Below are 57,457 nucleotides of genomic sequence, written 5' to 3'. Positions count from 1 at the left end.
CATCAGGGCCGTTCGCCCTGCGCGGGGGACATTACGGCGAGGCCTGCCACAAGCAAGTCGGAATTACGTCAATAATGGCACAGAGCAGAAAAAAATACTGACAAATGAAGGAAATTCGGGATGAGGCGCAAAAAATACGCTCAATTCCCAAAACTGTAACGAACGACGTTGTGTGAGGCGCCGTCGCGATCATCGGCGCTGCTGCCCCAGGGGTAGCCATTATCGTCGCCGCAGTAGGACCGTCGGCCCTGGCGAGCGTTCTGCACCACCAGGCGCGGGCGCAGCCGGGCGGCGCCGCTGAAGAGGTTGTCGGTGATGGTGTTGTAGGACGGCGTCTGGTGGCGGATGACGCCGCGCTCGCCGCAGTTGCGATAGAGGAAGACGCCGGGCCGCCCGCCCAGTTCGAAACGGTTGCCGATGATGCGATTGCGGGCCGAACCGTCGATGGCGATCATCTCGCGCTGGGTCCGGGTGCGGAGCAGGTTGTCCTCGATCCGGTTGTCGGCGCTTTCGGCGTCCAGATAGATGGCGGTTGAGACGCTGCCGCCCTCCAGGGTCGAACCCAGCAGGCTCAGCCGGGTGACGCCCGGACCGACATAGAGTGGGATCGTCCCCGCCGCGCGGATCGTCACGTTCGCCAGCGTCACATGACTGGGCGCCGTCGCCTGCAGGCGGGCGGTGTGATCCTTTGTGCGCGAAGAGGCGCGCAGGTCGTCATAGCGTCCATCGGCGCCCATGCCCCAGACCCGCACGGCGCCGTTGATCCGGCAGTTGCGGATGCGGACATCGGTCGGACGGCTCCACAGGGCGGCATCGATGCGGCGCGACCAGATGGCGATGGTCGGCGCCGAGGCTGCGACCGGAACCTCCGGGCGGCCGACCGTCCCGCCGCCGCAGTCCAACTGGGCGCCTGAAGCTTCTGCGCCGATGATGCGCACGGGACGGACGATCGTCTGGTCCGGCGTCAGCGTTGCGCGGCAGGCCAGCAGGTAGGGGGTATCGGCCTCGGCGGTCAGGGCCGCGATGTCCTGCGCGTCGCAGGGGCGGGCGGCGGGCAGGGACCAGGCTTCGGCGGAGAGCAGCAGGAAGGTCGCCAGAATGCTCATCGCGTCGCCGTCAACAGGACGCGGCCGTCAGGGCAGGGGCGTGGCCAGGGCCTGCGCCTCGGCCGCGCAGCCGGGGTTGCGCGCGCCCGTCGCACGCACGGCGGCCAGTTCCGCTCGCGCGGCGATCAGGTCGGCCTGAAACGCGGGCTGGGCGGCGGCGGCCTGAAACACGGCGCGGCCCAGGGCGTCGCCGGCGGCCACGTCGCGCGGATAGTGCATGGCGCAGACCAGTCGGCTGCGGCCCAGTTCGTCGCCCATGCGGCGGGCGGCCTCGGCGCGGGCCGGATCGAGGGCGGCGAAGGCTTCGCCATAGACGGCGCCGACGGTCGAACTGCCGGATGGATAGGAGGCGCTGCGTCGGCCCGCCCCGGTCAGCCGCTGGCAGGCGTTGCGCTGAAGATCGTCGCCAACCGGGCGGGGGCGATGGGCGCGAGCCTTGACCCTTTCGGCGACGGTGTCGGCGTCATGAAACAGCCGCTGCATCATCCGGGTCAGCTGCGGAACAGCGGCCGGGTCCAGGCGCGCGTCCAGGGCGCAGTCGAAATGCTGCAGCGCCAGCGGCGGGCGCAACTCGGCGTGAGCCGTGGCCAGCAGCCAGCGGTCGGTGTCTTCCAGGGCGATGAAGCGGGCGGAACGGGCCTTGTCGTCCAGATCTTCGGCCGAACCGGGCGCAGGCGGCGGGGGGACGGCGTCGGCCAGGGCGGCCACGACGGTTTCGTCCAGATAGCCCGCCACGACAGGCGCGCGGGCGGCTTCGGGCCGCAGAGCGGCGGGCGTTCCGGCGCAGGCGCTTAACAAGACGGCCAGGACAACCGCCGTCGCCACGGCGCGCGGGCCGCCCGGTGCGCGCATCAGGCCCCGGCGCTCCAGGACAGCTGCACCGAGGTCAGGCCGTCTTCGCCCGGCGAGGCGACGACCTGGAGGCTGGCCCCGTTGTCGCCGGATGCGGCGGCGCCATAGGCGCGGGCCTCGCCCTGATTCATAGCCATGATCGAGGCCAGCCCCGCCTGCTCAGCCCGCTGGCGATAGAAGGCCACGACGGCTTCCGGGTCTGCATCGGTGCTGAAGGTGATCAGTCCGCCGGGCCCGCTTGGCCCATTGGCGGCGATCGGGGCGCCGTCAGCCTGGGCCCCGGGGTAGACGACGGCGAAAGCGGGGGCGCCGCGGATCGCCCCCGCCGAGGCCGGGGACGCGCCGCCAGTCGAAGCGGTGGCCGGGGCGTCTGAAGCGGCGGCCGAAGCGGCGTCCGGCTCGAACGAGCGGGCCGCAGCCTCTTCGCCTTGGGACGCAGCGGGACCGTCGCACGCCGCCAGCCCGATGCTGAACGCCAGGACCCCGATCGCCACGCAACGCCTCATTCCCACTACATCCTTAATGTCGCTAGTGGGGCGCACCGTGGCCTATCCGTGCGGCGGCAGCAAGGCGGTTCAACCGGTAGGGGCGTCGACGTCGTCGCCGGGCTGGCCGGTGGACTTGCGCGCCTGTTCAGGTCCGCCGGCAGGGCGCGTGGCGGCGTCGCGCGCGGCCACGCCTTCGCGAGCGAGCGCGTCGTTGATGACATCCTGGTCCGGATCAATCTCGGAGCCCGACGCCGAGCCGCCCCGCAGGGAGCCGGCGCGGGTGTCAGAGCCCGAATCAGTGCCCTCCAGCGCCTTGTTCAGCGCGTCGCGCAGGTGGCCGCGATCGGTCTTCTCGCCCATGGCGGCGGCTTCGCGGCTTTCGTCGTTTTCGGTCTTGGGGTCGGTCATGCAGATCTCCCGTGGCTGGACCAGAAACAAGCGGCCGGGAGGCGGAGCGGTTCCGTCGGGACTGCGCGCGCGAAGCGGGCAAGAAAAAAGGCCGGAAGCGTGCGCTTCCGGCCCTTGATGCATCCGGCGAGCCGGAGGCGTCTTCTTATTTGCCGAACAGCTTGGCCCACTGGCGCGGCTCGCGCTTCTTCCACGAGTCGCGGTGATAGGCGTCCGAACCAATCAGCGGCACGACAGTGGTGGCTTCGGCGTAGACCATCTGTTCGTAGGTGGTCGAAACCTTGCCCCACGAGGCGGCCTCCTGCAGCGTCGAGGACGAGCAGGCGCCGTCGCGCACGTCGGCGACCGTGATCTGCACGGCGTATTTGTGCATCTCGGCGTCTTCACCGAGGATCTCGGCGCAGACGACGGTGTCCTGGGCGAAGTTCTTGGGCACGCCGCCGCCGACCATGAACAGGGCCGTGGTGCCGGCCGCGATCTTGATGTCGGTCAGTTCGCGGAAGTCCGCGACGGCGTCGATCATCATGTACGGCTTGCCTTCCTTGGCGCGTTCCTTCTGGTGCTTGACCAGGCCGAAACCGGCCGAGCTATCGACGAAGGCCGGGCAGAAGATCGGCACGCCCTTCTCATAGGCGGTCTGGATCAGCGAGCCGGGCTTCTTGGCGTTGCCTTCCGACAGCCACTTGCCCATTTCCCAGATGAACTCGCGCGAGGAATAGCCGCGCGGCTCCAGGCGATTAGCGATCTCATAGATCGCGTTGTCGCAGTCCTGCAGCTCTTCTTCGTCGATGTAGGTGTCGTAGATGCGGTCGATGTAGTTGTCGCGCAGGATGTTGTCGTCGACCGGGCCCGCAGCCTGATAGTGCTTGTAGCCAAGGGCCTCGAAGAAATCCATGTCGACGATGGAGGCGCCGGTGGCGACCACGGCGTCGATCATGTTGAACTGCACCATGTCGCGATAGACGTGCATGCAGCCGCCGGCCGAGGTCGAACCGGCCAGGATCAGCCACGGCGAGCAGGTCTCGTCTTCCAGGGCCATGTTGAAGATGTCGGCCGCGCGGGCGGTGTCGCGCGAGCTGAACGACATCTTGCGCATGGAATCGATGATCGGGCGGGCGTCGAAACTGGTGATGTCGACGTGCTCGACGGTGGTGGCCAGCAGTTCGGCTTTTTTGTTCGACTGAACGGGAGCGTTCATTTCAGCGGTTTCCCTCGGATTTGAGCGCCCGTCGTCAATAAGGAACAGCGGCCCGGACGGAGCGACGGGCCGCTACTTGTACCAAAGCCTTGCGACATTTTTCAGTTCAAGGCGGGGTGTTGTGGATCAGCGCTTTCGTTTGCGCTGGCCGGCCTTGCCCTTGGGACGCGACAGGCGAACGATCTTGCGGGCGTTCTCCTCGGCCGTGGTGCGCACGGTCGGGATCGAGCGCGGCGCCAGGCCGTACATCGAACCCATCGGGGCGTCCTCGACCACGGCGATGTCATGTTCGCCATAGCCGTTGAAGCCCGTCGTCATGGCCACGCCATAGGCGCCCAGCATGCCGATCTCGATGAAGTCGCCTTCCTGCACATCGGCGGGCAGCCAGAACGGGCCGGGCATGTGGTCGATGCTGTCGCAGGTCGGGCCATAGAATCGGAAAGGCTTCAGCTCGGACGCAGCGTCGCCCCCATTCACGCTTTCTGGCCGGACCAGCTTGGTCGGGAAGGGCCAGCGCGAGTGGGTGGCGTCGAACAGCGAGCCGTACGACCCGTCGTTCAGATAAAGGGCGTCGCCCTTGCGCAGGTCCACGCGGCACAGCACCGACGACGATTCGGCCACCAGCGCCCGGCCGGGTTCGCACCACAGCTCCGTCGTTTCGGACACCGGCATCTCGTTAAAGCCGCGATGGATGGCGTCGGCGTATTCGCTCAGGTCCGGCGGGACCATGCCCGGATAGACCGACGGGAAACCGCCGCCGACGTCGACGATATCGACGAAGACGCCCGCCTTCTTGATGGCGCGGCCGACCTGGGTCATCGCCGCCTCATAGGCCGAGGGGCGCATGCACTGCGAGCCGACGTGGAACGACACGCCCATCAGCCCGTCTTGAACCGCCTGGCGCGTGGCCAGCAGCAGGGCGGGGGCCTGATCCGGGGTGACGCCGAACTTGCCCGACAGCGAATAGGCGGCGCCGTCGGCCGACACGCCCATGCGAACCACCAGATTCAGGTCCTCGGCGTGGCCGGTGGCATCGAGGATCTTGTTCAGTTCGTCATGGCTGTCGAGCACGAAGGTGCGCACGCCGTGGTCGGCGTAGGCCGCGCGGATGGCGCCGCGGCTCTTGACCGGGTGCATGAAGGCCAGACGCGCGTTCGGGCTGACCGATCGAACCAGTTCGATCTCGGCCAGGGACGCGACGTCAAACGCGTTGACGCCCTGTTCGACCAGAGTCTCGATGACCCACCGCGAAGGGTTCGCCTTCACCGCATAGAAGACGTCGGCTTTCAGATTATCCTGGAACCACTGCGCCGCTACGGCAACGGAGCGAGGACGCACGAGTGCGACCGGACGCTCCGGGGACCGCTGACGGACCAGGTCCAGGGGAAACTGGTACGTGTGCAACGCACGTAACCCCCTGATGATTGTTAAACCCAGACCCGGCGTTAGCGGCGCAAGTAGGACCTACGGGGTCCGCCGGAACGCGCGATATGGGGGCATTGGCGTGTCATGTAAAGCGGAAATATTGCGGCGCGGTTCCCCGATCCGCAGCGGCGATGGCGTCCCACGGTCTGCATCGGGCCGCCCGACGGCGGCTTGGCCGAGACGGGGCTGGCCCGCTTGCCCTTCTGCTTCTATATGGGGTTGCCCGGCCTGACGCGGCTTGGGCGCGGCGTCCCGAACAGGGGGCCGGTCGGGGCCGCGGGGCGGCGCTGCGCGGCCGGGGCGATCGGGTCGAACGGGCGGCTTCCAAGGCGGAGGCCCTGTGCTGAAAAGGCTCACCCACTGGACGTAATCGACGCAGACATGCCATTAAGACTTGCCCTTGCGCCCATCTCGCGTCATGCGGCGCCCCCTTTGTCGCAACCTCATCCATGGGTTCATGAGTTCTTCAACAGCCGCCGTCGCCTCTGTCCGCGACGTCTCGAAGACCTACGGGGCCAGAAAGGCGCTCGACGGCGTGTCCGTCGAGGTCGGCGCCGGTGAAATGGTCGCCCTGATCGGTCCTTCAGGGTCGGGCAAGTCCACCCTGCTGCGTTCGATCACGGGTCTGCACCCGATCGATCCCGGCGGGACCATCTCGGTTTTCGGCGATGTCGTTCAGCAGAACGGCCGCGTCACGGGCGCCGTGCGCCGTGCGCGCGGACGGCTGGGCATGATCTTCCAGCAGTTTAATCTGGTGGGTCGGCTGAGCCTGTTCTCCAACGTCATGCTGGGCGCGCTTGGCCGTCTGCCCGCCTGGCGCGGCCTGTTCGGCGTCTGGCCGGGCGCGGACAAGGACAAGGCCATGGCGGCCCTGCACCGCGTCGGCGTGTCCGAATACGCCGCCCAGCGCGCCAATACCCTGTCGGGCGGCCAGCAGCAGCGCGGCGCCATCGCCCGCGCCCTGGTTCAGGGCGCCAAGGCCATTCTGGCCGACGAGCCCGTCGCCTCGCTGGACCCGGTGTCGGCCCGCAAGGTGATGGAGCTGCTGGTCGAGCTGAACAAGCGCGACGGCCTGGGCGTCATCGTCACCCTGCACCAGGTGGACTACGCCATCCGCTATTGCGACCGCGTCGTCGCCCTGCAGAAGGGCAAGGTGGTTTACGACGGGCCCTCGACCGGCCTGGACACCAAGCGCCTGATTGAAATCTACGGTCCCGAATACGAGGACGCGTTCTGGGAAGCCAAGGCATGACCCATTCCAACTTGACCCGCCGGATGCTGGGCCTGGCCGCCGGCGCGGCCCTGGCCGTCAGCCTCGCGGCCTGCGGCCAGGGCGACAAGGCCGGCGCCGCCAAGGGCGCGCCGTCCGAGATCAGCTTCGCCATCCTTCCGGCCGAGGGACAGGCGTCCTCCGGTCCGCTGTGGCAGCCGCTGCTGGACGACATGACCAAGGCCGTCGGCGTGCCGGTGAAGCCCTATTTCGCGTCCAACTACACCGTGCTGGTCGAGGCCATGCGCGGCAATCAGATCCAGGCCGCCTGGTTCCCGGCCAAGACCGCCATCGAGGCGATCGAACGCTCCAAGGGCGAGGTCGTCGCCCGCATCGTCGACCCCGAAGGCCGCGATTCCTACCAGTCGACCCTGATCGTCAAAAAAGGCTCGGGCATCACGCTGGACGACGTGCTGGCCTGCGGCAAGAAATACGACTTCGGCATCGGCGACGCCCTGTCGACTTCGGGCACGCTGGCGCCGATGACCTTCCTGTTCAATCCGCACAATGTCGTGCCGAACGAGTGCTTCAAGACGGTGCGCACGGCCAACCATCAGGCCAACTCCTTCGCCGTGGCCAACGGCCTGGTGCAGGTGGCGACGTCGAACACCATCAACACCGTCTTCATCGGCCGCTCCAACCCGCAGATCGCCGCTCAGCTTGAGGAAATCTGGCGCTCGCCCCCGATCCCGGAGGCGGGCATCGTCATCCGCGAAGACCTGGATCCGGCGATCAAGGAAAAGATCCGCGGCTTCTTCCTGACCTATGGCCGGGGCGAGGGCGCCGAGGCCGAGCGCCAGCGCAAGATCCTGAAGGACCTGAACTATTCGGGCTTCAACCCGGCCGACGAATCCTATCTGAACCCGGTCCGCGAGATGATCGCAGACCAGACCCTGACCGAGGCCAAGGCCAAGGGCGACGCCGCCGGCGCCGCGCGCGCCGAGGCTGAACTGCAACGCCTGCGTCGCCTGCGCGAGGTCCAGCCTTGACCGACGCTTCGCTTACCGCCGCCGCCGGCATTCCCAAGGCGCCCGCCAAATCGGCCGGCGCCTGGGCGCTGGACGTCCTGATCTGGGGCGGTCTGGCCGTCCTGCTGCTGATCAGCATCGAGGCTGTGGATCTGGGCAATCTGTCGCGCCTGATCACCAACTCGTCCAATATCCAGACCTTCGCCGCCGACCTGCTGCGCCCGAACTTCGCCGACTGGCGCCTGTTCGTCGGCAAGATGTGGGAGACGATCCAGATCGCCCTGTGGGGCACCTTCCTGGCCATCTTCCTGGGCGTGCCCATGGGCCTGGCCGCCGCGCGCAACATCGCCCCGGTCTGGGTGGTGCAGCCGGTGCGCTGGATCATGAACATGCTGCGCTCCATTCCCGATCTGGTGATGGGCCTGCTGTTCGTCGTCGCTGTGGGCCTGGGCCCGCTGGCGGGCGTGCTGGCCATCGCGCTGAACACCGCGGGCGTTCTGGCCAAGCTGTTTTCCGAAGCGGTCGAGTCGATCGACAAGGGCCCGGTCGAAGGCGTGCGCGCCACCGGCGCGTCCAAGCTGCACGAGATCGTCTGGGGCGTGATCCCCCAGGTGGCGCCTCTGTGGACCTCCTTCGCCCTTTACCGTTTCGAATCGAACAGCCGCTCGGCCACCGTGCTGGGCCTGATCGGCGCGGGCGGCATCGGCCAGGTCCTGTTCGACCGCATGAACGGTTTCGCCTTCCGCGACGTTTCGGCCGTGGTCATCGTGGTCATCGTCGCGGTGACCCTAATCGACTTCCTTTCGCAGGCGATGCGTCGACGTTTGCTCTGACTGTCACAAAGGTCTGGCCGGACCGTCACACTCTCCTGCTTTAAGCGTCGCACACTGACGACTGGAGAAGGTCCGGCCATGATCCGCACACTGAAGTTTACGGCCTGCGCGGCCGCCCTGCTGGCCCTGGCGGCCTGCGGCGACAACGAGGGCGGCGCCCCCGGTTCGCAGAAGGCCCGCACGGGCATCTGGGCCGCCGGCTCCTCGACCGTCTTCCCCTTCTCCACCCGCGTGGCGGAAACCTTCTCTCGCAACGGCGGCGGATCGTCGCCCCGGGTCGAGGCCCTGGGCACCGGCGGCGGCATTCAGGCCTTCTGTTCGGGGATCGGCCCGTCGACCCCGGACATCGCCAACGCTTCGCGCCCGATGAAGGCCAGCGAGTTCGACCGTTGCGTCGCCAACGGCGTCACCGACATCGTCGAGCTCAAGATCGGCTATGACGGCATCGTCGTCGCCACGGCCCGCACCGGCCAGAGCTTCAACCTCGAACTGAACGACCTCTACGAGGCCCTGGGCAAGGACGTGCCGGGCGCCGACGGCCAGTTCGTCGCCAACCCCGCCAAGACCTGGAACGAGGTCAACAAGGCCCTGCCGGCCACCCGCATCCAGGTCTACGGCCCGCCGCCGACCTCGGGCACGCGCGACGCCTTCCTGGAGCTGGGCATGGCGCCGGGCGCCAAGCTGATCCCGGCCGTCGCCGCCATCGAGAAGCAGGACAAGACCCGCTTCGAGACCATCGCCCACACCCTGCGCGAAGACGGCGCCTGGGTCGACGCGGGCGAGAACGACAACGCCATCGTCCAGACCCTGACCCGCACGCCCGGCTCGCTGGGCGTGTTCGGCTTCTCCTTCCTTGAGCAGAACATGGACACGGTGAAGGCCGAGACCATCGACGGCGTGGCCCCCTCGGTCGCCACCATCGCCGACGGCTCTTATCCCCTGGCCCGCAGCCTCTACATCTACGTCAAGAAAGCCCACATCGGCGTGACGCCGGGCCTGGAACAGTTCGTACAGGAGTTCATGTCCGACGGCTCGGCCGGTCGCGGCGGCTATCTGCAGGACCGCGGCCTGGTGCCGCTGCCCGCCGACCAGCTGGCGGCCGAACGCGCCAAGGCGGCGGCCATGACCTCGATGTCGCGCCCGAACTAAAGAGCGCCCCATCCCAAAAAAATAGGCCCGGCGAGTCTCCTCGCCGGGCCTTTCATTTGCAGGCGACTGCTTAGAAGTCGGCGGTCAGGCCCACGAAGATGTAGCGACCCATCGCGTCGTAGGTTTGCGGATAGGTGTTGTTGTTGCCCGTCGTGCCGACGCTGTAGGACAGCGGCGGATCGCGATCGAGGATGTTGTTGACCCCGGCGCGCAGGCGCAGGTTCTCGCGAACCTGCCAGGTGCCTGCCAGGTCGAGGTAGTTCTGGGCGTCGAACGAGCCGTCCAGGCGATCGGTCCCGCCCAGATTGTCAACTCCGCCGTAGTAGCGCCAGGTCAGCGAGAGGTCGCTGCTCCACGGCGTCTGCCAGGTGACGCGAGCGCGGTGACGCCATTCGTTCTTGGGCGTGCCGCATTCATTGCCGAAGAAGCCGACGCAGTCATACGGGGTGACGCCTTCGCCCGGATCGGTCTCCAGCTTCTCCAACCACGAACCGACGAAGTTGAAGGCCAGCTTGCCGTATTCGCTGAGGTTGAAGCGCTCCAGCTCCAAGCCGTAGTTGACGTTCACATCGACGCCGGAGGTTTCCAGCCCGCCGATGTTGGTGTTGAACGCCTCAACATAGCCGCCGGTGGTCCACAAGGTGCCGATGTCGCTGCGGACGATGCGGGCGCAAGCGGTCGCGTCGTCGTTCTCATAGCAGCGTTCCAGCGTGACCAGAGGATCGATGATGTCGATCCGGTCCTTCAGCTTGATCGAGTAGTAGTCGACCGAGATGTTCAGCCCGGGGGCGAACGACGGCGTAAACACCGTGCCGATGGTGAAGGTGTCGGCGGTCTCCGGCGCCAGGTCGGGGTTGCCGGCCTGCAGGAAGTTGTACTGACCGGCCGGGCTTTCCAGCAGGCCGCCGTCGTCCGTGGCCAGACCGTACTGGGCCGCAGGCACGCCGGTGGCGACGCACTGCGCCAGGCTGGCCGTCGGGTTGGGGCCGCAAGGATCGCCGTCGGCGTCGAACAGGTTCAGGCCTTCCGGTCGGAACAGTTCGACCACGTTCGGCGCGCGGGTGGTGCGGGCGAAGCTGGCGCGGAAGCGGATATCCTGCACCGGCGCCCAGTCGAGGCCCAGACCATAGGCGTCCGAGTTGAACTTGTCGTAGGTCGACCGACGATAGGAACCGTTGATGGACACCTGCTCGGCCAGGGGCTGGCCCTCGATCAGCGGCATCCGGAACTCGCCGAACAGGTCGTAGACCTGAACCGAGCCGGAGACGTTCGGGGTCGGCCCGCCCTGACCGGCCAGGTCGCCGGTCTGGAAGGCCACGTCCGAAGCGGCGTCTAGCTTGTCGCGACGGTACTCGGCCCCGAAGGCCACCTGCAGACCCTGTTCGGCCCAGGGACTGGCCCAGCCGTACTTGGTCAGGTCGCCGGTCATGGCGGCCGTCAGAACCTGCTGCTCGGTCTTGCCGCGCTGAAGGCCGGCGACCTGGATGTAGTCCAGGGCTTCCTGCGTCACGCCGCCTGGCGAATAGAGGTTGTAGGGGACGCAGGCGGCGTCAACCGGCGCCAGCGGGCCGGTCGGGCCGTCCGGATCGATGGCCGAGACGCAGGCGGCCTGACCCGTGGCGGGGTCGATGGCGACGTCCAGGGCGCGGCCGATGCGGATGTTCGAGAACTCGTTGCGGTAGATACGGCTCAGCTGGACCTTCGAATAGGTCGCCGCGATGTCGTAGCTCCACGCGTCGTCCAGGGCGCCGCGGATGCCCACCACCCCGCGATAGTTCTGCGAGCTGATGTCGTCCTGACGGCCGCCGCCTTCGACGTTGCGTCGGCCCACCAGAACCTCGACGCTTTCAACGCCGGCGGCGCACCCGAGACCGGCCGCCTGAGCGGCGCTGAGCAAGGGGTTGTCGCAGCTGATGTTGTAGCCGCCGTTGGCCGAGGTGCCGCCGCCGAAGAAGATGCCCGACGGGGCGATCTGGGCGACCGTGCTGTAGTCGCTGAACGCCAGGCTGGTGAAGGCCTCGATCTTGTCGTTGACCTGATAGTTGCCGAAGGCCCCCAGGGTGTAGCGTTCATCGGGGCGCTGGAAGTGGTTCAGCGGCCCGAAGTTGTAGGCGTCGTTGCCCGTATAGTTGCGGAAGCCGCCGCCGTCGGCCACGGTCAGGTTCGCGCCGTTCTCCAGCGACAGGAAGCGGCCCGTGGCGTTGGTCGACGAGCCGCCGCAGGTGAAGTCGTCGCCGGCTTCGCCGCCCAGCGAACAGGACGAATAGTCGCGATCGCGGCCCAGAATCTTGTTGTTCTTCCGCCAACCGGCGTAGGCGGTCAGGTTGCCGCGGTCATCCGGGGCGTTGACGCCCATGGCGATGGTGATCTCGCGGCTGAAGCCGTCCATTACATTGTCGTCGGGCAGTCGGAACTGCGACGGGTTGCCGGCGGCGCGGCCCTCGATGACGCGGCGCAGGTTGCCGGGGCCGTCATAGTCGTTGTTGTGCTGGTTGAAGCCGTACTGCGCGTCGATCTGCAGACCTTGGAAGTTCTTGCGCATGATGAAGTTCACGACGCCGGCGATGGCGTCTGAACCGTAGACGGCGGCGGCCCCGCCCGTCAGGACTTCGACACGCTCGACCAACTGGCCGGGAATCTGGTTCAGGTCGGCGGCCGTGTCGTTCGGCGAGCCGTAGCCCATACGGCGCCCGTCGATCAGGACCAGCGTCCGGTCAGGCCCGAGGGCGCGCAGATCCACGCTGGCGGTGCCCGAGGCGCCGTTCGCGACGGTCGAGTTTTGCGCCGCGAAGGCTTGAGGCAGCTGATTCACCAGGTCTTCGACCCGAGTGACGCCCTGGACGTCGATGTCCTCGCCGGTGACTTGGGTCACGGGGCTGGTCGTGGTCAGGTTGGGCTGAGGAATGCGCGATCCGGTGACGATGATGTCGCCCACTCGGGCCGCTTCTTCCTGGGTCGACTGCGCGGCGGCCGGGCCCGCGAAGGCCGCGATCGTCATGCCTGTGATGATCGTTGATGCAAGCAAATGCTTGCGATTAATGAAGGTACTCAAAGGAAGCCTCCTCTTGTCTGCCCTGTCCTATGGGGTTCCCAAGGACTTTATCGATCAGGTCTTCGACATCGACATCGTGAGCATTGATAACGGATCAATCTCGATCAAATGTTAGGCGCGTTATGTCAGTCTTCGCTATGTCAAAGGCGATGGCGGATGTAACGAGGTCTTCTGTGTCTCTAATTGAGCACATATCAGCCGCATTGATGTCAGATTTGATTAGGTCGGCTAGGGAGGGTTTCGTGCCAAAATCTTTCAGAAATCTGCGGCTAAGGCGCCAGGAAACGGCTGCTTTTTCAGCAGTCGCGATAATGCTGGTCTGGGGGGCGGGAGGTTCCGTCGCGGCTCAGGCCCAGCCTGGGTCGGACCGGCTCACCCCCCTGCTGGACTGCCGACGGATCGAGGACAGGGTCGCGCGCGTCGATTGCTATGACGCCGTGACGGATCGGCTGGCGGCGGCGCAGACAGCCGGGGACCTCGTCGTGGTCGATCGCGGCAAGGTCACGGAGTTGAGGCGGCAACTGTTCGGCTTTGCAGCGCCGGCCATGGGCGCGCTGTTCGGCGCCGCAGACCATGATCGCGTCGAGGCTATCGAAACCACGCTGGATCGCGCCGTTCAGCAGGTCGACGGCAAGTGGCGGTTCCACTTGGGGGACGGCTCCCAATGGGGCCAGGTGGACTTCGATCCCGTCCGTTTTCAGAACAGGCCCGGTCAGGCCGTCAGGGTGCGCCGGGCGGCGCTGGGCAGCTATATGCTGACCACGGGCAACAGCCGCGCGGTCCGCGTCCAGCGCTACTAGCGCGCCTCTACGCCGCCGCGCGTCGCCTCAGGCGCGCCACCCGGCGCAGGCGGCGCCAGAAACGGCCGCGCGCGGGCTCGGGATAGGGCTGCAGGTTCTCGATGAACTGCTCGGCCGAGGCGCGCCAGCTGAACTTCTCCGCATAGGCGCGCACGTCCTTGCGGTCGAGCTCAAGGCACTTCAGGCAGGCGGTCTTCAGGTCGTCGTCGATGAAGCCGGCGCTCGAGCCGGGGATCAGGTCGATGGGGCCGTGCGCCGGGTAGGCGGCGACCGGCGTGCCCGTGCCCATCGCCTCCAGAATCACCAGGCCGAAGGTGTCGGTCCAGCTGGGGAAGACGAAGACGTCGGCGTCGGCGAAGCAGCGCGCCAGCTCCTCCCCGAACTTGGCCCCGAGGAATTTGGCGTCCGGGTATTTCTCTTCCAGATCGGCGCGGGCCGGGCCGTCGCCAACGACGATCTTGGTGCCCGGCAGGTCCAGGCCGAGAAAGGTCTCGATGTTCTTCTCGACCGCCACCCGGCCGACGTTGAGGAAGAAGGGGCGGGGCCACGCGTCGCCGCCCATCTCCTTGTAGATCGGTTCAAGGTCGGGGCGGAACAGCTCGGTGTCCACGCCGCGCGTCCACGGCGAGACGTTCTTGAAGCCGTGCTCGACCAGTTCGTCGCGCAGGGTCGGGGTGGCCACCATCAGCCGCCCCGACGGCTTGTGGAACCACTTCATATAGGCGTAGCCGACCTGCACCGGGATCGGGAAACGGGCCGAGACGTATTCGGGGAATTTGGTGTGATAGCTGGTCGTGAAGGGCAGCTTCCACTCCACGCAGATCCGCCGCGTGGCGATGCCCAGCGGACCTTCGGTGGCGATGTGGACGGCTTCGGGCTCGAAGGCGCGCAGGCGTTCGCGGATCTCTTCCTCGGCGCCCAGGGCCAGCCGGATCTCCGGATAGGTCGGGCAGGGAATGGTCTTGAACTGGCTGGGTTCGATGACCTCCACCTCATGACCCATGGCGCGGCATTCGGCCACGGTGCGGGTCAGAGTGCGGACGACGCCGTTGACCTGAGGCTCCCAAGCGTCGGTGACCAGAACAATGCGCATGAAGTCGATAGGGCCTTGAGCCGTTCGCGAAGGTGAAACTTCTAGACGCTCCGCATGACGAAGGCGAGACGGCATGATATTGCGCTGTGCAGAGGGTTTTCGTCTCGACAGATGAACATCTCCGCGCGCGCCCCCGTCCGGGCGCCGGTTTCCCCTGGAATGACGAGCGTGCCCCGAAGCTTACGCGGAGTTATGGGTGATCATGCGATGCACATTCGGGCGCACTGACCATATATCCAGAAATTCACAGGATGGATTTCATGACGCCGACCGATCTTCGCCATTGGGATGAGCTGGACCGGAACAAGTACCGGGACGAACGTGAGGTGGTGGCCGAGCTGCTAGCCGCCGAACCCCTGACGCCTGACGGTCGCGCGGCGGTCCTGAACGACGCCATCGGCCTGGTCGAAAGCGCCCGCAAGAGCCAGAAGCGCCAGGGCGTGGTCGAAAGCTTCCTGCAGGAGTTCTCCCTGGGCACCCGCGAAGGTCTGGCCCTGATGTGTCTGGCCGAGGCCCTGCTGCGCACGCCTGACGCCGACACCCGCGACCGCCTGATCGCCGAGAAGATCGGCTCGGCCGACTGGGCCTCGCACCTGGGTCAGTCGGACAGCCTGTTCGTCAACGCCTCGACCTGGGGCCTGATGCTGACCGGCAAGCTGGTCGACGTCGACGATGAAGCGCGCAGCGACCTGCCGAACTTCCTCAAGCGTCTGGTCGGGCGCCTGGGCGAGCCGGTCATCCGCCAGGCCGTCGCCACCGCCGTCAAGATCATGGGCGAGCAGTTCGTCGTCGGCCGCACCATCGAGGCGGCGCTGAAGCGTTCCGACCGCGAAAACTGGCTGTGCAGCTTCGACATGCTAGGCGAGGGCGCCCGCACCGCCGCCGACGCCGAACGCTATGAAAAGATCTACGCCGACGCCATCGAGGCGGTGGGCAAGACCGCCAAGGGCGAAGGCCCCGAGCGCGGCCACGGCGTCTCGGTCAAGCTGTCGGCCCTGTCGCCGCGCTATCAGGCGGTGCAGGAAGACCGGGTGTGGGAGGAGCTCTATCCCCGCATCCTGCGCCTGGCGCTGATCGCCGCCAAATACGACATCAACTACACCATCGACGCCGAAGAGGCCGACCGTCTGGCCCTGTCGCTGAAGCTGCTGGAGCGGCTGGCGCGCGAACCGGCGCTGGGCGACTGGCAGGGCCTGGGCCTGGCCGTTCAGGCCTATCAGAAACGCACCACCGAGACGGTGGCCAAGCTGGCTGAACTGGCCAAGTCGTCGGGCCGTCGCCTGATGGTGCGCCTGGTCAAGGGCGCCTATTGGGACACCGAGATCAAGCTGGCCCAGGTCAACGGCCGCACCGACTATCCGGTGTTCACGACCAAGCCGGCGACCGACCTGAACTATCTCGTCTGCGCCAAGGCGCTGATCGAGGCCTCGCCTTATATTTTCTCGCAGTTCGCCACCCACAACGCCCACACCCTGGCCGCCGTGCACCGCATGGCCGCCGATCGCGGCGTGACCATCGAGTTCCAACGCCTGCATGGCATGGGCGAGGCGCTTTATGACGGCGCCAAGGTCGAGTGGGGCGATGTCGTCGTGCGCGCCTACGCCCCCGTCGGCGGCCACGAGGAACTGCTGCCCTATCTGGTGCGCCGTCTGCTGGAAAACGGCGCCAACTCCTCCTTCGTCCACGCCCTGCTGGACGAGCGCGTGCCTGCGGCCGACGTGGCCGCCGATCCCATCACCTCGGTCGAGGCCCAGCCCGATCGCCATCCGAAGATCCCTGTGCCCATGAACATCTACGGTGACCGCAAGAACTCCCTCGGCCGCGACTATTCGCAGGCTTCCGACCGTGAGCGTCACGCGGCCGCTCTGGAGCGCGTCGACAGCGAGAAGCTGACCGCCGGTCCGATCATCGGCGGAAAGCTCCGGGCGGGAGTGAACCCGCAGGACGTCACCAACCCCTATGACCGCAGCCGCGTGCTGGGCCATGTCTCCGAAGCCTCGGTCGAGGACGTCGACGCCGCCGTCAACGCCGCCGCCGAGGCCCAGGTCGCCTGGGACCGTCTGGGCGGCGCGGGCCGCGCCCCGGTTCTGCGCGCCATGGCGGACGCTCTGGAAGCCGAACTCGACCGTCTGGTCGCCCTGCTGTCGCGCGAAGCGGGCAAGACGCTGAACGACGGCGTGGCCGAGGTGCGCGAAGCCGCCGACTTCTGCCGCTACTACGCCCTGCTGGCCGAGCGCGACTTCGGCGGCCGCCAGACCCTGAAGGGCCCGACCGGCGAGACCAACGAACTGGTCCTGCACGGCCGCGGCGTCTTCGCCGCCATCAGCCCGTGGAACTTCCCGCTGGCCATCTTCACCGGCCAGATCGCCGCTGCGCTCGCGGCCGGCAACGCCGTGGTGGCCAAGCCCGCCGAGCAGACGCCGCTGATCGCCGGCGAAGCCGTGCGTCTCTATTACAAGGCCGGCCTGAACCCTGACCTGCTGGCCCTGGTCCCGGGCCGCGGCGAGACCGTCGGCGTGGCCCTGACCAACCACCCGGGCATCGACGGCGTGGCCTTCACCGGCGGCACCGATACCGCCAACGCCATTAACCGCGGCCTGGCCGCGCGTCCGGGGGCCATCATCCCCTTCATCGCCGAGACGGGCGGGCTGAACGGCATGTTCGTCGACACCACGGCGCTGAAGGAACAGATCATCGACGACGTCATCCTGTCGGCCTTCGGCTCGGCGGGTCAGCGTTGCTCGGCCCTGCGCATCCTCTATGCGCCCAAGGATTCGGCCGACGCCCTGATCGAGGGCCTGAAGGGCGCGCTGGCCGCCCAGGTGCTGGGCGATCCGACCGACGCCAGGACCGACATCGGCCCGGTGATCGACGCCGAAAGCCGCGCCAACCTGGAAGCCCACGTCGAGCGTCTGTCCAGGGAAGCCAAGATCATCGCCCGCGCCGAACTGCCGGCCGGGGCCGACAAGGGCGACCTGTTCGCCCCGGTCATCGCCGAGATCCCGACCCCGGACTTCCTGGAACGCGAAGTCTTCGGCCCGATCCTGCACGTCTATCGCTACGACCCGAAGGATCTGGAGACGGTGGCCGGCAAGCTGGCGGCGCGCGGCTTCGGCCTGACGCTGGGCGTCCACAGCCGTATCGACGCCTTCGCCCGCGAAGTGATGGAGCTGGTCCCGGCGGGCAACGTCTACGTCAACCGCTCGATCATCGGCGCGGTGGTCGGCGTCCAGCCCTTCGGCGGCGAAGGCCTTTCCGGCACCGGCCCCAAGGCCGGCGGCCCCAACAGCCTGATCCGCTACGCCGCCGAGAAAGCCATCAGCATAAACATCGCCGCCCAGGGCGGGGACCCGGCGCTGCTGAACCTTTGAGTTAGCGGGCGAGACAGTTAGCTGTTCTGGTCTGCTCCTTGATCAGCAGTTACCCGACCAGCCAAAAACTAGATGGGGCTGAGGTTTTGATCCCAGCCCCCCCCCCGCTCTCTCCGTAGCGCGCCACTTCGATTTGGAATGTCGGACACTTGAAGTTGGAGCAAAAGCGGCCGGTGGTTGAGGCCACTTAGAGGGGCGTTTGAGGGGCCTTTAAGGCCCCTTTTTCACGTCTGCCGTCCGGTGGCCGGTGATCTTGGACGCGAAGCCAGCGCCCTCGAAATCAGCCGTATGTTCGGCGGTCTCAGTGATCCAGTCGCCGAACATTTCATCACGCAGGCCCAGAACCGTGAACGGCGTCTGCCCCAGGGTTTCGGGGCGGCCGGGCATAGTCAGGTCCACGCCCTTCTGGGCGCGTTGCGACTTCGCCAGTTCGGCCTCGGCCGCCGCCTTGGCCGTCTCCTCAGTCGGAAGATGCTTCGCAGGGTCTTCACCGGATCGCCGGACCCAGCCGTGGCGAACCGCGTCCGCCCCGCCCTGGCGTCGCGCCAGCGGGCGCGGACGGAGCCATGTTCGTCGCGGTCGGCCTCTAGCAGGCTCCAACGGATCAGGTCACCCTTCGCCCGGTCCAGGACGATGCCGGGGAGCGCCTTGGCCCGATACCGACTGGCCGGTGGTTGAGGGAGGGAAGACCAAGCGGCCGCCCTTGAACGCCGCCACCGCACCATGCAGGCGGCTCAAGCGCGTCAGGAAGTGCATGTCCAATTCATTATCCTGGTCGATATGGGCCACGGCGCGGCCGGCCAGGTCGGGCGCGACAGCGGGCGTCAGGCTCTGCTCGGCCGCGATCTTGGCGACGATGGCTCCGATGGTGGTGTCATGCCGCCTTCAGACCCGCCCGCATGTCGGCCGACTTGGCGCAAATGGTCAGGATATCGGGCGGCCCCTCGGGCTGCGTTTCATCTATAGTCGACTGACCCATATAGGCCAGCTCACCGCCCACATAGCCCAGCGACACGCCCAGAACGACCCTCCGCCTCGGCGGCTCGATGACATAGCCCGCATCGTCCAACACGATTTCCAACGTGTCGGCGTCGTCGCCCGAGTTGTCGGTGACGATCCGCATCAAGTGCGACCGGATCACGGCCGAACGATCATTCGCCCCCCACCATCAAGCGAAAGTCGGGCTTCAGTCCCGCAGTTTCAGCCTTCTGCGTTCGGGGGTAGTCGGCAGGTCCGGCAGGGTCACGAGAACACCGGCCGGAAGAACGGGGGCAGGTCCGCCAAGTGCGAGTTGGCGCCCAGGACTGCCTCGGTCGCCTTGCCGGGTGGTGATTTGACGGCTCATGCGGCGCCGCTCTGGGGCTGGGCCTGGTCGGGCGAGGTCTCTGGCGGGACCGCGCCCAGGGAGAGGCGGAAGTCTTCGCGGAGGGGAGCGCCCGAGGCGTCGAACGCACCCTCGCCCGTCCGCCGCTCGACGCGCTCGATCAGGGATTCGCCCCAGACGTTGCCCCGACCGTCCGTCAGCACCTGGGGCTTATGGGTGCGGGCGGCGGCCACAAAGCTATCCACGCGATCCATGGCGTGGCGTTGGCCCGGATAGCAAACGCCTTCAATGTCGATGGTCATGTCTTCGCCCAGCACTCGGCGGCCGGACTACCTCCCGCGCGGTCCATGCGAGCGACGCGGATTTCCAGCGTCTGCGAGAGCTGGCGATAGGAGCCCTCCTCCATGGAGAAGCGGATTTCGCCCAGGGTCATAAGAACGGTGATGGATCAGGCCGCGTCGTGCAGTCGGCGCCGCAGCTCGGCAGCGATGTCTCGGTCGATCCGGCGGCCCGTGGTCTGGTCGCCGCCGCTCTGGACCGAGACGTGGATGGTCAGGGTTTCGATATGGACGCCGCCCGTGCGCGGCCCGGCGGGAGCGGCCGAGGCGGCGGACATTGACGAGGCGGCCGGCTGGGCGATGGCGGGCAAGGCGGCGCCCGCCACAGGCATGGCGCCGACCACGGCCGCGCCGATGGCCGCGACGCGGCGAACCGCCGTCCGGCCGCCGCGATCCAGGCCGAGGGTCAGGCCCGCGATGGTGTCGGCGCCCAGACCCCATGAAGACCCGCGACGGCGACCGGATGCCAAGCCCCGACTTGAACCACCCCACGGCGGGACTGGCCGTCTCCATGACCGCGTTTTTCACGCTGCCTGTCATGGAGCGGATGCCGTTGATCAGGCTCTGAAGGATCATCCCGCCCCAGCCGCTGAACCGCGCCTGAAGGCCGCCGAAGAAACCCGTCAGGCCGGACCATGCGGCCCGGATCGTGTCCATGGGCCGCCACGCCAGGACCGCCCGAATATTGGGGATGCCCATGCGGATGCCCGCCACGAACAGGCCGACCGGCGATAGCTTGAAGGCGATGGCCAGCACCCGGCCAAACTTGCGCCCCGCCTCGGCGGCGCTGGTCACGCTCTTGTCGGCGGCGTCAACTGGCGTCAGCAGGCGGCCGAACCACCCGGCCACCTTGCCGACGCCATCCGCGAAGCCGTCCCATAGAGGCTTGAGCGGGGCGAGCATCGAGCCGATGGCGGACAGCGCCGGGGCGAACGCCTTGCCCAGGGCCTGACCCACGCCGCCGAAGAAGCCTTGATGGGCTCCCAATACTTGCGGACGACCAAGGCCGACGCCGACGACTGCGGCAACGGCGGCCGCCCCGATCAGCACAACAGGATTGGCCAGCGTCGACAGGTTGAAGCCGATGGCGGCGAGACGCATCCGGCCGAAGAGGCCGATGACCTGGGTCGCCCCCGTCTTGAACGCCGCACCGCCGAGGCCCCCAGGGCCGAGCATGGTTTTCGCCATGAACAAGGGTCCGAGGATGCCGACCACGGCGTTGCCAACCGCCCCGGCCAGCCCGGCCACTGCCCAAACGGCGGTCTTGGCCAGGAACGACTCGCTTTCTCCGGCGCGGCTCATCCAGTTGGAGACGGACTCCAGCACGGTCGCCGCCGCGCCAACAGCGGGCGCGAGGATTTTGCCTGCCTCCACGCCCAACTTGTGCGCATTGTTGTAGGTCAGCAGGGTGCGGACCAGGGCGCGGACGCCCATTTCCGGGGACACGTAGACGACGAATTCCGCGTCCGTCTGATCCTTGGCCTGGCCTTGCCAGGTGACGCCGGAGACGCGGCGGATATTGCCGGGATTGTTGTTGCGAACGCCGCGCGTCGGACGGCGAGCCGTTTGGCCCTGGGTCATTTTGGGTGTGGCCCCCGTGACGCGCCGCCCTAGCGCGAGCGCAGGGTCATCAGGCCAAAATGACGGGGGTGGCCACACTCCGAAGAACTTCGGTCCGGGGGCTCAATCCTCGAAAAGATCGAGCGTGTTCTGCTCTTTGAACGCCAGTCCGAGGCGGCGGTTAACCTGGTGGTACAGTTCGACGGTGCGGCGGTGGACGCCCAGCACCTTGGCCGTCTGGCCGTTCGACAGGCCGTCGCGGCGCATCTGGCGCATCGCCTGTTTGCGGCGCTCGACCGACGACAGCTGGCCGAGCGGGATGATGATTCGGTTCGCCACCGCCTTGGCCGGGCAGTTCGGCGACGAGTCCGACAATAAGCTGGCGCGCATGAATATCGAGGTGATGCACTCCATCATCCTGAAGCTCGCCATGGCCGCCGCGACCAGCGACGGCGCTGAAGGTGAAGAGGGCGGGAAGGCCGTCGTTCTGGACGCCGAGGTCATGTTCATGAGCCGGTCACTTCAGGCCGAGTTCAAGAAAGAGGCGATCAAGAAGCTGGACGAGGCCGTCCAGTCCGGCGACGCCGAAGCGGAGGCGATGCGTAGCCAAGCGCATCCTGTTCGGCTGATGGCGGCCGACCGTTGGGCCGACGCTGGCCCCCTGATCAACTTCCACCCGTATCAACGACGCTGGCTGGACGACAAGTCGAGGTTTGAATCCTGTCGCGCGGCGAGCGCCAGGCGAAGGAGGCGATGGAGGCGGCGGTGACCCACGCCTGGACCACGGCCACGGTGACGCGCCGACCCGGCCGCAGGACATGGGCTTGGTGCAACGCATCCTGGACGACGGCGAACTGATCGAACGGGGCCGACCGTCGCAGCGTCTATGTCTTGGAGACCGACGGCCGCCTGGCACCTGGCAGTGCGGACGACCGGCGCGGGAGAGCTGGCGGCGCTGACCCAGTTTGTTTCCAGCGCTCGCGCCACAGACGCCGTGCGTCGTCGCGGCCGGAAAAATCGGAAGTAGGGGGAGCGTGGACGGAGGGTCGCTAGCCCCTCTTGGTTTGACATCACTTGCCGTAATCGTCGGCTGTATCGCACTCCTGTCCATGGCGCCGGAACCGCCGCCCCGTAAGACAAGACCGCCGTCGTCGATGCAAACAATTCACCGACTCAGCCGTCAGCGCGCCTAACCAACGTCAAAGCTGAGGAGGTCCGCCACGACCTTCAACCGCTCCTCCCCCGGCTGGCGAATGGTGAACTTTACCCTGGTCTCCCGAACCCGAAAATCACCCACTGTGAAGACGGCGACACGCTCTGCCAGATGGATCAGTTGATGTTCCTGCGTGAATGGAAGGCCGCGCGCGAAGGCGACTACGCTGCACAGCGCAACGTCGCCTTTTGTTTCCGACGATCATCCACCTGCAGCGTCGTGCCGGATCGGATTCAGGGCTGCGCTTGGCGCGTCATCATCATCGATGCTGCCGACTCCTAAATGCATGAAGGTGATATCTCCAATTTCGAGCTTGAGTGTGGCCAACTCAGTCAGGCTGGACGGATCGCAGCGGACGCCCAAGCCTCCCGCATTAAAGGTTTGATCGAGCAGGCGAGTGGCGAGAATTTAGGTCCCAGTTCGCGCCAACCTGTGAGGGGGGCACCTCGGCCTGAAACCTAGACAGGGCGGGCATTCGCCCAGTTCGACGCGAACTGGGACCACAAGGTCCCGGTTCCGCCGCTTGCGTTTAGGTCCGTCGCGCTCGCTCACCAGCCAATCCAGCCCATCAATCAGGCTTCCCTCAAGCTTGCGTCATGCTGACCTTAGCCCGCCATTGCGGGCGTTTGGGTCGTCCAGGCGCTGGCCTAAGGGCGGCCTAAGGCTTCTTTGCGCCGCCGACCACCGCCGACAAATTGTCTAAGATCAAGTGAGCGAGGTCTGTCTAAATCGGCGTTTCCGTTAGACAACGATTGCGCGCCGACCGCCGACAAATTTTTGAGGGAAAGCCTTGGCCAGTAAAGGTTTGTCCCACGTTGTTCCGCACTGGCCCCCCTTTCTAAACCCTAGTGTCCCCTAACACTCTCCCTCCATGTTGACGTTCTGCAATAAGAGACCTGCCAGTTTATGTTAGCTCTTTACGAAGGGTTTTGCGGGATTTCCCACGACTGTCGTATATGGTGGTACATCTTTAGTTACCACTGCGCCCATGCCGATGACGGCTCCCTTGCCGATTACTAATGGTTTTGAGAGGCTGCCCTGCTTTATTACCACGTTTGTTCCGATGTAGGCGTGGTCATGTATGTGAACATTTCCGTTGCAGTGCACGCTCGGAGCGAATGTTACAAAATCTCCAATTACGCAGTCGTGCGCAACGTAAGAAAAGATGTTTGCGTGGAAAAATCTTCCGATCTTGGTGTTTGATGTAACAATAGTGTTATGACAAAGTATTGCGCCTTCTCCAATTTCATTGAATTCGTCAATTGTACATTTCTTTGAGTTTAGATTAATCGGCTTTGCGCCGTTCATTATGCATTTCGTTGCTATTTTTTCTCGAAGTTTTGAGTCGCCTATTGCGATGTTGAAGAATTTTTCTTTACACGGAATGCTAAAAAAGTGATCTTCGGAGATAACCTTGTAACCATTTATTTCACTGAACTCCGAGTGCATTTCAACGAAATAGAGCTCTATATCGTTATGTCCTGATCCCGGTAGTGAATCTTTATCAACTATAGGCATAACTTCTCGGGCGAATCCTCCCGCGCCGAAAAGACCAAAAATAACCTTGCTATTTTCATTGCCTGTGTCTGGTTGGTGTTTCATTTTTCTTTCCTTAGCAGCGAATCTGTTTGGATGTAATTGTGTAATTTCTTCACTCGTTAGTTGTTGTTGTGAGAATAAATATTCTCCGTTTTGAAGACTAAGATAGCGAACTGTTTGCGATCGAACAGCTAACCTGATTTTCTGGGAAATGGTCCAGAACGAACTACGGCGCTTTTAGTTGACCTATCGATCAGCTCGCTGATCCACCGGGCAGTGTCAATCAATTGGTTCAGATCGTAGCCGGTGGAAAAGCCCGCTCGCTCCAGCATGTAGACCAGATCTTCGGTGGCGATGTTGCCGGTCGCGCCGGGCGCGAAGGGGCAGCCGCCGATGCCGCCGACCGAGGCGTCCAGCACGTCGACGCCGGCCTCGACGCCGGCGTAGGCGTTGGCCAGGCCGGTGTTGCGGGTGTCGTGGAAATGCAGGCGCAGGGTCGCATCCGGCGCGGCCTTTCGGGCGGCCTCGACCTTTTTCGTCACGCTCCACGGATCGCCGACGCCGATGGTGTCGGCCAGGGCGATCTCCTCGACGCCGAGCGCGGCGATGCGGGCGACCAGGTCGCCCACCTGCTGGACTGAAACCTCGCCGTCGAAGGGGCAGCCCCAGACGCAGGACAGGGTGGCGGACAGCTTCGGCGTCGCGCCGGGCGCGCCGTCTGCATTGGCGCGGCCCGCCATGATGGCGGCCAGCATCTGCACCTGCTGGTCGACGGTCAGGCCCTGGTTCTTCAGGCCGAAGCCGTCGGTGGCCGACAGGGCGACGTTGACCTCGTCCACCGCCGTGCCGAGAGCGCGGTCGTAGCCCTTGCCGTTCAAGACGAGGCCGATGCGGCTGCGGCCCTCAAGGCGGGGCAGGGCGGCCATGACCTCTTCGGCGCCCGCCATCTGGGGCACGTATTTGGGGTGGACGAAGCTGACCGCCTCGATGCGTTTCGCCCCGGCCGCCTCCAGCCGCTGGACGAAGTCGGCGCGCACGGCGGGCTCCAGCACCGTCTTCTCGTTCTGCAGGCCGTCGCGCGGGCCGACCTCGACGATCTGGATGAAACGTCCCATCAGCGGGCCCTCCGTTCGCCTGAACCCGCCGGCGCGTAGACGGTCAGGCGCACGTCGTCGCCCGAGGAATAGTTGTGGCCGGTGACCACGCCGACGGCCCGCCCGGCGGCGCCCAGGTCGGCCAGGGCGCGGCGGAAGGCCTCGTCGTCGCGGGCCTCGACGATGGCAGGACGACCCTCGGCCAGGGCGCGAGCGGCGCCGGCGCCGTCGGTGAGCTGGGTGTCCTTGCCGGTCAGGAAGACGAAGCTGGGCTCATGGAAGGTGGTGATGGCCACCGGCCCCGGATAGCGGCCCTGGGCGGGGTTCAGCTCGGCCGAGTCCAGCGTCTGTACCAGGCGGGGCGCGATCGACAGCGGGCGCAGCTGGCGGATGGTCCCTGCCAGGCCCGCATGGGCCAGAATGCCGAAGACGACGGCGATCAGCACCCCGGTGATCGCCGCGCGGTTGACCAGCAGGAAGCCTCCGACCGCCGCGGCCATGACGGCGAAGACGATGGTGACGGTGGCCCAAGTCTGGGCGGTCGAGCGGCCGAACTCGGTCAGGCCGTAGACGGTGATCAGGCAGATGACCACGGCCGCGAACAGGCCCAGCAAGGCGCCAGTCACCCGCGACACCTTGCCAATCGGCTGGGTCAGGGCGGCGGCGGCCAGCAGGGCGATCGCGCCGAAGGTGGGCAGGGTGTAGTGCCACAGCTTGGTCGGGGCCAGTTCGAACATCAGCCAGGCCGGGACCAGCCAGCAGACGGCGAAGCGGATCGCCGGCTCGGCCCGGCGATGCCAGCCCGTCGCCAGGGCGGCGGGCAGCATCAGGGTGACGGGGAACAGCAGCAGCGGCGACAACAGCACATACATGCCGGGGAAGCCGCCGTGGCTTTCGTGCGCGCCCGCGATCTTGGGCGCCAGGTCGCCGCCGATGGCTTCGCGCCAGAAGCCGCCGTCGGTGGCGATGGTGATGGCGATGGCCCAGGGCCCGACCAGCAGGGCCGTCAGCGGCAGGCCCCAGCCCCATCCCAACTGCCCCAGCCATTTGATGTTGCGGTCCCAGATCGACAGGGCGATGACGGCCAGCGCCACGACCAGAAGGCCGATCGGTCCCTTGATCAGGATGGACAGGCCGATCCCGACCCAGAAAAGCAGCTTGTGCAGCCGGTTCGACTTCTCGCCCGCCCGCGTGGACATGTAGATGCGCGCCAGCGCCGCCATCGACAGGGTGGTCAGACCCGCCAGCATGGCGTCGGTCTTGGCGATGCCCGCCTCGGTCGACAGCAGGAAGGTCGCGCCCAGCATCACGCCGGCCAGGAAGCCCGCCCTGTTGCCGAACAGGGCGGCGCCCGCCCAGGCCACGGCCCAGGCCGCCAGCATGGCGCCCAGCAGCGACGGCAGGCGATAGGGCTGGATGGTGCGGTCCTCGACGTCCGAAGTCACGGCCACGGCGGCGGCCTGCATCCAGTAGATGCCGATGGGCTTCTTCCAGCGCGGATCGTCCTGGAAGCGGATGTCGACATAGTCGCCGCCTTCCAGCATCTGGGCCGTCGCCTGGGCGAAGCGGCTCTCGTCCCGGTCCAGCGGCGGCAGCAGCAGCAGGCCGGGCAGGCCGGCGATCAGGGCCAGCAGGGCCGCAAGGACAGGGCCGCGCCAGCCGGCGATGTAATGATCCAGGTTCGGGCGGTTCATGGCGCACTCGTATCACGCCGGACGCGGCGTCCGGAAGCTTCGCCTTGTGCGACGGCTGTGGACGCGCCGTTTCGCCGAGGCGCGGCCTGCGCTAAGGAAGGCCGATGACCGACCGCTCCGCTTCCTCGCCCGACATTTCCGTCGTCGTGCCCGTGCATGATGAATCCGGCGCCGCCGTGCCGCTGGCGCGCGAAATCGCCGAGGCCTTCGCCGGGCGGTCCTATGAGATGATCTTCGTCAACGACGCCAGCCGGGACTCCACCCTGGCCGAGCTGCAGGCGGCGATGGCCGAACTGCCCGCCCTGCGGGTGCTGTCGCACGGAACCAACGCGGGGCAGAGCCGGGCGGTGCGCACCGGCGTCCTGGCCGCGCGGGCGCCGATCATCGTCACCCTGGACGGCGACGGCCAGAACCCGCCCGCCGACGCCCCGCGCCTGGTCGACGCCCTGATCGCCGCCCCGCCCAGCGTCGCCCTGGTCGGCGGCGTGCGCGCCAAGCGTCAGGACAGCAACGCCAAGCGCCAGGCGTCGCTTTGGGCCAACCGCATCCGCAGGAAACTGCTGGGCGACGACGCCGATGACACCGGCTGCGGGCTGAAGGCCTTCCGCCGCGACGTCTTCCTGCGCCTGCCCTACTTCGATCACATCCACCGCTACCTGCCGGCGCTGATGATCCGCGAGGGGTATGAGAACCGCTACCTGGAGGTCGATCACCGCCACCGCGAGACGGGCCGGTCGAAATACACCAACTGGGGCCGGCTGCGGGCGTCCTTCTCGGACCTGCTGGGCGTGATGTGGCTGAAGTCCCGCTCTCGTCGCCCGGGGGCGGTGACGGAGTTCTGAAGCGGCGGCCGGCTCGCTCATGAGCGGCCTGCTCCCACGCCCTTCCCTCCAGCACCCCGTCATCCTCGGGCTTGACCCGAGGATCCAGTTGTCTGCCTACTCAACGGTCGGCCGTGAGCACGCCGCTGTGCTCGATCCTCGGGTCAAGCCCGAGGGTGACGGCGGAGTGTAGGGGACAGTGGGGAGGATGCAGGGACAGTGGGCGGGGGCGCCATCGCCCCCTAGCTGAACGCCAGGAAGATCACCGCCACCACGGTGGCGTCGAACAGGCGGGCGGCGAGGCTGAGAGCGGCGGGCATGGCGCGATCCGAGGACGGTTGAGCCTGGGTCCTCGCAAGTCAGGCGCCAGTCGCCGTCAGATCTCGGTCTTGCGCGCCCGACCCGGCGAGGGGCGCCGGTCGTGCCGTCCTGAATATTCCCGGCCCAGATAGGTGGTGCGCGCCGCGTCCAGCACCTGAGCGCCGCCCTTCAGCCCGCGCTTCTGCCCTGACTGGCCCAGCACCTGAGCGGCGAAGGCGGCGGGCGGCGGGGGCGGGGTGACGGCAGGCTTTGCCGGGGAGGCGGCAGGATCGGCCGCCTGATCCGCCGCTTCGGCCTCGGTCGGGACCAGGGCGCGCGCGCGACGCCGTTCGCGACGGCGACGGTCCTTGTCGCCCCGCTCATCGACCACGGGGTCGTTCATCGGACCCGCCGCGCCGATCGGACGGATCTCGTCCGTCATGCCGGTTCAGTCCTTGGACTGGGCGAGGCGGTCGATCTGAGCCCGCATCTCGTCCATCTGGCGGCGCATCTCGTCCAACGCGGCGTCATCCTTGGCCGGCGCCGGCCTGGCTTCGGCGGGCGACGCCTCCGCCGCTTCGTCTTCGGCGCGGGCGTGGGCGAAGCCGGGGAACATCCGCATGGCGCGCTCGAACATGGCCATGTTCTGGCGCACGGCTTCTTCCATCAGATTGCCGCCGGGCGCGGCGGAGAAGGCGCGGGTGAACTGGCCGCGCAACTGCTCCTGCTGGCGGGTGAAGCTGTCCAGCGACATCTCCAGATAGGACGGCAGCACCCCTTGCATGGAGTTGCCGTAAAAGCCGATCAGCTGACGCAGGAACTGCACCGGCAGCAGGGCCTCGCCCCGGCTCTCTTCCTCGAAGATGATCTGGGTCAGGATCTGGCGCGTCAGATCGTCGTTGGTCTTGGCGTCATGGACGGTGAATTCCACGCCTTCGCGCACCATCCGCGCCAGATCGTCCAGCGTCACATAGGCGCTGGTGGCGGTGTTATAGAGCCGCCGGTTCGCATATTTCTTGATGACGACCATGCCGTCACGGGTTTTTCCGCCCTCGGATTTCTTGTCGGCCACGCTTGTTCTCGCGATGTTGCATCGCCGCACTATCACGCGTTGTGGCCGCGAAGGCGAGTCCCGCAGCGCCAGGCGCGGCAAGGAGGCGTAGCGGCGGCGAAATCCCGCTTGCGGCGAACGGATCCATCGTAGGAAAGAGGCCGGACCCGGCGGCTTGCTGTTCGACCTGAGGAGGCGGCCATCTTTCGTGGTGCGATACTGGTGGCTGGCGGCGCTGGATATATTGGCTCGTACGTCTGCAAGGCTTTTGCGGCCGAGGGCTACCTGCCGGCGGCCCTGGACAATCTCTCCAGCGGCCACGCCAGTGCGGTTCGTTTGGGGCCTCTGGTTCAGGCGGATATCGCCGATCGCGACGCCGTCGCCCGCGCCGTTCAGGCGCACAATACCGTTGGGGCGCTGCATTTCGCAGTCAAGAGCCTGGTCGGCGAGTTCGTGCGGGATCCTCTGAAGTATTATCGAGAGAATGTAGGCAAGGGCGTCGCCCTGCTTGAGTTTCTGCAAGCGACGAGCGTCGGGACCATCCTGTTTTCTTCGACCGCGGCGGTCTACGGCAGTCCCGCCGAGCTTGCGCCGATTAGGGACGACGACTCGACGCGACCGATCACCCCCTATGGGGCCAGCAAGCTGGCGTTCGAGGAGGTGCTGCGCAGCAGCGCGCGCGTCGGGCGGGCGTTGCGCCGCCCTGCGCTATTTCAACGCGGCGGGTACCGACAGCGAAGGCGAGCTGGGCGAGGATCATGATCCCGAAACCCATCTGATCCCGCTGCTCGTCAGGGCCTCGCGGGGCGAGGCGCCGCCTCTGACGGCTTTCGGGGGAAGATTTCACAATACGCGCAACGGCACCCCGATCCGGGACTACGTGCATGTCGAAGACCTAGCTGCGGCGTATCTTCTGGTGCTGGAGCAGTTGTTCCAGGGGCAGACCGACCTAGTGTTAAACGCGGGCGCCGGCGGGCGCGTCTCTGTGCGCGCAGTGCTTCAGGCCGCACAGAATTGCCTGGGCCGTCGCGTTCCAGCGGTGGTCGGCGCACGACGCGAGGGCGATCCGCCGATGCTGGTGGCGGACACCAGCCGTCTGACAAGGCAGGGGTGGGCGCCGCGCAAGAGCCTCCAGGACATGATCATCAGCGCGGCCCTGTGGCGTGAAAAGACTCCGCCGGTCGTCTCGCCTAGGACCCGACCAGAACCACGCCGATCAAGATGGCGGCCCAGTGGACGCCCGCGCCCGTCACCACAAAGCCATGCCAGATGGCGCGGCGGAACTTCACCTTCTGGCTGACGAAGACCAAGACGCCGGACGTGTAGATCAGCCCGCCCACGACCAGCAGGCTCAGTGCCAGCGGGTGCACCGTCTCGATCATCGGCTTGAGCGCGAACACCGCCACCCAGCCGAACAGGACGTAGATCACGCTCCAGAAGGCGTCCGACAGGCGCGGCGCCAGCATCTTCACCGCTGCGCCGACCAAAGCCATCGTCCAGACGGCGGCGGTGAACCCGACCGACCAGGCCCCCTCGAAGCGCACCGCCGTGAACGGCGTGTAGCTGCCCGCGATCATCAGGAAGATGGCCGCCTCGTCCAGCCGCCGCAGCACGGGCCGCGCCGCGCAGGGATGGGTCAGGTTGTAGACGGTCGAGGCCGTCAGCATGGCCACCAGGCAAAGAGCGTAGATCGCCGTTGAAACCGCGGCGCCGACGCCTGCATAGACGCTGGCCAGCACCGCCAGCACCACGCCGCCCGCCACCGCCAGGGCCAGCCCGATCAGGTGAACCCACAGGTCGGCCATGCGCTCGGCGCGCGTCTGATAATGCTCGATCATGTCGAGTTCGTCGGGGGTGCAGATGCGGCGGGCCAGATGTTTCAGCATGGACGAACTCTCAACAGGGCGACGTCTCCTTCCCTGTTTCAAAGCGCGGCTGCCGCCATCGTTCCCGGCTCTTGCTGCGGCGCGGCGATGACGTTTTGCTGATTGCTGCATCGCAACAGGTGACGGCCGCGGCCGAATGCGGCACGACCCGGCCAAGATTTCTCCAGGGAGTGAATAAAAATGACCGACGTCGTCGTCGTCTCCGCCGCCCGCACGCCGGTCGGCTCCTTCCTCGGCGCCTTGTCGACCCTGCCGGCCTCCAAGCTGGGCGAGGTCGCCATCAAGGCGGCGCTGGAGCGCGCGGGCGTGGCCGCCGCTGATGTGGATGAGGTGATCCTGGGCCAGGTGCTGCAGGCCGGCGCGGGCCAGGGCCCGGCGCGTCAGGCCGCCATCGGCGCCGGTCTGGCCAATGAGACTCCGGCCTGGAGCCTGAACCAGCTGTGCGGGTCGGGCCTGCGCGCCGTCGCCTTGGCCTATCAGCAGATCGTGCAGGGCGACGCGAAGATCGTCGTCGCCGGCGGTCAGGAGAGCATGAGCCAGTCGCCGCACGCCCAGCACCTGCGCACGGGTCAGAAGATGGGCGACCTGGCGCTCAAGGACACCATGATCCTGGACGGCCTGACCGACGCCTTCCACGGCTATCACATGGGCCAGACGGCCGAGAACATCGCCGAGAAATGGTCGATCGACCGCGCGGCTCAGGACAATTTCGCCGTCGCTTCCCAGAACAAGGCCGAGGCCGCGCAGAAGGCGGGCAAGTTCGTCGATGAAATCGCGCCCGTGACGATCTCCACGCGCAAGGGCGACGTGGTGGTCGATCAGGACGAGTACATCCGCCACGGCGCCACCCTCGAGGCGATGCAGAAGCTGAAGCCGGCCTTCGACAAGGACGGCACGGTGACGGCGGCCAACGCCTCGGGCATCAACGACGGCGCAGCGGCGCTGGTGCTGATGAGCGCCGATGAAGCCAAGGCGCGCGGTCTGGAGCCGCTGGCCCGCATCGCGTCGTGGGCCACGGCGGGCGTCGATCCGGCCCTCATGGGCACGGGCCCGATTCCGGCCTCGAAAAAGGCGCTGGAGAAGGCCGGTTGGACCGTCGCCGATCTGGACCTGATCGAATCCAACGAGGCCTTCGCCGCCCAGTCGCTGTGCGTGGTCAAGGAGCTGGGCCTCGACCCGGCCAAGGTCAACGTCAACGGCGGCGCCATCGCCATCGGCCACCCCATCGGCGCGTCGGGCGCCCGCGTGCTGACCACCCTGCTGCACGAGATGAAGCGGTCGGGCGCCAAGAAGGGTCTGGCCACCCTCTGCATCGGCGGCGGCATGGGCGTGGCCTTGTGTGTCGAACGCTGACGAGCGATGCTGTGTGTGTTGCGGAATTCGTTGGCGAATTTTCTCAAATGGGCTAATTGGTAAGTGCCTTTCTCGGAATCTAAGTACTGATGAAAATACTTGTTGCCGCCCACCAAGATAAATTTTTTCAGAAACCGATTGACAGGCTTTCAGATGCGCTGCGGGGGCTAGGGCATGAGGCTGAAGCATTCCTGTTCCCGTTTAATGTCGTAAGTCCCAATATAACGCCCCAATTTTTTGGCCTCCGCCTTATGGAATTAAATTGCTGGAGCGATGTATTTTTATCTCTTAGTCCCATTACTGATGTGGCGCTTCATAGGCAAAAGATAATCTGGCGAATAGGCGATGATCTTGTATCCAAGGCAGGCTCATCGCCTCTCAATTTTGCGGCCATGGATGCGGCGGTTGCGGAGGCGCGTGCTGTTTTCTGTGCGGCGAAAAGGACCCAGCGTGCGATGAAGGAAGTTGGCGTACCTGCGAGATTATTGCCGTTTCCCTCCGATGACGATGCTGCCTGGAGAAACGCCGCAAATAGCCTAGTGCAGGCGGCTGGGCTTATTTCGGGGGTCGCATGAAGGTCGCCGTCATCAACGGACAAGTGCCATTTGTTTGGGGCGGCGCTGAGGAGATGGCCGCTAATGTTGTTAAGGAAATGCGGCGCAGAGCAATTGATGCGGATCTTGTCCGGATTCCTATGCGATGGGAGCCGCCTGCGCGTCTGGCAACCGAAATGCAAATTAGCCAGATGCTGGACTTGGATCACTATGACATAGTGGTCGGTTCGAAGTTTCCGAACTACGGCATTCAGCATCGTAATATGCGTATATGGCTCGTTCATCAATATCGTCAGGCTTATGATCTCTGGGATGCCGGGCAAAGCAATATCCCAAATGACGATGCAGGCGTTGCTCTTCGCGATCAAATACGTCGGTTCGACGCCGAGGCTTTCGCTCGCGCGAAACAAATCGCGTGCATTGCTCGCCCGGTAAGTGAGCGTCTAAGCACGTATATGGGTATTGATGCCCCAATTAACCCCCTGCCTGTAAATGATGAACATCTATTTAGCGACAGCGGTAGTGAGGGGTATATTTTCGCGGGTGGCAGAGTAAATGGCGCTAAGCGCCAAGCGATGATAATCGATGCGATGGCGCACGTCAGATCTAATGTGAAGCTGATTGTTGCGGGTCCTCCTGAGAACGAGGCTGACGCAGTTGCCTTGATACGTAAGGTGGAAAGCCATGACCTGAAGGATCGAGTGAAGCTCGACTTTGGATTTCTTCCCAGGGAGACGATTGCGAGCTACGTTAACAACGCGCTAGCCTGCGTCTACATACCATTCCTTGAGGACTCTTATGGTTATGTAACGGTTGAGGCGTATCTTTCATCCAAACCGGTGATCACCACCACCGACTCGGGTGGGGTTCTGGAGATCGTGAAGCACGGGGTGACGGGGCACGTTGTCCACCCTGACCCGGAAAGCCTTGCCCATTCTTTCGATGAGATGTTCGCGAACGCCCAGACCGCGCGGGATCTGGGAGCAGCGGGTCGAGCGGCCTGGCGCTCGCTAGGCTTCAACTGGGATAATTCCATCGCCGCGATTTTGGGTTCCTGAGATATGCCGTTGATCGTTTGGGTTACGCCCGTAAGCAAAAAGTCGGCTATAGCGCAGTTTAGCCAGATAATCGTTGATGAACTTGTCCGTCGCAATCAGAATGTGGTGGTCGTATCTTCTGACATGGGGGCTATTGGGGAGTCTCTGTTTGACGACTGTGTTCATTACGGCGATTCTGAAACGCTCCGCGCATTAAGCGATAGTGGCGCGAAGTTTATATATAACGTGGGGAACAACTACGGCTATCACGGCGGCGTAATCGAGATTTGCGAAAAGTTTCCCGGCGTAGGTGTCTTCCACGACGTATACTATTATGATCTTTTTTATGGGTGGATCAGGTCGTTGAGCCTGGACGCTCATGATGAGTTCTTGGCCGATATCTATGGTGCCTCGGTGCCACTTGATTTGCGTTTGGTGGAGGATGTGCTTGCTCATCGCGCCGAACATTTCCCTATGCTCGAATGGGTCGCGCCTAAGTTCAGTTCTATTATTACGCATTCAAGATTCGCCGCTCATCGCATGAAGCGGCTCGTTCTCGGACCGGTGAGTTTCGTGCCTCTGGCGTATAAAGCGCCCATTCAAACAGCTGCGTCCGACGTCGACGAAAAATCATGCGTTAGCGACAAGATGATCGTTTCAACGTTCGGTGACGCAAATTCTAATAAGAGAATCGAATCCGTAATTCGCGGGATTGCTAGTTCGGATATTCTGAAAAGACGCATTCAATATAATCTTGTTGGCTCTATTTCCGATGCTTATAAAAGCAAGCTTATCGATTTCGCTACCGATCTCGGAGTGGATCTGATTGTTATGGGACGGGTTTCGCCGGACGATTACGCTCGGCATATGAACGCCACGGCGGTGGTGTGTTGTCTGAGGTACCCTCCGACGGAAAGTGCATCGGCGACTCTTGTGGAGTCTCTGCTATCCGAAAAGCTCACGCTGGTTACAGATATCGGATGCTATTCGGATGTACCAGACGATCTGGTAGTCAAGGTTTCTTGGGATGACGAGGTCCGAGGTCTTGCCCATGGAATGAGGCTGGCTCTCGAGAATCCTGAGTTTGCTGATCTAACTGGCCGGAATGCTCGCAAATGGGCGGAGCAGACCTATTCTGTCGATACTTATGTCGATGGTGTCGAGGCGCATCTAGGCGCTCAATCCGCTAGGCGTGAGAATCTCGTCATTTGGCAACGAACCAGAGACTTGCTGAAAGTCATCTGCGTGGGCGACCGCGATGAAGAGACCTTGTCATTGCTTGTGGAGAACATCAGGAATTTCGAAATCCTTGATGCATCATCATCGGTCGGCGTAGCCTAGAAGAACGCGCTAGAATATAGTTTGCTCTCGGAACCTGAAATATGCTCGGCCTTGATAAATCCGACACTAGGCAGACTGCCGTTAGGGCGGCGCTTACTTCCTATCAAGCCGAGAGGGGGCTCTTTAGGCCGGTCACGCTCGATGATGTCATCAAGTTCAAGTCTGGGCGTCTAAAGGGAATCTTCTTGCGAGAAGGTTGGTCCGACGTCGAACCAGACGGCGTGTGGTCGCTAGGAAAGCGAGCGACTCTGGATATTCTCTGTCCCCGGGATGTCGGAGTTGAGGTCGTGGTGGCAATCGCGTTCAGGGCGTTTGTAACTGCAGAGCATTCACAGCAGGTTGAAATTTCCGCTGGCGGAAAGCGTTTGAGGGTCGTCCAGATTTCACCGGGAGATCACAGGCTTCATGTCGTCTATCAGTCGGTGCCCGTACAGAATGAGCGTGTCAGCCTTGAGTTGTGCCTGCCGCGCGCATGTTCCCCGCAGTCCCTATTCGTGGGCGACGATAGTCGAGAGTTGGCGATAAAGCTGACCTCACTTCAAGCGCTGGCGCCTTCCAGAGATTGCGTCGTCGAAGCTGTGCCCGATGTTGTCTATCATGGCGCTTCGGTGTTCTCGTCGGTGCCCGTGCAGGTTTCCCATGATCTCGAACGTCCTCTGCCTGAGGCGAACGAAGGAATGTGTCGACGCGAGGATGATCGCGACGCCATAGATCTGAATTTGTCCAAAGCGGTGGGCATTGGTTTTGGCGCCTTGGGTTTCTGGGCTGAGGAGGCAGGGGGGCGCTGGACGCGATCTCACGAAGCTCGCCTTGTCTTGCCTCTTGACGGGTTGGCGAATTCTTCGGCCAAGCTTGACGTTTATTTCAGCCTGAGGCCCTACGCGCCGCTCGCCCGCGGGCAGTCGATCATGATTTCGGTAATGAACCGCTCGGCAAGGTACAAGTTCTCACAGGGGGACGGGAACCAGTATCTTGTCTGCCTGCCGGGCGTGAAGCGTGTGGGTTCGGAAACGCTGAAAATCCTGGTCCGTACGGAGACCCTGACGTCGCCTCACTCGCTGGCGGGAGAGGGCGATCCGCGGATGATCGGCGTGCAAGTGTCGCGTGTGCGCGTCCAGCCGGCACGGCACGGCCTGCCCTCTTGGTCTCGCCACCATAAATTGGCGCGGGCGCGTCCGAGTATCATGCATTCTGTCCGCACCAAATGGGATTGGCGACTATACGGAAGTAGCGATAAGATCGGGGATGCGGTTTCCAGTATCATTGAGCATTTTGATCGTCGCCTGCTGGATGTATCGGGCCGGATAAGCCGGTTTGTCGAAGACAGTTCTCTCACCAACCAAGATTTGTCCGACTCTATTGATGGAGTTCGTAGAGACAACATTCATTTGCATGAAGACCTATATAGTAGAGTTAATGCGGATATATCTGTAGCTATCAAGGATACATCCAAGATTCAGGGTGATATAAGAACGATCCATGACCTGGTCGGTATTCTAGACGCGCGACAACAATCTGAGCGGCTTGCTCTTGGAGCGTTGGGTGATGAGATTCGTGATCTTCGCTCTTACGCTTCGAGTGATCTTCAAAGGGCCATAATTTCCGCCGTATCCCAGTTGTTCGAAGAGTTGCGATCGATCAATTCGCAAGCTCTCGAAGCTTCGTCTGATAAAATCGTGAAAGATATAACAGACTACGGCAAGCAGGCGATTTCGACGCTCCTAAGTGAAAGTCATACAAAGCAGGAAGCATCGTTCAATTCCTTGCTCGATCGCATCATTGCCGGGTTTTCTGATCATAGCCGATCGGCGGTCTCTCATCTGTTTGATGAGTCCCAAGTCCGACATGAGGAAAATCTGAAGGGTATTCTAGACAGAATCCTTGGTGAAATTTCCGGACATACAAGTCGATCCGTGTCCACACTTCTTGAAGACGCGCGGCACAGGCAGAACGAGTCCTTCAGGGATCTGTCTGAGGAGATCCAGAAAACAATTGCTCTGCATAGTGAGCGGCAGGTGCAATGGGATGATCTGGCGCAGGCCGTGGCTGGGCGGATGAGTGCCGAGTTGGATGACCTCCAAGTCCACGAGGCGGAGATTCAGGCTCTCGTTGAAGGGCTCCATTCAAAGGTAGATGCGACCGTTCGACGTCATAGCATCCGATATAATGAAACGACGGAAGCTATAAGAACGGACTATGGTTATGTTCTCGTTCCAAATAACGATCTTCCTCTGATCCTCCATATCATGTCCATCGCCGTTCACGGTTACGAGTGGGGGACATCACAGGTGATGAAGACGGTTGTTGCGGAAGGCATGCATGTGGCCGACGTGGGGGCCAACGTCGGGATGCACACCCTCTTGTTAGCGCGTCTGGTAGGTGAAAACGGGAAAGTCTATGCCGTTGAGCCGTTGGCCGATCTTGCCGCCAACCTGAAGCTGGCTATGGCTCTTAATGGCTTCTATCGTCGTGTATCGGTCATCAACCTTGCTGCTGGCGACGTGGCGGGCCAAGCCCTAATAAATAGAGGCCTTACCTCCAGCCATTCGTCATTTTTTCCGCTTGATGACGAGTTAAAATCGGGCTCCGAGATGGTAGAAATCGCGACGCTCGACGATGCTATTCCTGGGCGTCTGGATTTTCTCAAGATTGATGCTGAGGGGTATGAGCTGAATATTTTGCAGGGCGCGAGCCGTCATCTTAGCAACCCCGACATCGTAGTGGTGGCGGAGTTCGCCAACAGTCATGTGGAACGAGCCGGGGGGGAGAGCGAAGCATGGTTCGCCGCGATGCATCGGCGAGGTTTTTCCTGCTTTTTGATAGCCACAGAGCCTGGCGGAAATGTACTTAGTCTTCTGACGGATGTTGCCTTCTTTGAGGATGGGAACTACCTGATGGTTCGTCGTGGCTCCCGGCATTGGAGCAATTTAATTTCCCTCTCGAGCGCCGCATTGCAATGAGCGAGACACAGTCGATGATACCTGTCTACAAGCCGAGCCTGTCGGGCAATGAAAAGGCTTATGTGAACGATTGCCTGGATACGACGTGGATTTCATCGGTCGGCAGTTATGTCGATCGTTTCGAGAGTGACTTGGCATGTTTTCTGGGCGTGAAGCACGCCATTGCCGTCTCCAACGGCACCGTTGCACTTCATTTGGCGGTGCATTGTCTTGGGATTGGACCTGGAGACGAGGTGCTTGTCCCCACGTTCACTTACATCGCGTCGGTAAACGCTATAGCGCAGACTGGTGCCGTGCCTGTGTTTGTCGATTGCCGTCTCAGCGATTGGCTATTGGATCCTGAGGCGCTGGAGGCCGCCATCACGCCGAGAACAAAGGCAATCATGGCGGTGCACCTGTACGGCGGCATTTGCGATATGGAGGCGATCAATCAAGTCGCGTCGCGGCATGGTCTCCATGTTATCGAAGATTGTGCTGAGGCTCTGGGATCGACGTCAAGCGGCCGACATTGTGGAGGACTGTCGTCGGTCGGAACTTTCAGCTTCTTCGGCAACAAGACTGTCACCACCGGAGAGGGCGGGGCGGTCACAACGAATGATGATGCGTTGGCCGCGAGAATGCGCCTGGTGAAAGGGCAGGGTCAGTCGCTGGAGCGGCGCTATTGGCATGTGGAGTTGGGATTCAACTATAGAATGACCAATATCTGTGCGGCCATTGGCGTTGCTCAGTTGGAGCGTGTTGAAGAACTTCTTAGCAAGAAGAGGAGTCTGGGGCGCGCCTACCGAGAAAGGCTGTCGGATATGCCTTTAACGTTCCAGGATCTCGATCCCAACACGTCAAGTTCCGATTGGCTGATTAGCGTTTTGCTACCCGACGGGATGGACCGTGATGCGTTCATGTCCCGATTGGCTTCCAGAGGCGTTGATAGCCGCCCTGTTTTCCACTGCGCACATGAAATGCCGATGTATTCTTCTCTTAGCTCTCCCCAAGCCTTCCCAATCTCGACGGAAATTTCGGCTCGCGGAGTAAGTCTCCCAAGTTACCCGACTATAACAGCGGAAGAATTTGAGCAAGTCATCGCTTCCGTGAGGCATTGCATATAGCGGGTTCACAACTTGTGAGGCTAATGTTGCATATTAAGGTCAAGTTATGAAAAATAAAACTGCACTGATAACGGGAATTACTGGTCAGGACGGTGCCTATCTGGCGCAGATGTTGCTGGCTAAAGGCTATAGAGTGGTTGGGGTGGTCCGGCGATTGAGCCACTTTGGGGTCGCGACGCAGCGCCTCGACTGGCTTGGGATCACGAGCCAGGTCGAGCTTGTGGATGGAGATCTGCTAGATGTTGGAGGCTTGGCGAGAATCATTCGCGAATACAAGCCGGATGAGGTTTATAATCTGGCCGCCCAGTCTTTTGTGAAGACATCGTGGGCGCAACCCACGCTGACTGCGCAAGTAACTGGTGTTGGGGTCGTGAATGTACTGGAAGCTGTGAGGCTCGAGAGGCCTGATGCTCGCTTCTACCAAGCTTCTTCATCTGAGATGTACGGTCTCATCCAGGAAGAGAAGCAGAGTGAGGCCACGCCCTTCTATCCGCGTTCGCCCTATGCTGTCGCGAAGCTCATGGGGCATTGGGCCACCGTAAACTATCGCGAAAGCTTTGATATTTTTGCCTGCTCCGGCATTCTGTTCAATCATGAGTCCCCGCTTCGCGGACTGGAGTTCGTAACGCGCAAGGTGACTGATGCTGCTGCGCGCATCAAGTTGGGCCAAGCCAATGAGTTGGTTATGGGCAACATGGACGCTAAGCGTGACTGGGGGCACGCTCGTGACTATGTCCGAGCTATGTGGTTGATGCTGCAGCAAGATAAGCCCGACGATTACGTCGTGGCGACTGGCCGTACGGTTACGGTTCGTGAGATGGTGAAGGTCGCGTTTGAGCACGTCGGCCTGAATCCCGAAGATTATGTCCGGGTAGACCAGGCCTTCTTCCGCCCGGCTGAGGTTGATGTTCTGTTGGGTAATCCGGCTAAGGCGAAGCGTGTCCTTGGCTGGGAGGCGGAAACGACCCTGGAAGACATGATACGCGAAATGGTAGACGCAGATCTCGCCCGCCATGCCCGTTAGGTAGAAGACGCGTTTGAAAGGGGCTGCGCCAGATATGGCCGATCTTATGCCGCGAGATGGCATATTCCCGTCCGACGGGGCCATCCTCGTTACGGGATCTTCGGGGTTTGTGGGGCGGCGGCTTGTCCGTCGCCTTCGAGCTAATGGTTATAGAGTATACGAAACTGCTCGATTTGATATCGAAGGCGACGGAGACCGGCTGTATTTTGACCTGTTTGATCAACAGTCTATCGTAAGGGCGCTAGATCAAGCCAAGCCAGCTGCTGTCATTCACCTTGCGGCACAATCCTCGGTTTCGGGCAGCAGTTCTTCGCCGTTAGCGGCGTGGGAAACAAACGCTGGCGGCGCGATGAATATCTGTTCCGCTGCTGTGGAGGTGGCGGCAGCCCCGGCTATGATGTTTGTTAGTTCTACTGAGGTGTACGGGCGCGCCTTCAATCGTGGCGTGGCTACAGAGCTCTCTTCTCCACAGCCTATGAACCCGTATGCGCGCTCAAAGCTGGCAGCTGAGCATGTATTTTTTGATACCTACCCATCCCATGCTCCTCTAGTCATCGCTCGTCCGGCCAATCATAGCGGGGCAGGCCAGGACGACAGATTCGCGCTTCCATCATTCGCCAAGCAGCTAAGGGATGGATCGGAGACGATCAAGGTTGGAAATATTGGCGTTTGTAGAGATTTTCTACATGTTGAAGACGTAGTTGACGCCTATGTTGCCCTTTTGCAATCTATACTGGCGTGTGGGCGAGGAGCGACGTTCAATGTAGCCTCTGGAAAAAGCCCCACGTTGCGACAGTTGCTCGAGCGAATGATAGAGCTGGCTGGCAGCGAAGCTCGCATCCTCGTCGATCCCGAGCGAGTTAGGCTTTCCGACATCCAGGAGGCGTTTGTTGATAATCGCAAGTTGACCACGGCAACTGCATGGCGGCCGAAACGGTCTCTCGACGAACTACTGAGGGAACTCCTCTTTTAGCCAGGCATTTCTCCAAGAAAGGCCAGACGCCTCGTTAAACTTTGTACTGGCCTACCGGTAAACTATTTGGGGCGGGCAACCTGTTGTTGCATCAGGGAGCGCCGCCAGAATCAGCCAATGATTCCGCTGGTGCTGGTTCCTAGCCACTAGGGCCCTCTTCGAGATAGGGCTACCTTTAGAGATCCAGCATCTTGTTGCGATCGGTAGACCTTAAGGTGCGATTTTTCGAATATCTGCTCGTACTCCCACAGAGCAAAACTCTGTTCGTTCACTCCCTTGCAAAGCTCAGCAAGGTATCCATCGTCAATGCCGTTGCGATGTACATGTCCAACGGGCTCGCACATCAGCAGTATTAAGCCGTTTTCTGAGAGTTTAGTCTCGAAATGCCTCAAAAGTTCGACTGGATCTGGGAAGTGGTGAAATGCCGAGAAAACACAGATAACGTCCGCCCACCCGTCTTTGATGGGTAGGTTGAGCCCGTCGGCCAGGACAAAGTCGACCGGATAGCTACCGCCTACTGTGACGTGATTGGCGTTTGCATATTTTCCGATCATAAGACCGTAAGGGTCAACATCGAAGTTGATGCGATTAATATAATCCAGACCGGCTATCATCGGGCTGGCGTTGCCTCCAACCTCGACGATGTTTAGCTCTCGCCCGGTGAAGCGATTGGATATCCATAGCTCGGCTAATCGTAACGCCTCAACGTGGTCTTCATTGTAAGATCTATGGACGTTAGTCTGCCGCCACGAAGATGGGGGGGGGAAAACTGCGTTGTCGCTCACCTGGACGTTGAACGAGATGCACGCGTCCGTGAACCATAGCGCATTTTCCTGAAGCGGCATTATATCCAGGCGATAGCTGCCCTCCACGCCCGGTGTCGCAATAGCGACTGGGATTGTCATCGAGTGGCCGGGTTTAATGGAACACAATAGTGGCGTTCTATGTCCTTCCAAGGTCTCCGGGTCTTGGCTGCCGCCGATGTCTCGGGACCAGCGATACCCGATGAGAAATGGATAGGCGCCGGATGAGTCTATCACCATGTCTCCGCCATTCCGCAGTGTTACATTCATAGAAAATTCGGCGGACGTAGGAACTCTTTCCAGATCGAAAATACAGCTTAAGCTGTGATCGCCCCGCACAACATCGAACATATCGATGTCGATCGTGTCGGCTGGAGTTCCGGACAGAACGACTTGGCTGCTATTGAACACCCGATCAATAAACTGGTCGGATTCTATCTGAATCCAACGTTCTCGAAAAACAAACCGAGTGCTAAGGACGGATCTAATCGCTTCGATATCGATCACATTATTATATTCTCTTGCGATCATTTCCGCAAGTTCTGAGCCTGGGGCCTGCCCGGATGAAGCGGCCTTCGTGCCGGGCACCAGCAAAGGAATCCCGTGCATAATGTCGTACTTCCGTCCGTGTCGCCTATCGACTAACACCGATCCGTTCGAGAGCAGGTCGTTCCCGGTTTCGGGGCAGATAAGAGGCGGGGATGTGGGCCTGAAGGCGGAGCTTCGCGCGCGAAGTTTGTTAACCAGGCGCAAAAAATACTGCCGAAGCGTATCCATTTCGTCCAATCTCCATCTTGAACTCTAGCAAGAGCTCCATGGCGTCATGGCTTATGGCCAATTCGGCACCGTTAGAAGCGACGCGTTGTTAGCGCGCCTTCGCTCGCGTCCTCATCTTCTTATCTATAGACCGAATCATTTGCGAACCCAGAGCTTTTAGAGTGAAATTCTGCAAATAAGCTCCTGCAGCTATGTCAAACTCCGCAAAGCTAAACGTGCCGGCCTGCACTTTTAGGTAAGGCTCGTGATCATCTGCTGGTCGATTCAGGAGCATGTGGCTGGCCTCCTCCAGGGCGGCTGCCAGCGCATTCGGGGTATCACTGTGGCTAAGCACGGCAAGGCCGCCTCCGATGTACTTGAGGTTGCTGTTTGAGTAGGTGACGGGGAGTGCTCCGGCGCTGAGAGCCTCCAGCACGGGGATGCAAAAACCCTCGTGAAGCGACGCTGTCGCAAATATGTCGCTTTCGCGATAGAGGCGGTCGAGGGCGGCTTGGGATAAATCGAGCCTGAGCTGAATGCGATATGATCCGGCCGCCCTGCTCGCCTGATCCCGGATCAGCTCCAGGATGGCGGCATCAGCATGACGGGATGAGCCTGCTAAAGTTAGCTGGACGGGAAATGCAACTGCGGCAGACAGAATTTCTACGGCAAGAAGAAGGTCCTTTACATTCTTCGATTTAACTAGACGTCCCACATAAATAACTTTAATTAGACGTTTTGCCGACCATCGTGTCGAAGACGGCTTTATGTTTCTAACAGGCAGAGGTATAACCTCAGCAGCGACGTTGTGGGCAATTACTGAGCGTTTATTAAACTCACTATCGCACCATATGACATCCGCGCTATTTATGAAGTATGGGTAGCTATTTTGTACTGACTCTGATGATGATTCTACAATATCATTTGCGATTACGTTGGGGGTAATGTTGTGGAACCGTACTATTTTCAATGCCCTTCCATTCCCCATCCACACTATATCGAATATCCGATGATCTATACCGACAAAGAAAATTATTATATCTGACTTTAGGTATGACTCGTTTACGGCAAGTGATAACGCAGTATCAAAAAGAACAATGTCGGCGTCCTCGAAGTCGGATTTTCGGCAGAATACGGTGACGTTGAAGCCGCTTTCCTTTAACGCCTGTCTTGTCGATAAAACAGCATGGCCAATTCCATCTCTATGGAAAAGAGACGGAACGACTAGCGCTACATTAGCGGGATTGGATGGGCTATCCATCGGGATTCGGCGTCTAGGGATTGGCCTGAGATTGGCGCTTAAGCTCGACTTCAAGTCTGACCTGTTGCTCTCTTAGAGACGCTACCTCGGCCTTTAGCTGCTCAACTTGGGCCATAGCTTCTATAAAGGACGGCAGATAACGCTGCCATCCTGCCTGGAGCGCGCGAAATTCCAGAACGTCCTGGCTGATGCTCGTCTCTCGGGTGACGCGGCTTTCCGCAGCGGCAGGGCGGAACAGCTTGGGCAGGCGGCCGCGCAGAACTCTTGTGCGGCGTGCTAGAATCCGCCGGAAACTCGTGGAGTTTTTCACAGGTCTCTCGTCGAGGTGGTTGCGACTTTAGGTATCATCGGTCTGTGAGGTTGAGTTGCGAGCGGAGCATTAGCATCGTGCATGATGCGGCGAATGATATGTTTTCCGGGGCATAAATGGCGCGGGAGCCAAAAAAATGTCTTAGCGGAGATGAATCTTCGCAGAAGATGGTGCCGGTGTGATGCCGATGAATTTCAATAAGGTATGAAACGGATAGTGCCACTGACGAAGAGATAAGAATCGTCGTTCCTTTCTTCGTGGAGACGGGATCGTCGGGTTCACCGGGCCTGTCGTATTTATCCCGATCCAGAATAATTCTTTCAAATTTGACGTTTAGCGATAATGAATGGATCGCCTGAGCTATCGCGTCATATTCTTCTGGCGATGTAACCGCCAGGAATCTTGCATTCACTTGCTCCGATTCTCGCGGAGTGGGGCGCCAGTCAGTCACGGAGCATGTTCTGCGAGGTCGACAGAACGCCTCGCTCTTTATGATTGCGCCATCGGTAGACAACGGAAGGATTTCGGGAGGCGCTCCATCGGGGGAGGGGATGCCAAATACGATGCCTCTGGGCGCCGCGCCCGTGTCCTGGAGGTGGTAAGCGATGCTTCTAAACGCCGCTGACCGAATTTCGGGATCGGCTATCTGGGCCAAATCAGTTGCGTCTATGCACAATGGCCCTCGACCACGCTCTACATCCTTGCTGTCTGGCTCAAAGGCAAATATGTTTCTAAGTTGGGAGCGGACGCTTGTTGCGCTGTGTCGTTTCTCCACGTAAGTGCGCGCGCGCTCGCCTAAGTGAAGTCGAAAATCCTTGTCGTTTCTGAGGGTCAGAATGGCGTCGCCAAGCTGTTTCTGATTGGGGCTCGCGGCGATCGCATATGTGCAATCGTCGGGAAACTCAGCCATAGATCCGACCGGGTTTGTTATGGTCGGAATCCCAGAAGACATGGTGTCCAAGGCAGCACGCGAGCTCTCACCTTTCGAGCTTCCTCGAAGTTGAATGGCGATGTCGGCGGCGGCGAGGTAGTCCTCGTACACGTCCTTGGAGATTCGCCCGGTTATGCGAAACTCATAGGGTGCATTTCGGGCGTGACGCCGCAGCGCCTGTCCGTACTTGCCCGGTGCATCTCCAACAAACGCGAGAACTAGCTCTCTGGCCCCCTTGCGGTAGGCAATGTCCGCAGCATGGGCGATCAGGTGGTGCAATTTTGTGGGGGAGACAATTCCAAACGAACAAACAAGTAGTTTGTCGCTAGAAATATCAAGAAAAGACCTCGAAACTTCTCGGTCTTTTCTAACTATATGGTGAATCTGAGGGACAAAATGTATTTTCTGTGAATCTACGGAGCTTGATATGAGTCTCTTTGCGTGATCGGAGTGGACAATTACGCTCTTGGCACGCTGCGTTATGAATTCAATGGAGTAGCCAGCCGTACCAGTAACGTCGTGGGGCACGCGCGCGTCTTTCATGGTGACATGATCGAGCTCTTCGCTCCCACAGAGCGCGGCAGTCAGAAGGTCGGAAAGAACGATGTCATGAAGAACGACATCACCCAGGACGCGATGAAGAAGTTCGCAAGCATATATGTGAAAACGAGAATTGCCGATCTGATACAGCACTCTGTCATAGTGATTACGCTGTTTTTGGAGAAAGTCCGCGGGAGACACCGCGCGAGAAAGGCTAGTGACGAAGGTCCCTGGCGGGACGGATTCGGTCACGATCTCCACCGCGTAATCGATCTCCAGGGCGGCGCAGAGATCGATTGCGTAGTCGGCCACTCCTGTCGGTGACGGAGGAACGGGAGAGACTAGTGCAAGCCGGGGACGTTCCATGGGCATGTATTTATATGTCGGCCATATATGTCGCTTTTATACTTCCCAATCGGCACCATCCATCGATGCGCGGTCGTTCAAGGATCAAGCGAAGGGTATTGACCTCACCCGACTTCCAGTGACGCCTCAGGGAAACGTGATGGATGCCTGCGGCGAGCGAAAAGTGCTTTCCTGCATCCGCCGCGTCGACAGGCGCCCAGTCGATCGAGAGAAGGACCGGATCATGGTCGGTGCGCAGCTCCAGGTCGAAGTCCAGCCGCCATAATCCACGGGGGAGGACGATGTTTGGCCCGAAGGTCAAGCATCGCCGGCGCCCGGTCAGAGGCCGAAATTCGCCACCATTCTGAGACTCCTCAAAAAGAGCACGTTCGGGCCAGTCGAATTGTGAGCCGGCCGGCACTGGCAGGACGCGAAACATATCGAGCACCTCGTGGCTCGGCACTTCTGTCGCCGCCAGGGATTGGATGGGAAACGACAGTTCGGTCTCTTCAGGCGAGTAATTTTTGTAGGGATCGAGCGTGGTCCAGCCAATGTCGGATCGCTCATGCAACGAAGAAAAATGCCTGCTGGTCCACTGTACCGCATACATGGGCTCGATCGAGGCAACAGTTTCTAGATAATCGGCGCAATGGTTCGGGGACGCCGAGACGAGAAAAATATTTGTGGTGTAGGGCAGCGCCTGTTCAATGCTCTCGCATGTGATCAGCATCCCGTGCGTGGCTGCCTGCTCCGGTGAGAGGGCCGATGCGTCGCGGACGGTCCATCCGTTGCTAGCTGCAGATTGATCTAGCTGTGCGCGCCATGTGTTGGCGTCTGGAAACGGCGAATAGACGATAGCGCACGTTCTACGAGAAGGGGTCAGGATCTCAGCCATGAATATATATCAACCGCCTCTTCAATATCAGCGAACATCTTGGCGCGGCCGCCCTCGACTATCAGAGCGCGATCGCAATTCTGCTTGATCATGGCGAGGTCGTGGGAAGCCATCAAAAATGCCCGGTGGGCGCGACGTTCAAAAAGCTCCTCTTGGCATTTTCGCTGAAATCTTGCGTCGCCCACCGCAACCAGCTCGTCGACTAGATAGCAGTCGAACTCAATGGCTAGCGACAGGCCGAATGCAAGGCGGGCGCGCATGCCGGCCGAATACTGCTTAACGGGCTTCTTTAGAGCAAGACCCAATTCAGCAAAATCATCGACTAGTTCAGTGAGCTCACGGTAGTCTTTCCGGTAGATGCGCGCCAGAAATCTAATGTTGTCGAGTCCGGTAAGGCTGCCTTGAAAGCCTCCTCCAAAGCCAATAGGCCAAGACGAGGTCATGTCCCATTTTATGTAGCCAGAACTTTGTTTAAGAGCTCCGCCCAAAATTTTGATGAGCGTCGACTTGCCTTGTCCGTTGCGGCCGAGAATGGCGAGGCGGCCATCTCGCTCAAGATTGAACGAGATGTCTGCGAACACTGGGCGGTTCGACTGCGGGTATTTTTTACCGAGCCCCTTTACCACAAGACCTGGCGAATTGGATTCGGCGGCCATTATTGACGGTGTTCCCGGATGCCCGCCCATATTAGCCACCCCAGCCCATAAACGCTGAGCGTGGACATGAGCACGATGAGGATGGAGATCAGCCGGCGGGGTTCGGTCGACTTGTCCGGGAGGTTGGGCTCGACGATCCGATCCAGGTAGAGTTGCTGGCGCCGGGCTTCGTTTCGAGCGGAAATATAGGCTGCGGTTGTCTGGGTGACTTCTCGGTCCGCAATTTCTCTTGCGAGAAGAAGGTCTTCGTATCCGCCAACCTGCGGCGCCAAGGAGCCCGCGGCGCCAGCCATTTTCGCACGCTCTATCGAAATCTGATTTTCATAGGCGCGTATGCGCGCATCGATAACCTCGATCTGTGGGCTGCTGGGCGTGAGTGACGCCACTTGCGCCTTCTCCGCTTTTAACACGGCTACCTGCTCCAGGAGCCCTCCAATGAGCTGGGTCATTTCGGACGCTGTGCGGCTCGGATCGATTATCCCGGAGCTGTTACGGAATGAGGTTAGCTTGCGTTGCGCCAGATCGCGCCGCGCTATGGCGTCATCACGCGATTGCAACGCCTCCTGGACGGCGTTTGACGCCGCGCGGTCGTTCAATTGGTTTACCAGCTGTTCGCTGCGGGCGAGCAGCGACGCGCTCATTCTCCGTGCGTCCTCAGGACGGAAAGCCCGGGCGCGAAGGGTGCTGATGCCCGTCGAGCTATCATACCCTACCTCCACAAATCTCAGGTAGGCCTTGAACAGATCTTCTTGCGACCGTCCCTCCCAGGGCCGGGGATATCGAGCAAGGGGGTCCGCATGGTTGGCGCGAAGAGCCTGCGGGAGGTCGATATCTTTAGCCAAGCCCTGCATGCCTGTGCGAGACAGAACGTACTCGTGCACGGCGAAAGCGTCCGTCTGTCCTGCCGGCAGGCCGATACCCTGGAGGGCGACGCCCAAGCCAGACGGCTGCGGCTGGGATGGCTGTCTGACGATAAAGCGAGCCTCGGAGACGTATTGGGGGGTGGCGACTAGGGTAAAGTAGACGGTAGCTGCCAGCGTCGGAGCCACGACAACGCCTAGGAAGCTAACAGGAAGCTTGCTCCACCACTGGCGAGACTTGGTTTTTGCTTCGTTATTGTCTGAGCTTGGGCCGCGATACTCAATCTCAACCTGCGTCATTGGTCGTATACTTTGCTTGAACGTTCATAATTATTCGACATCGATCCGGTCTCGGGATAGGGCGATGAGGATGATCCCGATGGTGTTCATGCCAAGTCCCCAGAAAAAGGCGTATGCTACATTGTAGTGAGTTTCCACAAACTCACCAAATATGCCAGCCCGTAACATTTCGATTGGGTGCGGGAAGGGGATATAAAGAAAAAGCTCCTGAAATTGATGCGGCATCCATGCAACCATGATGAATGCTCCGGAGAATGGAACGAGCAAGTAGGTCATGAGTCCCACAATACGCTCCAAAATCTCAAATCGCATTGATAGTCCGGTAAGCAAAAGTGCGAAACCTAGGCCGATCCAGGTTAAAAGAACCCATCCAGAATAAACCAAAATCATGTCTTTTGGCAGGCTCATCTCCCCCAAGGACATGAGTATGGCGTATACGAAGACAAAAGCGATGGTTGTGCCGCCGAATTCCAGAAGATTTCGAGCCGCGAATATATGAATGGGCGAGACGAATCTGTGGTGAAGAAGCCCCATATTCGCCTGCAATGCGGAAAGGCTATATGTCACCATGTGCCGCAGGAGGATTAGGCACATATATCCGCTCATCATGAATGCGGAAACTTTGATGCCGTTCGAGTAATCGGGTTTTGTCAAAGTCCATAGAACAAGGACGGCAAGGCAGAAGATAAGCGGCTCTAGGATTAACCAGGCGAAACCGATGCCTTCACGACCAAAGCGGGTGCTCGTCTCCCGCATCATCAGGGCGCCGATAATCCTAGCGTGATTTATCATTAGAGGTCGATCGCTCTAGAGGCCGATGGCGGGGAGTTCAGCGGGGCGCTTTCGTCTTCGGATAGACCATGGCGTCTACACGTTTTTTGTGGCGAGCGTCCATAAAGTCATTAGGGCGTGCGTAAGTGCGCGGCAGCTGGCGGGGCGAGCGCGACCGGCCCCCGCTATCGCCCGGCGCCAGGTGTTGCCCACTTTCGGCATTTTCAGAGACATGATCCTCTAGCTGTACGTCAGAATCCCCGCCGCCAGCTGCCCAGCAGGGCGTAGCCGGTGGGGGCACCCGCGCGGTGCTGCTCCTCGCGGCTGGCCACGGCCTCCAGCTGCAGCCACGACCCGCCGGGCAGGGCGTGCAGGCTGCGGACGCTGAAGTCGATCTGCCGCCCCGAGGGCGCGGCCGAGAAGCGCCGCTCCGAGAAGGTCACCGGGTCGAAATACTCCAGCGGGGCGTCGGCCAGGAAGGCGCTGAACGTCCCGTCCTCGATCCGCAGCGGCTGGGATATCTCCCAGCTCAGGCTGCTGCAGCCCAGCGCCTTGGCCAAGGACCAGGACGGGCAGGCCGACTGTAGGGCGATGCGCCAGGTCGAGCTGAGCGCCGGGGCCGACAGATGCAGGAACCGCCCCTCCAGCTCGGTGCGGCCCAGGCCCGCCTCGCCCGACACGATCAGACCGCGCCCCAGCGCCACATCCGCCCCGACCGCCGCGAAGCGGGTGCGCGACGGCAGGGCGAAGTCCGAGCGCGTCGGCAGATAGGCGCCCAGCGGCCCCATCCGTTCGTCCAGCGCCCCGACGCTGAACGACAGGCCCCCTCGGTCTTGGCCGCCGCGATCCTGCTCCTCGCCTGCAAAACGCCAGTCCAGCCCGGCGCGGGCGTAGGTCGAGGCGTCGCGCTCGACCGGACGCAGCGGCGCGCGGCGGTCGCCCGACCCGGTCTCGGCGCTGAAGGTCAGGGCGCCGAGCTTCAGCCCCCCGCGCAGGGCGTGGTCCGCCTGGGTCAGGGCGACGAAGCCGTCGCCGGACCCGCTGCGGAAGGGCGAACTGGCACCGCCCTGACCCTGCCAGGCGGTGAGGGACAGCCGACCCGCCTGCACGTCGAACAGAGCCTCGCTGCGCGTCTCGTCGCCCAGCCACGGCGCGTCGAACGGGGTGTAGCGGGCGACCACCGGCTCGGGCACGGCCACCTGCGTGGCGGCGGCCAGCGACAGACGCGTCCCGCCCGGCGCATCCAGCGTCACCTGCGACTGCTGCATCGGCGTCGGATTTCTGGGTTGATAGCTGCGGCGCGGCGCGGGGCCGTAGGCGGCGCCCAGGTCCACGCGGAACAGCCGCTCATATTCGTCATAGGCGATGGTGCTCAGCGCCCCCGTGCGGCCCAGGGCGTCGCCGAACGGTCCGCCGACATGGGCGCCGGGCTCCAGCGCGATATTCACCGCCGCCCCGGTCGCCATCGGCGCCGAGGTCGCGCCCACCGGCTGGAAGGCGCTGGCGATGTCCAGCAGGCCGCGGCCGTAGACGATGTCGGTTCCCGCATCGCCCGCCTCGCGCCCGGTGCGCAGCAGGATGTCGATGGCCTGCCGTCCGGTCAGGTTGGGGAAGGCCTCCAGCAGCAGGGCCAGCGCCCCCGCCATGGCGGGCGAGGCGAAGGAGGTGCCGTTCACCCGCCAGCAGCCCTCGTCCTCGCAGTCGACAATGACGTCGACGCCGGGCGCGGACAGGAAGGCGTTCTGCGACACGCCGGCGCGGTTGGAGAAGGCGGCGATCTGCTGGGCCTGGTCATGCGCCCCCGTGACGATGATGGCGCCGGCGAACCGGGGATCGCTGGCGTAGCGGCCGGGCCATTCGGGATTGGCGCCCTCCTCATTGCCCGAGGCGATGGCGAAGACCACGCCAGCATTGATCGCGCGCAGCAAGGCCGCCTCGAATTGGGCGCCCAGGGGGCTCTCGCCGCCGAGCGACAGATTGATCACCCGCGCTCCGTTCTGCACCGCATAGTCCAGGGCCCGCGCCAGGTCGCTGCTCTTGAAGCAGACCGTGTCGTCCGGATCGGTACAGTCGCTGACGTCGGCCCGGACCGACAGAATGGTCGAGTTGAAGGCCACTCCGACCGTGCCGTAATTGTTGAAGGGCGCGGCGATGACGCTCGCCACCCGCGTTCCGTGCCGGTCCTCACCCTCACGCTCGTTGCGTCCGGCCACGATGTCCGTGGATCGGGGCGAAATGTTCACGCCCAGATCTTGGTGATTCATGCGGATGCCGGAATCGACCACGCCCACCGTGATCCCGCGCCCGGTCGCGCCGGTGCGCCAGGCGGCGATGGCGTTGGTGTCGGCCACGCCCCAGTTGCGCTGATATTCCCGCGACGTCTCCGACGGGATCGGCGGAGGGGGCGGCGGCGGCGGCGACGGAGGAGGGGGGGGCGGTGGAGGCGGTGGAGGCGGTGGCGGCGGTGGCGGCGTTGGCGTGACGATCCCGCCTCCGGTCCCGCCTCCGCCTCCGCCGCAGGCCGCCAGCGGCGTCGCCAGCAGGCCCAGGATGCTGATCGAAATCGCGATGCGGCGCAGACGATGAACAGTCATGGTTCCCTCTCCCGAAACCCATTGAGCCATTAGGCCTGTTTCAGAGAGATTGACGAGCCTGTTTCGTCTGCGCGTTTTCGTGACCGACGGTCTGGAGATCAGTCGCGCAGCAGTTCGTTCACGCCGGTCTTGGCGCGGGTCTGGGCGTCGACGCGCTTGACGATGACGGCGCAATACAGGCTGGGGCCGCCGTTCGGGTCGGGCAGGGCGCCCGGCACCACGACCGAGTAGGCGGGCACCTCGCCGCGGAAGATCTCGCCGGTCGCCCGGTCGACGATCTTGGTCGAGCCCGACAGATAGACGCCCATGGCCAGGACCGCGCCTTCGCGGACGATCACGCCCTCGGCGACCTCGGCGCGGGCGCCGATGAAGCAGCCGTCCTCGATGATGGTCGGGTTGGCCTGCAGCGGCTCCAGCACGCCGCCGATGCCGGCGCCGCCCGACAGGTGGACGTTCTTGCCGATCTGGGCGCACGAGCCGACCGTGGCCCAGGCGTCGACCATCGAGCCTTCGTCGACATAGGCGCCGATGTTCACGAAGGAGGGCATCAGCACCACGTTCTTGCCGACATAGGCGCCGCGACGGACGATGGCGCCGGGCACCGAGCGGAAGCCGGCGGCCTGATAGTCGGCCGCGCTCCAGTCGCCGAACTTGTTGGGCACCTTGTCCCAGAAGGGGCCGACCGCGGCCGGGTGATCGGCCGACAGCGGCAGGGTCGGCGCGTGGCCGGCGCGCATGATGACGTTGTCGTTCAGGCGGAAGGACAGCAGCACCGCCTTCTTCAGCCATTGATGCGTGGTCCACACGCCGTCTTCGCCGCGCGAGGCCACGCGCGCCTGGCCGGAATCCAGCAGGGCCAGGGCGGTCTCGACGGCGTCGCGCACCTCGCCGCGCGTGGCCGAGGATACCTCGGCGCGATCTTCCCAGGCGGCTTCGATCACGGATTCCAGGCGGGTCAGGTCGGTCATTGCGGATCTCCGTCAAGCATGGCGGCAGCCAGGAAGGGGCCCAGGGAGGCGGCCCGGTGTTGGATGTGGTCGCCCTCGGCGGTGAAGGCCTTGGGCCCGACCAGGACGGTCGTCATGCCGATGGCGTGCGCCGGTTCGAGGTTCTTGGGCGTGTCCTCGAAGAAGCAGGCGGTCGCCGGATCGACGCCGAAGCGGGCCAGCATCTTGTCGAAGGTGCGCGGGTCCGGCTTGGGGATCAGGTCGGCGTCCTCCAGGGCGAAGACGCCGTCGAAGAAGCGCGTCAGCTCCAGCCGCTCCATCACCCGTCGGGCGTGGCCGATCGAGCCGTTGGTGAATATCAGGCGCGGGCCTTGCAGCCGCTCCAGCGCCGCGTGCAGGCCGGGATCGGGCGTCAGCACGTCCAACGGCACGTCGTGCACCTCGGCCAGGAAGTCGTGCGGGTCGATCTGATAGTGCAGCATCAGCCCGGCCAGGGAGGTGCCGTAGTCGTGCAGATAACCCTTCTGCACGCTCAAGGCCTCGGCCGACGGCAGGCCCGAGGTGCGCACCACATACTGGTTGATGCGCTGCTCGACCTGCGTCAGGAACTGGCTTTCCGGCGGGTAGAGGGTGTTGTCGAGGTCGAACACCCAGGACCGCACGTGGCGCAGGTCGGCGCCGATCTCGGTGCTCGCCGCGAGCGGCCCGCCCGAAGCGTCTGCCGTCACTTCGCCTTCACCAGGGTGCCGGCGCCGTGCTCGGTGAACAGTTCGACGAGCATGGCGTGCGGACGTCGCCCGTCCAGGATGACCACGGCCTCGACCCCGGCGCGGACGGCGGCCATGGCCGTCTCCAGCTTGGGGATCATGCCGCCGGTGGCGACGCCGTCGTCGATCAGGCCTTGCGCCTCTTCCAGCGTCATCTGGCGGATGATCTCCCCGTCGGCGCCCTTGACCCCCGGCACGTCGGTCAGCAGCAGCATCCGCTTGGCGTGTAGCGCGCCGGCGACGGCCCCGGCGACGGTGTCGGCGTTGACGTTATAGGTCAGGCCGTCTTCGGCCACCCCGATGGGGGCGATGACCGGCACCCAGTCCTCGGTCTCGGAGGCGATCAGCCCCTTGATCAGCTTGGGATCGACCTTGGTCGGCTCGCCGACGAAGCCCAGATCGACCTCATGCTCGATCATGCTGTCGGGGTCGCGCTTGGTGCGCTTGGTCTTCTCGACCGTCAGCAGGCCAGCGTCCTTGCCCGACAGGCCGACGCCGCGCACGTCGGCTTCCTTGCCGGCGACGGTGATCCAGTGGGCGATCTCTTTGTTCACGGCGCCGGACAGGACCATCTCGGCCACCGACATGGTGTCCTTGTCCGTTACGCGCAGGCCGTCGACGAAGGCCGACTTCACGCCCGCCTTGTCCAACATGGCGCTGATCTGCGGCCCGCCGCCGTGCACGACCACGGGGTTCACGCCCATCAGCTTCAGCAACACCACGTCGGCGGCGAACTGCCGGGCCACGGCGCTCTCGCCCATGGCGTGGCCGCCGTATTTGATGACCACGGTCTCGCGGTCATACACCTGGATATAGGGCAGGGCCTCAGCGAGCGTCTTCGCCGTCTCCCAGCCGCGTTCCTCGGATTGCCGATCAGTCTCTATCATGGTGCGCGCTCGATAGCGGGCAAGGGCGCGGGAGTCACGGGCAAGGTGCTGGTGAAGTGAGCGAGGTTGTCATTCTTTCGTAATTCTGTGATCGGGTACTTTCTTCGACGCGACTCAAATTAGGCATCCACGCATGAGATTATATCCTGTCATTATGTGCGGCGGTGCGGGAACCAGGCTTTGGCCGGCATCTCGCCCCTCAAGGCCTAAGCAGTTCATTCCGCTTTCAGGTAACCGCTCCCTTTTTCAGGAAGCAGTTTTACGAACTCAGCCGCTGGTTTCGGACGGTGGGCGCATAATTGTTATTGGCGGCCAGGCGCATCGAGGCGCCATTTTAGAACAGCTCCATGAAATCGATGTCGTTGCTCAAGTTCTCCTTGAGCCGGAGGCGCGAGATTCAGCAGCCGCGATGGCCGCGGCGGCCGCATGGACGGAACAGCACGACGCTGACGGCGTGAACATTTTTGTCGCGTCAGATCATCACATTCCGGACCATCGCGCCTTCTGCGATGCGGTACGGAAGGCAAGCGAATGCGCGTCGAAGGGGCATATCGTCACTCTAGGCGTCAAGCCGACAGAGCCCTCGACAGCTTATGGTTATATTCAGGCGGCGGCGGATGGCATTGCCCCAGTACGGCAGTTTGTAGAGAAGCCAGACCGAGTTGTAGCGCAGGAATACATTAAGAAAGGTTTTCTTTGGAACAGTGGCAACTTTATAATTTCTGCTAAAATTCTTCTCTCTGAGCTCGCCCATTATGCTCCCGATGTTCTTCAGGCGGCGATGGCGTCGGTTGAAGGCTGTTCGGGCGAAGTCGTCGAACTAGGCGTCGAATTTCGTTCGACGCCCAAGATTTCGATCGACTATGCCTTGATGGAGCGTACGCAGCGCGCTTGGGTCATGCCGGTGGATTTCCAATGGTCGGATCTGGGGGCCTGGGACGCGGTCGCCGCAACCGGCGAAGGGGAGTTCGGCGGCCATATCTTCGAAGACGCTGAGGGGTGTATGGCTCGCGCACCCGAAGGCGTGGTCGTCGCGGCGTTGGGGGTTCGAAACCTGGGCATTGTGGTCGAAGACGACGCGGTCTTGGTATGCGATCTGGCTCGAGCTCAAGACGTGAAGAGGGTGGTGGAAAGACTGCGAAAGTCTTCTCCACAGCACATGGATTTTGTTCAGCCGGAAGTAGAGACGCTCGAGGTTGGATCGCGCAGATTTAGTGAGTGGTTGCGCTTGCGCGCATTGCCGCTTTGGTCGTCCGTTGGGCAGTCTGAGAATGGAGCTTTTGCAGAGTTGCTCAATCTTGATGGGCGAACTGTAGCGGCGGAGAGACGTGCGCGCGTTCAAGCTCGACAGATTTATGTTTTCGCGCAGGCCGGCCTGCTTGGCTGGCAAGGAGCGTGGCGTCAGAATGTCATTGCGGGACTCTCATATTTGGAGCGGGCCTTCCTGCGTCCTGACGGCCTCATGCGAACGTTGGTGGCGCATGACGGCTCGCCTCTGGACAATGATTTCCGGGTCTACGATCAGGCTTTTCTTCTACTCGCGCTAGCGACCGCGCAGAAAGCGGGCGTCGATTGGGCGGGGCGGGGTGAAGCTATTGCCCGCGACGTGAGAATTCGTCTGCTCAAGATGGCAGACCAATCGGGTGCCATCGTGGAAGCGGGAGATCAGCCCTACCAGTCGAACGCCCACATGCACCTGCTGGAGGCGGCTCTGGCGTGGTCGGAAGTCAGCTACGATCCGGCATGGAAGGCGCTTGCTGAGCAGGTCGCAAGCTTGGCGGTCAATGTTTTTATGGATTCAAAGACAGGTCGATTGAGAGAGTTCTTTGAAGCTGACTGGATGCCAGCTTCGGGAGAATCCGGGCGTCTTGTCGAACCTGGACACCAATTCGAGTGGGCCTGGCTGCTGGGGCGGCTATACCGGCATGAAGGTGATCCGCGTTGGCTCGCAGCCGCAAAAACCTTGTTTTACCGCGGGCTTGAAGGCGTGGAGGTTTGGGGTCAAGTCGCCGTGGATGCCATGGACGAGGATGGGAACATTTGTAAGCGGCGTGCGCGGCTCTGGCCTCAGACAGAGTGGCTCAAGGCGTCTCTGCTTCTTGCAGCTTTATGCCCGGCCGATGAAGCTCGTTTTCTTTCCGAGGCTGCTCGCGCCCAGCGCGCCGTCTGGACGTATCTTACGGACGATGGGCTTTGGCGAGATAAGAGACTTGAAAGCGGCCGGTTCATTGAAGAGGCGTCGCCTGCTAGCTCTTTGTACCATATCGTCTCTGCTTTTACCCAGGTAGCTGAAGCAGCAACCTTGAAGGGCGACGCTGCCGCACTTTCTCTGAGTTAAGGAGCAAGTTAACTTGTTGTAGCTTTTAGAACACTGTGCGGTTGCATGATGCGGGAATCAACCGTTTCGTGCTCGACCGCATATGGCGACGCTGGTAAGGGTCACCCTAGGCGGTGACCCTGCAATATCGCCCAATTGTCAACAGATCTCGGAGGGCCGCATCACATGCGTGTCAAGAGTTTGATCCTGGCGTCGAGCGCGGCGGCCGCCCTGGCCCTGTCGGCCGGCGCAGCATCGGCTGAGCCCGATGGCTGGTACGGCGCGATCGACGCCGGCTACCACATCATCGACGACATCAATACGGAAGCCTCGGCGACC

At 62.6% G+C, this 57,457-nt stretch carries 50 protein-coding genes; 20 read left to right on the top strand and 30 right to left on the bottom strand.

Going from position 1 to position 57,457, the window contains the following annotated elements:
• Nucleotides 1–140: 140 nt before the first annotated feature.
• The 6 genes from ACLBV5_RS14825 to ACLBV5_RS14800 all read right to left on the bottom strand — a co-directional run bounded on the left by ACLBV5_RS14825 (nt 141) and on the right by ACLBV5_RS14800 (nt 5,456).
• On the bottom strand, nt 141–1,106 hold the full coding sequence (locus ACLBV5_RS14825; RefSeq protein ID WP_447606144.1) for a right-handed parallel beta-helix repeat-containing protein: 966 nt from the start codon (nt 1,104–1,106) through the stop codon (nt 141–143).
• A 27-nt stretch (nt 1,107–1,133) separates the two neighbouring features.
• Nucleotides 1,134–1,958 carry a PA-phosphatase gene (locus ACLBV5_RS14820; RefSeq protein WP_447606143.1) on the bottom strand — a complete coding sequence of 275 codons (825 nt, stop codon included), beginning with the start codon at nt 1,956–1,958 and terminating at the stop codon, nt 1,134–1,136.
• On the bottom strand, nt 1,958–2,452 hold the full coding sequence (locus ACLBV5_RS14815; protein ID WP_312448043.1) for a hypothetical protein: 495 nt from the start codon (nt 2,450–2,452) through the stop codon (nt 1,958–1,960). Before ACLBV5_RS14815 ends, ACLBV5_RS14820 begins: the two co-directional genes overlap by 1 nt.
• Before the next feature lie 81 nt (nt 2,453–2,533).
• Nucleotides 2,534–2,854: a ribonuclease gene (locus tag ACLBV5_RS14810; RefSeq protein ID WP_025978647.1), complete on the bottom strand. Its 321-nt coding sequence runs from the start codon at nt 2,852–2,854 to the stop codon at nt 2,534–2,536.
• Nucleotides 2,855–2,999: 145 nt separating this feature from the next.
• A complete protein-coding gene (locus tag ACLBV5_RS14805) occupies nt 3,000–4,052 on the bottom strand; it encodes a 1,9-bis(guanidino)-5-aza-nonane synthase (RefSeq protein WP_447606142.1) in 1,053 nt (350 codons plus the stop codon).
• Between the two features lie 126 nt (nt 4,053–4,178).
• Nucleotides 4,179–5,456: a type III PLP-dependent enzyme gene (locus ACLBV5_RS14800; RefSeq protein ID WP_447606141.1), complete on the bottom strand. Its 1,278-nt coding sequence runs from the start codon at nt 5,454–5,456 to the stop codon at nt 4,179–4,181.
• Between the two features lie 478 nt (nt 5,457–5,934).
• On the opposite strand from ACLBV5_RS14800, the gene phnC reads away from it, so the two are divergent.
• From phnC to ACLBV5_RS14780, 4 genes are all read left to right on the top strand, one after another.
• Nucleotides 5,935–6,729 carry a phosphonate ABC transporter ATP-binding protein gene (phnC, locus tag ACLBV5_RS14795; protein WP_025978649.1) on the top strand — a complete coding sequence of 265 codons (795 nt, stop codon included), beginning with the start codon at nt 5,935–5,937 and terminating at the stop codon, nt 6,727–6,729.
• Nucleotides 6,726–7,736 (top strand): phosphate/phosphite/phosphonate ABC transporter substrate-binding protein, encoded by a 1,011-nt coding sequence (phnD, locus tag ACLBV5_RS14790; RefSeq protein ID WP_025978650.1) that lies wholly within the window; start codon nt 6,726–6,728, stop codon nt 7,734–7,736. Before phnC ends, phnD begins: the two co-directional genes overlap by 4 nt.
• Nucleotides 7,733–8,548 carry a phosphonate ABC transporter, permease protein PhnE gene (phnE, locus tag ACLBV5_RS14785; protein ID WP_278069833.1) on the top strand — a complete coding sequence of 272 codons (816 nt, stop codon included), beginning with the start codon at nt 7,733–7,735 and terminating at the stop codon, nt 8,546–8,548. Before phnD ends, phnE begins: the two co-directional genes overlap by 4 nt.
• 78 nt (nt 8,549–8,626) lie before the next feature.
• Nucleotides 8,627–9,697, top strand: a complete 1,071-nt coding sequence (locus tag ACLBV5_RS14780; protein WP_447606139.1) for a substrate-binding domain-containing protein — start codon at nt 8,627–8,629, stop codon at nt 9,695–9,697.
• A gap of 70 nt (nt 9,698–9,767) precedes the next feature.
• Here the strand turns inward: ACLBV5_RS14780 and ACLBV5_RS14775 are convergent, their stop codons facing one another.
• On the bottom strand, nt 9,768–12,695 hold the full coding sequence (locus ACLBV5_RS14775) for a TonB-dependent receptor domain-containing protein (protein ID WP_447606138.1): 2,928 nt from the start codon (nt 12,693–12,695) through the stop codon (nt 9,768–9,770).
• 365 nt (nt 12,696–13,060) lie between these two features.
• Between ACLBV5_RS14775 and ACLBV5_RS14770 the strand changes: the two genes are divergently transcribed.
• Complete coding sequence (locus ACLBV5_RS14770; protein WP_447606137.1) at nt 13,061–13,549, top strand: hypothetical protein; 489 nt, start codon at nt 13,061–13,063, stop codon at nt 13,547–13,549.
• Between the two features lie 7 nt (nt 13,550–13,556).
• On the opposite strand, the gene ACLBV5_RS14765 is transcribed toward ACLBV5_RS14770, so the two are convergent.
• Nucleotides 13,557–14,642 (bottom strand): glycosyltransferase family 4 protein, encoded by a 1,086-nt coding sequence (locus tag ACLBV5_RS14765; RefSeq protein ID WP_447606135.1) that lies wholly within the window; start codon nt 14,640–14,642, stop codon nt 13,557–13,559.
• Nucleotides 14,643–14,902: 260 nt separating this feature from the next.
• On the opposite strand from ACLBV5_RS14765, the gene putA reads away from it, so the two are divergent.
• Nucleotides 14,903–18,013 (top strand): bifunctional proline dehydrogenase/L-glutamate gamma-semialdehyde dehydrogenase PutA, encoded by a 3,111-nt coding sequence (putA, locus tag ACLBV5_RS14760; protein ID WP_447606134.1) that lies wholly within the window; start codon nt 14,903–14,905, stop codon nt 18,011–18,013.
• Nucleotides 18,014–18,223: 210 nt separating this feature from the next.
• Here putA and ACLBV5_RS14755 read toward each other — a convergent pair whose 3' ends face one another.
• The 5 genes from ACLBV5_RS14755 to ACLBV5_RS14735 form a co-directional block, all read right to left on the bottom strand.
• A complete protein-coding gene (locus tag ACLBV5_RS14755; protein ID WP_278069828.1) occupies nt 18,224–18,613 on the bottom strand; it encodes a hypothetical protein in 390 nt (129 codons plus the stop codon).
• 274 nt (nt 18,614–18,887) lie between these two features.
• Complete coding sequence (locus ACLBV5_RS14750; RefSeq protein WP_447606133.1) at nt 18,888–19,154, bottom strand: hypothetical protein; 267 nt, start codon at nt 19,152–19,154, stop codon at nt 18,888–18,890.
• Nucleotides 19,155–19,354: 200 nt separating this feature from the next.
• Nucleotides 19,355–19,639 (bottom strand): phage tail protein, encoded by a 285-nt coding sequence (locus tag ACLBV5_RS14745; protein WP_278069826.1) that lies wholly within the window; start codon nt 19,637–19,639, stop codon nt 19,355–19,357.
• A 27-nt stretch (nt 19,640–19,666) separates the two neighbouring features.
• Nucleotides 19,667–21,256 (bottom strand): hypothetical protein, encoded by a 1,590-nt coding sequence (locus ACLBV5_RS14740; RefSeq protein WP_447606132.1) that lies wholly within the window; start codon nt 21,254–21,256, stop codon nt 19,667–19,669.
• A gap of 102 nt (nt 21,257–21,358) precedes the next feature.
• Nucleotides 21,359–21,574: a helix-turn-helix domain-containing protein gene (locus tag ACLBV5_RS14735; RefSeq protein ID WP_278069824.1), complete on the bottom strand. Its 216-nt coding sequence runs from the start codon at nt 21,572–21,574 to the stop codon at nt 21,359–21,361.
• On the opposite strand from ACLBV5_RS14735, the gene ACLBV5_RS14730 reads away from it, so the two are divergent.
• Both ACLBV5_RS14730 and ACLBV5_RS14725 read left to right on the top strand, forming a co-directional pair.
• Nucleotides 21,555–22,004 (top strand): hypothetical protein, encoded by a 450-nt coding sequence (locus tag ACLBV5_RS14730; RefSeq protein ID WP_303705766.1) that lies wholly within the window; start codon nt 21,555–21,557, stop codon nt 22,002–22,004. The two genes, ACLBV5_RS14735 and ACLBV5_RS14730, sit on opposite strands and share 20 nt — an antisense overlap.
• Nucleotides 22,005–22,559: 555 nt before the next feature.
• A complete protein-coding gene (locus tag ACLBV5_RS14725) occupies nt 22,560–22,730 on the top strand; it encodes a hypothetical protein (protein ID WP_447606131.1) in 171 nt (56 codons plus the stop codon).
• 627 nt (nt 22,731–23,357) lie between these two features.
• Here ACLBV5_RS14725 and ACLBV5_RS14720 read toward each other — a convergent pair.
• The 3 genes from ACLBV5_RS14720 to ACLBV5_RS14710 form a co-directional block, all read right to left on the bottom strand.
• The gene (locus tag ACLBV5_RS14720; RefSeq protein WP_278069821.1) at nt 23,358–24,050 is read right to left on the bottom strand and encodes an acetyltransferase; all 693 of its coding nucleotides are present in this window, start codon (nt 24,048–24,050) and stop codon (nt 23,358–23,360) included.
• Nucleotides 24,051–24,178: 128 nt separating this feature from the next.
• Nucleotides 24,179–25,102, bottom strand: a complete 924-nt coding sequence (locus tag ACLBV5_RS14715) for a hydroxymethylglutaryl-CoA lyase (RefSeq protein WP_447606130.1) — start codon at nt 25,100–25,102, stop codon at nt 24,179–24,181.
• A complete protein-coding gene (locus ACLBV5_RS14710) occupies nt 25,102–26,775 on the bottom strand; it encodes an ArnT family glycosyltransferase (RefSeq protein ID WP_303705765.1) in 1,674 nt (557 codons plus the stop codon). The genes ACLBV5_RS14715 and ACLBV5_RS14710 overlap by 1 nt, the downstream gene beginning before the upstream one ends.
• Before the next feature lie 104 nt (nt 26,776–26,879).
• Between ACLBV5_RS14710 and ACLBV5_RS14705 the strand changes: the two genes are divergently transcribed.
• Nucleotides 26,880–27,617, top strand: coding sequence for a glycosyltransferase family 2 protein (locus ACLBV5_RS14705; protein WP_025978661.1), 738 nt, complete (start codon nt 26,880–26,882; stop codon nt 27,615–27,617).
• A gap of 355 nt (nt 27,618–27,972) precedes the next feature.
• Here ACLBV5_RS14705 and ACLBV5_RS14700 read toward each other — a convergent pair whose 3' ends face one another.
• Both ACLBV5_RS14700 and phaR read right to left on the bottom strand, forming a co-directional pair.
• Nucleotides 27,973–28,338, bottom strand: coding sequence for a hypothetical protein (locus ACLBV5_RS14700; RefSeq protein ID WP_447606129.1), 366 nt, complete (start codon nt 28,336–28,338; stop codon nt 27,973–27,975).
• A 6-nt stretch (nt 28,339–28,344) separates the two neighbouring features.
• A complete protein-coding gene (phaR, locus tag ACLBV5_RS14695) occupies nt 28,345–28,968 on the bottom strand; it encodes a polyhydroxyalkanoate synthesis repressor PhaR (protein WP_376787718.1) in 624 nt (207 codons plus the stop codon).
• Nucleotides 28,969–29,169: 201 nt separating this feature from the next.
• Between phaR and ACLBV5_RS14690 the strand changes: the two genes are divergently transcribed.
• Together ACLBV5_RS14690 and ACLBV5_RS14685 are read left to right on the top strand one after the other, a co-directional pair.
• Nucleotides 29,170–29,709, top strand: a complete 540-nt coding sequence (locus ACLBV5_RS14690; RefSeq protein ID WP_447606128.1) for an NAD-dependent epimerase/dehydratase family protein — start codon at nt 29,170–29,172, stop codon at nt 29,707–29,709.
• The gene (locus ACLBV5_RS14685) at nt 29,651–30,247 is read left to right on the top strand and encodes an NAD-dependent epimerase/dehydratase family protein (protein ID WP_447606150.1); all 597 of its coding nucleotides are present in this window, start codon (nt 29,651–29,653) and stop codon (nt 30,245–30,247) included. The genes ACLBV5_RS14690 and ACLBV5_RS14685 overlap by 59 nt, the downstream gene beginning before the upstream one ends.
• Here ACLBV5_RS14685 and trhA read toward each other — a convergent pair.
• Nucleotides 30,138–30,833, bottom strand: coding sequence for a PAQR family membrane homeostasis protein TrhA (gene trhA / locus ACLBV5_RS14680; protein ID WP_278069817.1), 696 nt, complete (start codon nt 30,831–30,833; stop codon nt 30,138–30,140). The two genes, ACLBV5_RS14685 and trhA, sit on opposite strands and share 110 nt — an antisense overlap.
• Before the next feature lie 180 nt (nt 30,834–31,013).
• Here trhA and ACLBV5_RS14675 point away from each other — a divergent pair, with 180 nt between their 5' ends.
• From ACLBV5_RS14675 to ACLBV5_RS14640, 8 genes are all read left to right on the top strand, one after another.
• Nucleotides 31,014–32,186 (top strand): acetyl-CoA C-acetyltransferase, encoded by a 1,173-nt coding sequence (locus tag ACLBV5_RS14675; protein WP_278069816.1) that lies wholly within the window; start codon nt 31,014–31,016, stop codon nt 32,184–32,186.
• Nucleotides 32,187–32,275: 89 nt separating this feature from the next.
• Nucleotides 32,276–32,761, top strand: coding sequence for a hypothetical protein (locus ACLBV5_RS14670; RefSeq protein ID WP_278069815.1), 486 nt, complete (start codon nt 32,276–32,278; stop codon nt 32,759–32,761).
• Nucleotides 32,758–33,798 carry a glycosyltransferase family 4 protein gene (locus tag ACLBV5_RS14665; protein WP_278069814.1) on the top strand — a complete coding sequence of 347 codons (1,041 nt, stop codon included), beginning with the start codon at nt 32,758–32,760 and terminating at the stop codon, nt 33,796–33,798. The genes ACLBV5_RS14670 and ACLBV5_RS14665 overlap by 4 nt, the downstream gene beginning before the upstream one ends.
• Nucleotides 33,799–33,801: 3 nt before the next feature.
• The gene (locus ACLBV5_RS14660) at nt 33,802–35,118 is read left to right on the top strand and encodes a glycosyltransferase (RefSeq protein WP_447606127.1); all 1,317 of its coding nucleotides are present in this window, start codon (nt 33,802–33,804) and stop codon (nt 35,116–35,118) included.
• 41 nt (nt 35,119–35,159) lie between these two features.
• Nucleotides 35,160–38,078 (top strand): FkbM family methyltransferase, encoded by a 2,919-nt coding sequence (locus ACLBV5_RS14655; RefSeq protein WP_447606126.1) that lies wholly within the window; start codon nt 35,160–35,162, stop codon nt 38,076–38,078.
• Nucleotides 38,079–38,092: 14 nt separating this feature from the next.
• Entirely contained in the window at nt 38,093–39,181 is a 1,089-nt protein-coding gene (locus ACLBV5_RS14650; RefSeq protein ID WP_278069811.1) for a DegT/DnrJ/EryC1/StrS family aminotransferase, read from the top strand.
• Nucleotides 39,182–39,227: 46 nt separating this feature from the next.
• Nucleotides 39,228–40,205, top strand: a complete 978-nt coding sequence (gmd, locus tag ACLBV5_RS14645; RefSeq protein ID WP_278069810.1) for a GDP-mannose 4,6-dehydratase — start codon at nt 39,228–39,230, stop codon at nt 40,203–40,205.
• A gap of 34 nt (nt 40,206–40,239) precedes the next feature.
• Nucleotides 40,240–41,178: an NAD-dependent epimerase/dehydratase family protein gene (locus ACLBV5_RS14640; protein WP_278069809.1), complete on the top strand. Its 939-nt coding sequence runs from the start codon at nt 40,240–40,242 to the stop codon at nt 41,176–41,178.
• Nucleotides 41,179–41,324: 146 nt separating this feature from the next.
• On the opposite strand, the gene ACLBV5_RS14635 is transcribed toward ACLBV5_RS14640, so the two are convergent.
• The 11 genes from ACLBV5_RS14635 to argB form a co-directional block, all read right to left on the bottom strand.
• Nucleotides 41,325–42,758: a class I SAM-dependent methyltransferase gene (locus ACLBV5_RS14635; protein ID WP_447606125.1), complete on the bottom strand. Its 1,434-nt coding sequence runs from the start codon at nt 42,756–42,758 to the stop codon at nt 41,325–41,327.
• 88 nt (nt 42,759–42,846) lie between these two features.
• Nucleotides 42,847–43,998 (bottom strand): glycosyltransferase family 4 protein, encoded by a 1,152-nt coding sequence (locus ACLBV5_RS14630; protein ID WP_447606124.1) that lies wholly within the window; start codon nt 43,996–43,998, stop codon nt 42,847–42,849.
• A 344-nt stretch (nt 43,999–44,342) separates the two neighbouring features.
• The gene (locus tag ACLBV5_RS14625; RefSeq protein WP_278069805.1) at nt 44,343–46,091 is read right to left on the bottom strand and encodes a glycosyltransferase family 4 protein; all 1,749 of its coding nucleotides are present in this window, start codon (nt 46,089–46,091) and stop codon (nt 44,343–44,345) included.
• A gap of 64 nt (nt 46,092–46,155) precedes the next feature.
• Nucleotides 46,156–47,019, bottom strand: coding sequence for a hypothetical protein (locus tag ACLBV5_RS14620; protein WP_278069804.1), 864 nt, complete (start codon nt 47,017–47,019; stop codon nt 46,156–46,158).
• Entirely contained in the window at nt 47,004–47,675 is a 672-nt protein-coding gene (locus ACLBV5_RS14615) for an ABC transporter ATP-binding protein (RefSeq protein ID WP_447606123.1), read from the bottom strand. Before ACLBV5_RS14615 ends, ACLBV5_RS14620 begins: the two co-directional genes overlap by 16 nt.
• Entirely contained in the window at nt 47,675–48,835 is a 1,161-nt protein-coding gene (locus tag ACLBV5_RS14610) for a chain-length determining protein (protein WP_278069802.1), read from the bottom strand. The genes ACLBV5_RS14615 and ACLBV5_RS14610 overlap by 1 nt, the downstream gene beginning before the upstream one ends.
• Before the next feature lie 30 nt (nt 48,836–48,865).
• Nucleotides 48,866–49,594 (bottom strand): ABC transporter permease, encoded by a 729-nt coding sequence (locus ACLBV5_RS14605; RefSeq protein ID WP_278069801.1) that lies wholly within the window; start codon nt 49,592–49,594, stop codon nt 48,866–48,868.
• Between the two features lie 263 nt (nt 49,595–49,857).
• The gene (locus ACLBV5_RS14600) at nt 49,858–51,957 is read right to left on the bottom strand and encodes a S8 family peptidase (protein ID WP_447606122.1); all 2,100 of its coding nucleotides are present in this window, start codon (nt 51,955–51,957) and stop codon (nt 49,858–49,860) included.
• Between the two features lie 341 nt (nt 51,958–52,298).
• A complete protein-coding gene (gene dapD / locus ACLBV5_RS14595; RefSeq protein ID WP_278069799.1) occupies nt 52,299–53,168 on the bottom strand; it encodes a 2,3,4,5-tetrahydropyridine-2,6-dicarboxylate N-succinyltransferase in 870 nt (289 codons plus the stop codon).
• Nucleotides 53,165–53,875: a pyrimidine 5'-nucleotidase gene (locus ACLBV5_RS14590; RefSeq protein ID WP_134581662.1), complete on the bottom strand. Its 711-nt coding sequence runs from the start codon at nt 53,873–53,875 to the stop codon at nt 53,165–53,167. Before ACLBV5_RS14590 ends, dapD begins: the two co-directional genes overlap by 4 nt.
• Complete coding sequence (gene argB / locus ACLBV5_RS14585) at nt 53,872–54,801, bottom strand: acetylglutamate kinase (protein WP_025978669.1); 930 nt, start codon at nt 54,799–54,801, stop codon at nt 53,872–53,874. The genes ACLBV5_RS14590 and argB overlap by 4 nt, the downstream gene beginning before the upstream one ends.
• Nucleotides 54,802–54,934: 133 nt before the next feature.
• Between argB and ACLBV5_RS14580 the strand changes: the two genes are divergently transcribed.
• Nucleotides 54,935–57,139 (top strand): AGE family epimerase/isomerase, encoded by a 2,205-nt coding sequence (locus tag ACLBV5_RS14580; RefSeq protein ID WP_278069798.1) that lies wholly within the window; start codon nt 54,935–54,937, stop codon nt 57,137–57,139.
• Nucleotides 57,140–57,457: the final 318 nt, after the last annotated feature.

The organism is Brevundimonas sp. M1A4_2e (assembly GCF_053345555.1).
The sequence above is the reverse complement of the archived record's forward strand: the minus strand, read 5'-3'. Positions and strand labels throughout refer to the sequence as shown.

Excerpts from the sequence above, each read along its gene's own strand:
- ACLBV5_RS14825 (WP_447606144.1), bottom strand. The coding sequence starts at position 1,106 with ATGAGCATTCTGGCGACCTTCCTGCTGCTCTCCGCCGAAGCCTGGTCC.
- ACLBV5_RS14820 (WP_447606143.1), bottom strand. The coding sequence starts at position 1,958 with ATGCGCGCACCGGGCGGCCCGCGCGCCGTGGCGACGGCGGTTGTCCTG.
- ACLBV5_RS14810 (WP_025978647.1), bottom strand. The coding sequence starts at position 2,854 with ATGACCGACCCCAAGACCGAAAACGACGAAAGCCGCGAAGCCGCCGCC.
- ACLBV5_RS14805 (WP_447606142.1), bottom strand. The coding sequence starts at position 4,052 with ATGAACGCTCCCGTTCAGTCGAACAAAAAAGCCGAACTGCTGGCCACC.
- phnC (WP_025978649.1), top strand. The coding sequence starts at position 5,935 with ATGAGTTCTTCAACAGCCGCCGTCGCCTCTGTCCGCGACGTCTCGAAG.
- phnD (WP_025978650.1), top strand. The coding sequence starts at position 6,726 with ATGACCCATTCCAACTTGACCCGCCGGATGCTGGGCCTGGCCGCCGGC.
- ACLBV5_RS14780 (WP_447606139.1), top strand. The coding sequence starts at position 8,627 with ATGATCCGCACACTGAAGTTTACGGCCTGCGCGGCCGCCCTGCTGGCC.
- ACLBV5_RS14775 (WP_447606138.1), bottom strand. The coding sequence starts at position 12,695 with ATGACGATCGCGGCCTTCGCGGGCCCGGCCGCCGCGCAGTCGACCCAG.
- ACLBV5_RS14770 (WP_447606137.1), top strand. The coding sequence starts at position 13,061 with ATGCTGGTCTGGGGGGCGGGAGGTTCCGTCGCGGCTCAGGCCCAGCCT.
- ACLBV5_RS14765 (WP_447606135.1), bottom strand. The coding sequence starts at position 14,642 with ATGCGCATTGTTCTGGTCACCGACGCTTGGGAGCCTCAGGTCAACGGC.
- putA (WP_447606134.1), top strand. The coding sequence starts at position 14,903 with ATGACGCCGACCGATCTTCGCCATTGGGATGAGCTGGACCGGAACAAG.
- ACLBV5_RS14745 (WP_278069826.1), bottom strand. The coding sequence starts at position 19,639 with ATGACCATCGACATTGAAGGCGTTTGCTATCCGGGCCAACGCCACGCC.
- ACLBV5_RS14740 (WP_447606132.1), bottom strand. The coding sequence starts at position 21,256 with ATGACCCAGGGCCAAACGGCTCGCCGTCCGACGCGCGGCGTTCGCAAC.
- ACLBV5_RS14730 (WP_303705766.1), top strand. The coding sequence starts at position 21,555 with ATGATGATTCGGTTCGCCACCGCCTTGGCCGGGCAGTTCGGCGACGAG.
- ACLBV5_RS14725 (WP_447606131.1), top strand. The coding sequence starts at position 22,560 with ATGGATCAGTTGATGTTCCTGCGTGAATGGAAGGCCGCGCGCGAAGGC.
- ACLBV5_RS14720 (WP_278069821.1), bottom strand. The coding sequence starts at position 24,050 with ATGAAACACCAACCAGACACAGGCAATGAAAATAGCAAGGTTATTTTT.
- ACLBV5_RS14715 (WP_447606130.1), bottom strand. The coding sequence starts at position 25,102 with ATGGGACGTTTCATCCAGATCGTCGAGGTCGGCCCGCGCGACGGCCTG.
- ACLBV5_RS14710 (WP_303705765.1), bottom strand. The coding sequence starts at position 26,775 with ATGAACCGCCCGAACCTGGATCATTACATCGCCGGCTGGCGCGGCCCT.
- ACLBV5_RS14705 (WP_025978661.1), top strand. The coding sequence starts at position 26,880 with ATGACCGACCGCTCCGCTTCCTCGCCCGACATTTCCGTCGTCGTGCCC.
- ACLBV5_RS14700 (WP_447606129.1), bottom strand. The coding sequence starts at position 28,338 with ATGACGGACGAGATCCGTCCGATCGGCGCGGCGGGTCCGATGAACGAC.
- trhA (WP_278069817.1), bottom strand. The coding sequence starts at position 30,833 with ATGCTGAAACATCTGGCCCGCCGCATCTGCACCCCCGACGAACTCGAC.
- ACLBV5_RS14675 (WP_278069816.1), top strand. The coding sequence starts at position 31,014 with ATGACCGACGTCGTCGTCGTCTCCGCCGCCCGCACGCCGGTCGGCTCC.
- ACLBV5_RS14670 (WP_278069815.1), top strand. The coding sequence starts at position 32,276 with ATGAAAATACTTGTTGCCGCCCACCAAGATAAATTTTTTCAGAAACCG.
- ACLBV5_RS14665 (WP_278069814.1), top strand. The coding sequence starts at position 32,758 with ATGAAGGTCGCCGTCATCAACGGACAAGTGCCATTTGTTTGGGGCGGC.
- ACLBV5_RS14660 (WP_447606127.1), top strand. The coding sequence starts at position 33,802 with ATGCCGTTGATCGTTTGGGTTACGCCCGTAAGCAAAAAGTCGGCTATA.
- ACLBV5_RS14655 (WP_447606126.1), top strand. The coding sequence starts at position 35,160 with ATGCTCGGCCTTGATAAATCCGACACTAGGCAGACTGCCGTTAGGGCG.
- ACLBV5_RS14650 (WP_278069811.1), top strand. The coding sequence starts at position 38,093 with ATGATACCTGTCTACAAGCCGAGCCTGTCGGGCAATGAAAAGGCTTAT.
- gmd (WP_278069810.1), top strand. The coding sequence starts at position 39,228 with ATGAAAAATAAAACTGCACTGATAACGGGAATTACTGGTCAGGACGGT.
- ACLBV5_RS14640 (WP_278069809.1), top strand. The coding sequence starts at position 40,240 with ATGGCCGATCTTATGCCGCGAGATGGCATATTCCCGTCCGACGGGGCC.
- ACLBV5_RS14635 (WP_447606125.1), bottom strand. The coding sequence starts at position 42,758 with ATGGATACGCTTCGGCAGTATTTTTTGCGCCTGGTTAACAAACTTCGC.
- ACLBV5_RS14630 (WP_447606124.1), bottom strand. The coding sequence starts at position 43,998 with ATGGATAGCCCATCCAATCCCGCTAATGTAGCGCTAGTCGTTCCGTCT.
- ACLBV5_RS14620 (WP_278069804.1), bottom strand. The coding sequence starts at position 47,019 with ATGGCTGAGATCCTGACCCCTTCTCGTAGAACGTGCGCTATCGTCTAT.
- ACLBV5_RS14615 (WP_447606123.1), bottom strand. The coding sequence starts at position 47,675 with ATGGCCGCCGAATCCAATTCGCCAGGTCTTGTGGTAAAGGGGCTCGGT.
- ACLBV5_RS14610 (WP_278069802.1), bottom strand. The coding sequence starts at position 48,835 with ATGACGCAGGTTGAGATTGAGTATCGCGGCCCAAGCTCAGACAATAAC.
- ACLBV5_RS14605 (WP_278069801.1), bottom strand. The coding sequence starts at position 49,594 with ATGATGCGGGAGACGAGCACCCGCTTTGGTCGTGAAGGCATCGGTTTC.
- dapD (WP_278069799.1), bottom strand. The coding sequence starts at position 53,168 with ATGACCGACCTGACCCGCCTGGAATCCGTGATCGAAGCCGCCTGGGAA.
- argB (WP_025978669.1), bottom strand. The coding sequence starts at position 54,801 with ATGATAGAGACTGATCGGCAATCCGAGGAACGCGGCTGGGAGACGGCG.
- ACLBV5_RS14580 (WP_278069798.1), top strand. The coding sequence starts at position 54,935 with ATGAGATTATATCCTGTCATTATGTGCGGCGGTGCGGGAACCAGGCTT.